Raw genomic sequence first — 57,215 nt, 5'->3', positions numbered from 1 at the left:
AGTGCCAGATGTTCGGCATGCCTTATGCGCCGGTACCGGCGCCGGACCGTTGGTTGAACGATGACGAGGAGCTGGCCTGTGGCTGCGGCGTGGCGCTGCACACCCCGGGGCACAGCCCGGGATCGATGAGCTTCTGGTTTGCCGAGCACAAGCTGTTGATCGCTGGTGACACCCTGTTCCGCCGGGGTGTCGGCCGTACCGATTTGTGGGGGGGCGATCAGCGAGCTATCGTTCGTTCCATCAAGGAGCGGCTGTACCGGCTGGATGAAGAGGCTGTCGTGGTGACCGGACATGGCCCGGAAACCCGCCTCGGCGAGGAGATGCGCGAGAATCCTTTCGTGCGTGCCTGAAGTTTCATGGAATCTTTCCGGTTCCTTGCAATCCAACTCGGACGCAGATCCGCATATGATCTGCAGCACTTATGAAATTTCAGTAGGAGCTTGTCCATGTTCACCATGCGTCGTCTGATTATCGTCGCAACCGCCGCCGCGCTGATGTCCGGCTGTGCCAGCCCCAACCCGTATGATGGCCAGGCGCAGGATTCCGGCGGGATGAGCAAGACCGCCAAGTACGGCGGCCTGGGTGCGCTGGCCGGCGCCATCGCCGGTGCTGCCATCGACCACAACAACCGCGGCAAGGGTGCGTTGATCGGCGCCGCCGCTGTGGGCGCCGCCGCCGCAGGCTATGGCTACTACGCCGACAAGCAGGAAGCCGAACTGCGTGCCAAGATGGCCAACACCGGGGTCGAGGTTCAGCGCCAGGGCGACCAGATCAAGCTGATCATGCCAGGCAACATCACCTTCGCCACCGACTCGGCGAACATCTCCCCAAGCTTCTATGCACCGCTGAACAACCTGGCCGGTTCGTTCAAGCAGTTCAACCAGAACACCATCGAAGTGGTCGGCTTCACCGACAGCACTGGCAGCCGCCAGCACAACATGGACCTGTCGCAGCGCCGCGCCCAGGCGGTGAGCACCTACCTGACCTCGCAGGGCGTTGATCCATCGCGCGTCAGCGTGCGTGGCCTGGGCCCTGACCAGCCGATCGCCAGCAACGCCGACGCCAACGGCCGTGCGCAGAACCGCCGGGTGGAGGTCAACCTCAAGCCGATCCCGGGTCAGCAGTATGACCAGCAAGGCACCGTGCAGCAGTATCCGTAACCCACGGGGCTGAAATCGACGCGGGGCAGGCCGCTTCCACCGATCAACGGGGGAGCGGCCTGCCCCGCGTTGCGTTCCAGGGCTTGTACGAGAAGCAGGCCCATCCATCGCGGGGCAAGCCCGTTCCCACAAGACTGTTCGTGCAGGGCTCAGTGCACGTGGCTGGCCTGGATCGCGGTCAGGGCGATGGTGTGGACGATATCGTCCACCTGCGCGCCGCGCGGCAGGTCGTTGACCGGCTTGCGCAGGCCTTGCAGCATCGGCCCCAGGCTGACGCAGTCGGCGCTGCGCTGGACGGCCTTGTGGGTGGTGTTGCCGGTGTTCAGGTCGGGGAACACGAACACCGTGGCGCGTCCGGCCACCGGGCTCGACGGCGCCAGCTGGCGGGCGATCTCCGGGTTGGCGGCGGCGTCGTACTGCAACGGCCCGTCGATCAGCAAGGCGTGTTCGGCCTGCTGGGCCAGGCGCGTGGCCTCGCGAACCTTTTCCACTTCCTCGTCGCTGGCGCTCGAGTCACTGGAGTAGCTGAGCATCGCCACCCGTGGCGCAATGCCGAACGCTTCGGCCGACTCGGCGCTCTGCCGGGCGATTTCCGCCAGTTCCGCAGCGCTGGGATGAGGGTTCATCACGCAGTCGCCGTAGACCAGCACCTGGTCGGGGAACAGCATGAAGAACACCGAGGACACCAGGCTGCTGCCGGGCGCGGTCTTGATCAACTGCAAGGCCGGCCGAATGGTGTTGGCGGTCGAGTGCACCAGCCCCGAGACCAGGCCGTCGACTTCGCCGAGGGCGAGCATCACGGTGGCGATCACCACCGGGTCTTCCAGTTGCTGTTCGGCCATCGGCGCATTGAGATTCTTGCTGCGGCGCAACTCGACCATGGGTTCGACGTAGCGGCCACGGATGATCTCGGGGTCGAGCACTTCGAGATCCGGCGGCAGGCTGATGCCCTGGGCGCGGGCTACAGCCTCGACCTCCTCGGGCTTGGCCAGCAGCACGCAGCGGGCGATCCCTCGCGCCTGGCACAGGGCGGCGGCCTGCACCAGCAAGGGTTGCGCGCCTTCGGGCAGGACGATGCGCTTGTTGGCCTGCTGGGCGCGCTGGATCAGCTGGTAGCGGAACACCGCCGGCGACAGGCGCAGTTCCCGTGGCGTGCCACAGCGCTGATGCAGCCAGGCGGCGTCGAGATGGCTGGCGACGAAGTCGGTGATGAACTCGGCCCGTTCGCGGTCGTCCACCGGGATCTCGCGGTTCAACGAGTTGAGCTGGTTGGCGGTGTCGTAGGAGCCGGTGCTGACCGACAGGATCGGCAGGCCAGCCTGCAGCGCGCCACGGCATAGTTCGAGGATGCGTGGGTCGGGCTTGCTGTCGCTGGTCAGCAGCAGGCCGGCCAGCGGTACGCCGTTGATTGCCGCCAGGCTCACGGCGAGGATGATGTCGTCGCGATCGCCGGGGGTCACCACCAGGGTGCCGGAAGTGAGCAGCGGCACGGTGTTGGCCACGGTGCGCGCGCAGATGATGATCTTGTTCATGCGCCGCTGTTCATAGTCGCCGGCGTTGAGCACCTGGGCGCCGAGCAGTTCGGCCACGTCGCGGGTGCGCGGCGCGTTGAGGTCAGGCTGGTAGGGGATGCAGCCGAGCAGGCGGAAGTCATTGCCACGCAGCAGTGGCGAGTGTTCGCGCAGGCGTATGGCGAAATCGGCCATGGGCTCGTCGGCGCGCACCTTGTTGAGGATCACCCCCAGCACTTTCGGATCGCGTGGCCCACCGTACAGCTGGGCCTGCAGCTCGACGCGGTCGGACAGCTCGGCGAGCGCTTCGTTTTCCGCAGCCGATACCAGGATCACCTCGGCATCCAGGCTCTTGGCCAGGTGCAGGTTGACCCGCGCCGCGTAGCTGGCGTGGCGGGTCGGCACCATGCCTTCGACCACCACCACGTCCTTGCCGATGCAGGCCTGTTGGTAGAGGCGGATGATTTCTTCGAGCAGTTCGTCCAGTTGGCCGTCGCCGAGCATGCGTTCGACCTGGCCCAGGCTCAGCGGCGTCGGTGGCTTGATGCCATGGGTGCGCGCCACCAGTTCGCTGGAGCGTTCGGGGCCGGTGTCACCGGGATGCGGCTGGGCGATCGGCTTGAAGAAGCCGACCTTCAGGCCGGCGCGTTCCAGGGTGCGGATCAGCCCGAGGCTGATGGAGGTCAGGCCGACACCGAAGTCGGTCGGCGCGATGAAAAATGTCTGCATGCGTGCTTCTCGAAATAAGCGGTGCAAGAAAATTCAGCGGCCAAGGGTATCGCTAACCGCACCCTGGGCGCACCAGCCACAGGCGAAGGGCTGGCCAATCCGTCGCGCGCGCTCGTCAGGGTCGAGTACCCAGGGCCTGGCCTGCCAGGGCGGTTGGTGGCGCAGGTGCTGGGTGTGCCCGCACGACAGCTCGACCACCCAGTGCCCCTCGTCGTCCTGGTGGAAGCCGCTGATCCGACTGATGGGCCGTCCATCCTCCGCCGCGCGTTCGCAATCGCGCGGTGCGTTGGTTACACTTGTGCGTTCTACATTCTTTTGCAAAAGGTCCCGCCCCATGCTGATCGCCGCCAACAAGGCTGTCTCCATCGACTATACCCTGACCAACGACGCCGGGGAGGTCATCGACAGCTCCGCCGGTGGTGCGCCGCTGGTCTATCTGCACGGTGCCGCCAACATCATCCCAGGCCTGGAAAAAGCCCTGGAAGGCAAGCAGGCCGGTGATGAACTGACCGTTGCCATCGAACCGGAAGATGCCTACGGCGAATACTCCGCCGAACTGGTCAGCACCCTGAGCAGCAAGATGTTCGAAGGTGTCGACCAACTGGAAGTCGGCATGCAGTTCCACGCTTCGGCGCCGGACGGCCAGATGCAGATCGTCACCATCCGCGACATCGACGGCGACGACGTGACCGTCGACGGCAACCACCCGCTGGCTGGCCAGCGCCTGAACTTCAAGGTCAAGGTCGTCGACGTGCGTGATGCCAGCGAAGAAGAAATCGCTCACCGTCACATCCACGGTGAAGGTGGCCATCACCACTGATTTTCTGCGCTAAGCTCAGAGAGTCGCCAGGCGCTCGGGCAAGCCGGACCAGCCCTCTTCGGGAGGGTGGACGGTTTGACCGCGCGCCTTTTTAGTGGGCGCAATTCGCCCTTGCGGCAACCGGGAACTGAGAGGGGAAACAACATGAGTGCATTTCACGACCTGACATTGAAGGCGCTGGACGGCGGGGACCTGCCCCTCGCACCGTACAAGGGCCAGGTGGTGCTGGTGGTCAATGTCGCCTCCAAGTGTGGCCTGACACCGCAATACGCTGCGCTGGAGAACCTGTACCAGCAGTACAAGGGCCAGGGTTTCAACGTACTCGGCCTGCCCTGCAACCAGTTCGCCGGCCAGGAGCCAGGTAGCGCGCAGGAGATCCAGGACTTCTGCAACCTCAACTACGGCGTCAGCTTCCCGTTGGGGGCCAAGCTCGAGGTCAACGGGCCGCAGCGCCATTCGTTGTACCGCCTGCTGGCGGGCGAGGGCGCCGAGTTCCCCGGCGATATCACCTGGAACTTCGAGAAGTTCCTGGTCGGCAAGGACGGTCGTGTGCTGGCGCGCTTCGCACCGCGCACCGCGCCGGACGATCCCAGCGTGGTCCAGGCTATCGAGAAGGCCCTGGCCTGACAGCGCCCTCTGCAGGAGCGACCTCGTGTCGCGACGGGCTGCGCAGCAGCCCCCTGCAGCCCTCGCGATACTGTTCAATCACTCCAATCAATGATGCTGTGCCCATCCGTGGGCTCCCTCTACGCTCAGGCGCATTTCCTTGTCCCGTCGAGAGCGCCGCATGTCCAGCAACCTTCTGTTCCAGCCCTTCACCCTTGGCTCCCTTGACCTGCCGACGCGGGTGGTCATGGCACCGATGACCCGTACCTTCTGCCCCGGTGGCGTACCTCATGACGGCGTGGTCGAGTATTACCGGCGCCGCGCCGCCGCTGGTGTCGGGCTGATCATCAGCGAAGGCACCACGGTCGGGCACAAAGCCGCCAATGGCTACCCCAATGTGCCGCGCTTCCATGGCGAGGACGCGCTGGCCGGCTGGAAACGGGTGGTCGAGGCCGTGCATGGCGAAGGTGGGCGCATCGTGCCGCAGCTGTGGCACGTGGGTAGTGTGCGCCGCCTGGGCACCGAGCCTGACCCCAGCGTCCCTGGCCATGGTCCGAGCGCCAAGGAGAAGGACGGCCAGGTCGTGGTCCATGGCATGAGTCGCGACGATATCCGCGACGTGATCGCCGCCTTCGTCCAGGCCGCCCGCGATGCCCAGGCCATCGGCATGGACGGCGTGGAGATCCACGGCGCCCACGGCTACCTGATCGACCAGTTCTTCTGGGCGGCCAGCAACCGTCGCGACGACGAGTATGGCGGCGACCTGGCCGGTCGCTCGCGTTTCGCCATCGAGCTGATCCAGGCCGTGCGTGCCGCGGTCGGCCCTGATTTTCCGATCATCCTGCGTTTCTCGCAGTGGAAGCAGCAGGACTACAACGCTCGCCTGGTGGAAACGCCCGAAGCGCTGGCGGCGTTCCTCCAGCCGCTGGCAGACGCCGGTGTGGATATCTTCCACTGTTCCACCCGACGCTTCTGGGAGCCGGAGTTCGAAGGCAGCGACCTCAACCTGGCCGGTTGGACCCGTCGGCTCACAGGCAAGCCGACCATCACCGTAGGCAGCGTCGGCCTGGACGGTGAGTTCCTGCAGTTCATGGTCGATACCGACAAGGTAGCCAGGCCGGCCAGCCTCGAAGGCCTGTTGCGCCGCCTGGCGGATGAGGAGTTCGACCTGGTGGCGGTAGGGCGTGCGCTGCTGGTGGATGCGCAATGGGCGCAGAAGGTGCGCGAGGGACGTGAGGGCGATGTGCTGCCGTTCAGCCGCGAGGCACTGATGAGCCTGGCTTGATTGCCAGGGTTTCGAGCGCCGGCGCTTCGCAGGCACGGTCCTGGCAAGCGCCACGCAGAAAACCTTCGAACTGCTCGACGATTGCCGGCCAGCCTTGGCGGCTGGCGTGCTGACGGGCATTCAGGCGCACCCGGCGCAGGGTCTCGCTTTCTTCCAGCAACCAGCAGGCCGCGTCGATGAACGCTGGCGGGTCCCCCGGCATGGCCAGGGCGCCGCTGTGGCCATGCCGGATATGCTGGGCGGCGGCGGCCTCGTCGTAGGCGACCACCGCCAGCCCTGAGGCCATGGCTTCGAGCACCACATTGCCGAAGGTCTCGGTGAGGCTGGGGAACAGGAACAGGTCGCCGCTGGCATAGTGCTCGGCCAGTACCTCGCCGCGCTGCGCCCCGCAGAACACGGCATCGGGCAGTTGCTGCTCGAGCTGTGCGCGGGCCGGGCCGTCGCCGACGATCACCAGGCGCAGACGCTGCTGTGGATAACGTTGGCGCAGGGATTCCAGGCAGGGACGCAACAGGGCCAGGTTTTTCTCGGCCGCCAGGCGTCCCACATGCAGCACGGCGATATCGTCCACGCCCAGGCCCCATTGCTCACGCAATGCCTGGTTGCGCCGCGCCGGGTTGAACAGGCCGGCATCCACGCCACGGGCCATCAGCCCCAGCCGTTCGAAGCCACGGCGCTCCAGCTCCAGGCGCTGGCTGGCACTGGGCACCAGGGTGATCGCGGTACGCCGGTGGAACCAACGCAGGTAATGGGTGAGCAGGCGGGTGAACCACCCCAGGCCGTATTGCCCGGAATATTGCGGAAAATTGGTATGGAAACCACTGACCACCGCGATGCCCAGGCGCCTGGCGGCGCGCAGGGCGCTCAAGCCCAGCGGCCCCTCGGTGGCGATATAGAGCACGTCCGGGCGCTGGCGGCGCCAGCGGCGCAGCAGTTTGTGCATCGACACCTCACCCCACTGCAGGCCTGGGTACCCCGGCAATGGCCAGCCCCGGCACAACAGCAGTTCGTCGTCGCTGCCCGCAGCCACGTCGATGGCCTGGCGCGGGCGCACCAGCTCGACCTGGTGGCCCCGCTGTCGCAGCCCTTCGCCGAGGCGACCGAGGGTATTGGCCACGCCGTTGATTTCGGGTGGAAAGGTTTCGCTGACCAGGGTGATGCGCAAGGACGATGTCTTCATGGAAAAAATTTTCCGCCGCCCCGGTTGCGCCCATGTGACATGTTTGTGACGTGCGGATGACGCCTGATTTCCGGCGTTTTCGGTCGGATGAATATTTCCTTGTATTGCGCTCAAGAACCCCGACCGCGCAGCCGATGACAAGGCATTCGACTTAAGGAAATCGCTCCGGAGAGCGGCCATGTTCAACAGCAAACTGAAGAAAGAAATCCAGCAACTGCGCGAAGAGTTGATGTCCATCGAGCAGGTGAAGAACAGCCTCGACAGCGAGATGCTGGTGCTCCAGCTCGACCCCCAGGGGCGTATCGAGTCGGTCAACGGCAACTTCGAGAACGAGATGCTCTACCGCGCCGAGCAACTGATCGGGCGCAACATCGAGGAGATCGTTCCGCCGCACGTGAAGAAGCTCGACTTCTACCAGCGCATGAAGAACGCCATCACTCGGGGTGAACACCTCAATGGCGCTTTCCGTCTGCTGCGTGGCAATGGCGAGGAGGCCTGGCTGCGTTCGATCCTGCAGCCAGTGAAGAACAGCGAGGGGCGGATCAAGTACTTCTCGCTGCACTCCAGCGACCTGACCCGCACCATTGAAACCTCTCGCGAGCATGAAAGCCTGATCAAGGCGCTGATGCGTTCCACCGCGGTGATCGAGTTCAACCTCGACGGCCAGGTACTGACCGCCAACGACCGTTTCCTGCAGACCATGGGCTACACCCTCGATCAGGTGCGGGGCAAGTCGCACCGTATCTTCTGTGAGCCGGAGGAGGCCAACTCGGCGGGCTACCAGGCGTTCTGGGACAAGCTGCGCCGTGGCGAATACGTCGCCGAGCGCTTCAAGCGCATTGACGCCCATGGTCGCGTGGTATGGCTGGAAGCCTCGTACAACCCGATCATCGATGCCCACGACGTGCTCTACAAAGTGGTCAAGTTCGCCACGGTGATCACCGACCAGGTCAACCAGGAACTGGCCGTGTCCCAAGCCGCGGACATCGCCTACACCACCTCGCTGGAGACCGACAGCAGTGCGCGCAAGGCCACCGACGTGGTGACCCAGACCGTCGAGGTGATGCGTGGCCTGGAAGGTTCGATGCAGGATGCCGCCGATGGCATCCAGGCGCTGGACAAGCAGTCCAAGGTGATCGGCGCGATCATCAAGACCATCAGCGACATTGCCGGACAGACCAACCTGCTGGCGCTCAACGCCGCCATCGAGGCCGCCCGTGCCGGCGAGCAGGGGCGTGGTTTCGCGGTGGTCGCCGACGAAGTACGCCAGTTGGCGTCGCGCACCAGCAGCGCCACCGAGGAAATCGCCAAGGTGGTGCAGCAGAACGAGCAACTGGCCCAGGCGGCGGTGGACATCATCGACACCAGCAAGCGCCAGGCCGAGCAAGGGCTGGCCCTGGCCGCCGATACCGGTGGGGTGATCGTGGAGATCCAGGAAGGGGCGAAGAAGGTGGTGGACGCGGTGGGGCAGTTCTCCAATCAGTTGAGCCACTGACCCGGTGTTCGCAGCGCGGGCCAGGTCTGCTCCCTGGTGGAAGTGGACCTGACCCGCGCTGTTTGCTTCAGTTGCGCTCGCGCACCCAGAACAAGGTAGCGCCGGCCACCGCCGCCGGCATCATCAGCACGTTCACCAGCGGTACCATCAGTGCCAGGTAGGTGATGCCGCCAAAGCCCAGCGACTGCCAGCGCTTGCTACGCAGCCAGGCGAGCATGTCCTGCCAGCTCATCTTGTTGTTGTCCGCCGGGTAGTCGATGTACTGGATGGCCATCATCCAGATCCCGAACACCAGCCACAGTGGCGCGGCGATCACATTGACCACCGGTATGAACGACAGGACGAACAGGCCGATGGCCCGCGGCAGGAAGTACCCCAGCTTGCGCATCTCGCGGCCGAAGGTGCGCGGCACCATGGCCATCAGCTCGCTCCAGCTGAACGGCGGGAAGGTGTCCTGACCGCGCACCACCACTTCGACTTTTTCGGCGAGAAACCCGTTGAACGGCGCGGCGATGACGTTGGCCAGCATCGTGAAGGTGAAGAACACCATCAGCGCCACCAGGGCGACGAACAGCGGCCAGAGGATGTAGGTGAGAAAGCCCAGCCACTCGGGCAGGGTCGGCATCAGCGCATCGACCCACAGGCTGAACTGGTGCCCGGCGAAGTAGATCAGGCCGCAGAACAGCAGCAGGTTGACCGCCAGGGGCAGCACGACGAACAGCCGCAGGCTCGGACTCATGACCAGTTTCAGGCCTTCGCGCAGGTACTGTGGGCCGGAAAGGACGGGGGCTTGCATCTTGGATGCTCCGCAAAAGGAAAACGCGCTGACCTTACCGAGTTTGGCGCGTCGACGAAAGGCATCGGGTGTTCGGGAAACGGCGTGTAACAAAGCGCATGCACAATGCCTATCGGTTTCTTTCCGGCATAGAGAATGCCTATAAGGTGGATTGTCGAAGGATATTTCCTTAATCTCTGCGGCCTCGCTACAGTGCGCTCATCTTTTCGTTTCTGGACCGACGCGTTGTAGCCTTCCCCAAGTGCTGCGTGGGTCCGTTTTAATTCCAGCTGGCGCAGCCGGCACCCTGATGCCGGCTCAGTGCGGCCCGCTCGACAGGAGTTCGACATGTCTGAAGTACGTCATTCGCGCGTCATCATTCTCGGTTCCGGCCCTGCCGGTTACAGCGCCGCGGTCTATGCCGCCCGCGCCAACCTCAAGCCGCTGCTGATCACCGGCATGCAGGCCGGCGGCCAACTGACCACCACCACCGAAGTCGACAACTGGCCGGGCGATCCCCACGGCCTGACCGGCCCGGCCCTGATGCAGCGCATGCAGGAACACGCCGAGCGTTTCGAGACCGAAATCGTCTTCGACCACATCAACGCCGTCGACCTGGCCAACAAGCCGTTCACCCTGCAGGGCGACAGCGGCACCTACACCTGCGACGCACTGATCGTCGCCACCGGTGCCAGCGCCCGTTACCTGGGCCTGCCGTCGGAAGAGACCTTCATGGGCAAGGGTGTATCGGCCTGCGCGACCTGCGACGGTTTCTTCTACCGCAACAAGCCGGTCGCCGTGGTCGGCGGTGGCAACACCGCCGTGGAAGAGGCGCTGTACCTGGCCAACATCGCCAGCAAGGTGACCCTGGTGCACCGTCGTGACAGCTTCCGTGCCGAGAAGATCCTGGTCGACAAGCTGCACGCCCGTGTCGCCGAAGGCAAGATCGAGCTCAAGCTCAACGCCACCCTGGACGAAGTGCTGGGTGACAACATGGGCGTGACCGGCGCGCGTCTGAAGAACAACGACGGCAGCAGCGACGAGATCAAGGTCGACGGCGTGTTCATCGCCATCGGTCACACCCCGAACACCTCGCTGTTCGAAGGCCAGCTGACCTTGAAAGACGGCTACCTGGTCGTGCACGGCGGCCGTGAAGGCAACGCCACCGCCACCAACGTCGAGGGCGTGTTCGCCGCCGGCGACGTGGCCGACCACGTCTACCGCCAGGCCATCACCTCGGCTGGCGCCGGTTGCATGGCTGCCCTGGATGTCGAGCGCTACCTGGACGGCCTGGCCAACGCCGCGCACTGATCCAGCAGGCTTGCCCCGCGATGAAAAAACCGGCCCTTCTGGCCGGTTTTTTCATGTCTGGAGCCAATCTCAGAGGCTAAGGCGCATCGACAGGTCCACCGCCTTCACATCCTTGGTCATCGCGCCGATGGAGATGTAGTCCACACCGGTCTCGGCGATCACCCGCAAGGTGGCCTCGTTCACTCCGCCGCTGGCCTCCAGCTTGGCCTTGCCGGCGGTGATGCGCACCGCTTCGCGCATTTCATCCAGGGTCAGTTCGTCGAGCATGACGATATCGGCGCCGGCCGCCAGTGCCTGGCGCAGCTCATCCAGACTCTCCACTTCGATTTCCACCGGCTTGCCCGGGGCGATGCGGTGCGCCGCCGCCACGGCCTGGGCCACGCCACCGCTGGCGGCAATGTGGTTCTCCTTGATCAGGAAGGCGTCGTACAGGCCGATGCGGTGGTTGTGGCAACCGCCGCAGGTGACCGCGTACTTCTGCGCCAGGCGCAGGCCCGGGAGGGTCTTGCGGGTGTCGAGCAGGTGCACCTGGGTGCCTTCGACCAGGTCGGCCAGAAAGCGCGCGCGAGTGGCCACGCCCGAGAGCATCTGCAGGAAGTTCAGCGCCGTGCGCTCGCCCGTGAGCAGCGAGCGCGCCGGGCCTTCCAGGTGGAACAGTGCCTGGTTGGCCATGGCCCGCTCGCCGTCGGCTACCTGCCAGTGCACCGCCACCCGCGGGTCGAGCTGGCGAAACACCGCGTCGACCCAGGCGGTACCGGCAATCACGCAATCCTCACGGGTGATGATGGTGGCCTTGGCCAGGCGCTCGGCGGGGATCAGCTGGGCGGTGATGTCGCCATTGCCGACGTCTTCGAGCAAGGCGCGGCGCACGTTGGCTTCGATTTCGGCGGTCAGGTCGGCGAGGCGTAGGTTCGGCATGGTCGGCTCCACAAGCTAGGTGCCGGCGATTATAGGGCAGGGGGGCGGCGTGTACAGCCGCTGGGGCGACGACCTTTGGTCAGGCCATCTGAGCATTGGGGGAATTTCACGGTCAGTTGAGGCGAACGCATGGCGTGCTGGCAGCTGTAGGAGTTTTCACTGATAATGGCGCCCAGTATTTGGCGTCATAGCTTTGACGTACCTTCCCGTCGGCACAACGTTACATCCAGCAAGGAGTCCCGGATGCATAAAGAAGGCAAGGTGGTGCCCTTGGCGGCCGCCATCGACCGGAGCGCGCGTGCGCTCTCGCCGTGCCTTCCCGTGCTGCTCCTGCAGGTGCGCGACAAAGCCGCGCTGCAATTGCGCCAGGGCTTGCAGGCGCTGTTCGACAATGCCGACGACACCCTGTTCGAGATGGCCGACAAGGCTACCGGGCGTGCCGACCAGAACCTTTATTTCGAGGCCATGCGCGACGTGCGCCTCAAGCGCAAGAGCATCGAGCGTGGCTTTCTCGACACCTTCTACGAGGCCTTCGCCCGTATTGGCCTGGCCGAGACTCTGGAATCGTTGTCCGCACTCCAGGGGCACTCGCCGCTGGAGCGTTCGGTGGCGGTGCAGGGCATGGTCGACCGGGTGCTGTCGCGCGACGGTTTCGTCCTGCAGCAACTGAACCTGCGCTTTGCCGCATTGCTCGACCAGGCGCTGGACGAGCAGCGCAACCCGCTCGGCCCGGCGGCCCTGTGTGGCTACTTTCTCGAGGCCGGGCGCAACCTCGGCGTGGGCGCCAGCGTCAAGCTGGTGCTGCTCAAGTTGTTCGAGCGCTACCTGCTGCGCGACCTCGACCTGTTGTACGGCGAGGCCAACCAGTTGCTGGCCAGTGCCGGCGTGCTGGCCGACCTGCAACCTGCGCCGCGCCGCCGCGCCGAAGACCGGCGCAACATCGCCCGGCGTGCCCCGGCCAGCCCTGCGCTGGTCGGCGAGGCCGGCGCAGACAGTGCCGGGCAGGCCTTCGTCGCCTCGTTGCAGGGCCTGCTGGCACCGGCCCGTGGCCGAGTCGCCCCGCGCCTGCAGGCCGCCGGTGGTGCCCAGCCGATCAGCACCGGCGACCTGCTGCGCCTGCTCACCCACTTGCAGCACTATGTGCCTGCCCCTGGCGAGCCGGACGACTTCAACCTCGGCCAGCAGCTCGAGCAGTTGCTGTTGCGGGTCAGCGTGCGCAGCGGCACCCGGCGGCGCATCGGCACCGACGACGAGGACATGATCACCCTGGTCGGGCTGCTGTTCGTCTTCATCGAGGCCGACGACAACCTGCCGCCGAGCCTGCGTGCACTGATCGGACGCCTGCATATTCCGCTGCTCAAGGTCGCCCTGCTCGACAAGGCACTGTTCAGCCGCGCCAGTCACCCGGCCAGGCGCCTGCTCAACGAGATCGCGGCAGCGGCCATCGGCTGGGAGACCGAGGGCGATGGCCAGCGCGACAGCCTGCACCTGCGGGTGGAGCGTATCGTCCAGCGCCTGCTCAACGATTTTTCCGAAGACTGCGCGGTGTTCGCCGAGTTGCTCGAGGAGTTCCTGGCTGTCGCCCAGGACGAGCGCCGGCGCAACGATCTGCTCGAGCAACGCACCCGTGACGCCGAGGAAGGTCGTGCCCGGGCCTTGCAGGCACGCCAGCAGGTGCAGCAGGTATTGAACCTGCGTCTGCATGGCCGGGTGCTGCCGCAGGTGGTGGTGCAGATGCTCGAGCAGGCCTGGAGCCAGGTGCTGTTGCTGGCCTGGCTCAAGCAGGGTGAGGACTCCGTGGCCTGGCGCGAGGCGCTGGCGACCGCCGACCTGCTGCTCGCCAGCATCGCCCCGCAGGGTGAACCTGCCCGCTTGCTGGAGCAGGTCCCGGACCTGCTCAAGGCGCTGCGCGACGGCCTGGCGAGCGTGGCGCTGGATTCGGCGGCCACCCGCGATTTCTTCCTGCAGTTGGAGAAGCTGCACCTGCGCGCCTGTGGCGGCGCAGATGCAACGGCCGACCCGGCGTTGGCCGAGGTGCGGGTCGAGCACGCTATCGTCCTGGCCATCGCCGACGAATCGGCCTGTGGGCCGCGCTTGCACCTCGACAGCCAGGCGGCGGACCTGCGCCAGGTGCAGCGGCTGCGGATCGGTGCCTGGATCGAGGTGATGGACGACGATGAACCGCTGCGTTGCAAACTGGTGGCGCGTATCGACAGCAGCGATCGCCTGGTCTTCGCCAACCGGACCGGGATGAAGGTGCGCGAATGGAACCGCGCCGGGCTGGCGCAGGCCCTGCGCCGTGGCGAGGTGCGCTTGCTGGACGATGGCCTGCTGTTCGAGCGGGCACTGGAGGCGGTGCTGGAGCAGTTGCGCGGCCAGCAAGCGCAGTGATTGCCCGTGACGGGGCCTTTCAGCGCTTCGAATGCCATCAATTCCTGCTGGCTGCTAGGTTTTTTCCTACACAATCATTTACATGCAAGCGTCGCCTGGGCGCGGCATACTGACCGTCTGCCCGTGACGTCACTCAGGATCTGCACCATGCAATTGGACCGTGCGACCGGCTGGTTCACCGGCGTCAGCCTCTGCCCCTCGCCGAACTTCAACGCCCGCCCCGAAGGCGAGGCCATCTCGCTGCTGGTCATCCACAACATCAGCCTGCCGCCGGCCTGCTTCGGCACCGGCAAGGTCCAGCAGTTCTTCCAGAATCGGCTCGACCCGGACGAGCATCCCTACTTCACCAGCATCAGCCACCTGACCGTGTCGGCGCACCTGTTCGTCGAGCGCGACGGCCAGGTCACCCAGTTCGTCTCGCTGCTCGACCGCGCCTGGCATGCCGGGGTGTCGCGCTTCGAGGATCGTGAAGGCTGCAACGACTTTTCCATCGGCATCGAGCTGGAGGGCACCGACGAGCAGCCCTACACCGACGCCCAGTACGCCACCCTGGAGCAACTGACCCGCGAGATCCGCCGCGTCTGGCCGGTCATCGACCGGACGCGCATCTGCGGTCACAACGACATCGCGCCCGAACGCAAGACCGATCCGGGCCCGGCATTCGACTGGCCGCGCTATCGCGCCGCCCTGCTGCGTAATGAGGACATGGCATGAGTTTTCTGGTGTTGGTGCTGGCCCTGTGGATCGAGAAGTTCTCCGCCCTGCGTCAGCGGTTGCAGCGTGATGGTTTCTACCTCGGCGAGCTGGTGCGGCTGGAGCGCAGTGGCAAGGTCCACCCCTGGTGGACGCTGGCCATCCTGGTCTTGGCGCCGGTGCTGCTGCTGGTCCTGTTGCTGCACGTGCTGGAGCCGGTGGCCTACGGCCTGCTGGCGCTGCCGGTGCATCTGCTGGTGCTGGTCTACAGCCTCGGGCGTGGCGATGTGAAAGGCTCGCTCGGCTCGTTCCGCGATGCCTGGCGGCGCGGCGACGACCAGGCCGCCCTGCATGTGGCCGAGCGCGACCTGGGCCTGGCCGCCGAGGATGCGCCAGGGTTGATCAAGCGCGTCCAGGGCTATCTGTTGTGGCAGGCCTACCAAAGCTTTTTCGCGGTGATTTTCTGGTATTTCCTGCTCGGGCCGGCGGCGGCGCTGGCCTACCGTCTGCTGGCACTGGGCGGCGAGCACAGCCAGCAGCCCGGACTCAAGTCGCTGGCCGCGCAGTTGCGCCATGCCATGGACTGGTTGCCGGTACGGGTGATGGCGCTGACCTTCGCCCTGGTCGGCAATTTCGTTGCCGTGATGCGGGTGGTGCTGCACGAACTGCTGGACTGGCGTATCAGTGCCGCGCACCTGGTGGCGAAAGTCGGGCGGGTCGCGGACGACATACCCGAGGAGGAGGACCACGCCCGCGGGCTGGCGCGCCTGGACAGCCTGTGGGAGTTGCTGCTGCGTTGCGCGGTGCTGTGGTACGCCTGCTTCGCCCTGTGGACCGTACTGGGTTGACAGCAGCCCTTCGCCGGCGCCCGCAGGGCCATTCTTGCGGGCGAATGGGCGCTTAACCATAAGTTACAAACCTTGATTTCAATCTGCGCTATACAAAGCCCCGGGCCAGAGATGGCCTAGTGCTACCCCGCAGAACAACAAGAATTCAAGGAGGTAACCTGTGAAGCGTCTGCTCTATCCGGCCATCGCATTGATGAACCGCCTGAGCTTCGGCCTGAAGTTCAGCCTGATCAGCGTCCTGTTCTTCCTGCCCATGCTGGCCACCAGCTTTTACCTGGTGCGTGATGCCTACAACCAGTTCCACGCCACCCGCGCCGAGCTCCAGGGGCTGGCACCGCTGGGGGGCAGCCTGGCGCTGCGCGGCGAACTGGAGAGCCTTGGCAACCTTCTGCAGATAAACGCCGTGCTGGGCCAGTCGGGTCAGGCTGGCGATGTCGAGGCGCGCATTGGCGCGCTCCAGGACAAGGTCCAGGTCCAACTGCAGGCGCTGGCGGGCGGCGACCCGGTAGTGGAGGCCAAGCGTGCGGAGCTGGCCGAGGCCTTCGACCGTGCCCGGGGCGAGACATCGCTGCAGAACAAGGCGGCCCTGTTCGACAAACTGCTGGCCCAGGCCCAGGTGCTGGGCAAGCTGATCGCCAGCCAGGCCGGGCTCAGCCAGGACAGCCAGGCTTCGGTGCGGCAACTCGGCGAGCTGCTCGGCAGCACGACTGCCCAGGTCACCCAGGCCTTGGGTGAGGGCCGGGCGATGGGGGCGGTGGCCCTCGGTCGCGGCTTCATGGACTCCGCCGGCAGTGCCCGTTTCGAAGACCTGTTGCAGCGCCTGGAGCGGTTGTCGAGCGACTACGCGCTGCGCCTTGACGAAGCCCTGGCAGGCGACAGCCAGGCGCGTGCAGCGCTGGCGGCCAGCGCCCAGGCCAGCCAGGCCACGGTCAAGCAGGCCGCCACCTTGTTCGAGGACCAGGTGGTGGTGGCCGAAACGTTGGATGCGCCTTGGGCCGGCCTTTACCAGCAGACCAGCGAACTGATGGCCCGCACCTACCAGCTCAACGATGCCGTGCTGGCGCACCTGCACGGCCAGCTTGAGGAGCGCCTCGGCCAGCACCGCCTGCGCATGATCGCCCTGGTCGCGGCGCTGGCCACGGTGTTCGTGCTGATCGTCTACCTGTACAGCGGCTTCTATGTTTCCACCCGCGAGACCCTCGGCAATCTGGGCAGCGCCATGGACAAGGTGGCCGCCGGCGACATGACCATCAGCTTCCAGGCCCGCAGCCAGGACGAACTGGGCGAGCTGGGGCGCGGCTTCAACGAAACCGTGCGGCGCATTCGCGGCCTGATCGAGCAGGTCGGCCACACCGTGGCCACGGTCGAGGAGCAGGCCGGCCAGGTGCTGTCGGTTTCTGCCCGCAGCAACCAGGCGGTCAGTGGCCAGCGCCAGCAGATCGAGCAGGTGGCCACGGCGATGAACCAGATGAGCGCTACCGCGCAGGAGGTCGCGCGCAGTGCGGCGCTGGCCGCTGAAGGCGCGCAGAAGGTCAACCACGAGAGCGCCTCGGGACGTGACCTGGTGCACAGCCAGCAGGGCAGCATCGCCCGCCTGGCCGGCGAGATCGACCAGAGCGTGGCGGCGGTGAACCAGCTGGCTGGTGACAGCCAGGCCATTGGCCGGGTGCTGGAAGTGATTCGCAGCATTGCCGAGCAGACCAACCTGCTGGCGCTCAACGCCGCCATCGAGGCTGCCCGGGCCGGCGAGCAGGGCAGGGGCTTCGCCGTGGTCGCCGACGAGGTGCGCACCCTGGCCCGGCGCACCCAGGACTCCACCGAAGAGATCGCACAGATGATCCAGCGCCTGCAGGATGGCGTTGGCGCGGCGGTAAGGGTGATGGGCAGCAGCCATGCCATGGCGGCCGGAACGGTCGACGAGGCACGCCAGGTACAACAGGCGCTGGGCAACATCCTCGGGGCGGTGGGCGGAATCGTCGAGCAGAACCAGCAGATCGCCGCGGCCGTGGAGCAGCAGACTGCGGTGGCCCACGACATCGACCAGAACATCGTGGCGATCAACCGGGCAGCGCAGGACACCACCGATGGCGCCTGCCAGACCGAGGATGCCAGCCGTGCGCTGTCGGCGCAGGTGGTGGAGCTCAAGCGGCTGATCGGGGCATTCAGGATCTAGCCGCTGCTACAGGGGCGCGTTCGTTGGGCTACCAGCCAAACACTTCGCAGGCGTTGCGGCTGCTGGTTTCGGCCAGACGCTCAGGTTCGATGCCCATCACCTCGGCCAGCGCCCGGGCAATGTCCGGCAGGTGCTCGGGGCTGTTGCGTTCGCCTGGGAACATCGCCGGGGCCATGTCCGGTGCATCGGTCTCCAGTACCACGCTGTCCAGCGGCAAGCGCGGCAGGGTCTTGCGCAGGCGCAGCGCCTGCGGCCAGGTGCCGGCCCCGCCCAGGCCCAGGCGAAAGCCCAGCTTGATGTATTCGCGCGCCTCCTCGTAGCTGCCGGCAAAGGCATGGATGATCCCTGCACGTGCCGGCTTGTAGCGCTTGAGCGTGGCGATCACCTGGGCATGGCTGCGGCGCACGTGCAGCAGCGACGGCAACGCGAAGTCGCAGGCCAGTTGCAGCTGCGCCTCGAACAGTGCCTGCTGGCGTTGTGGGTCGAGCTCCGGCAGATAGAAATCCAGGCCGAACTCACCGACCGCGCAGAGCCGGGGATCACCACGCAGGCGCTCGAGCCAGTCGCGCAACTGCACCAGGTGCTCGGGGCGGTGCTGCTCGAGGTAGATCGGGTGCAGCCCCAGTGCCGCATACACGCGGTCCTCGGCACAGGCCAGGTCCCAGACTCGCTGGAAGTTGTCCTGGTACACCCCCAGCACCACCATGCGCTCCACCCCGCGCGCCGCCGCATTGGCCAGCAGGCGCGGGCGGTCGGCGTCGAAGTCGGGGAAGTCCAGGTGGGTGTGGGTGTCGATCAGGCGCATGTTCAGGCCTTGTCGATCCGTTGCTTGAAGGTCCGGCCGATGGCGTGTACGCCGGGTTGGTAGCGTTTCTCCTCGATCGCGGCCAGGGCCAGTTCCAGCGCGGTGGCGGCGATCAGGCCGTGCTGCTGGGCCATGGCGTTGACCGGCAGCGGCAGGAAGTCGAGCAACTGGTTGTCGCCGAAGGTGCCCAGTTGCAGTTGGCGCGAATCTTCCGGGCGCGTCTGCAGGGTGTCGAACACGCCTTGCAGCAACACGTAGGAGGTCGTCACCAGGGCATCCGGCAGGCCGCCGAGCTCGTCGATCAGTTGCTGCATCAGGCGTTGGCCACATGCACGGCTGAACGCTTCGCCCTGGTAGCGGCGCACGTCGCCGCCGAACGCCTGCAGCGCCTCGTCGAAGCCGCCGAGGCGGGCCTGGCTCACCGACAGTTCGGGGCGCGCGCCGATCAGGGCGATGCTGCGCGGCTGGGTCTTGAGCAGGCTCTGGGCGAGCTGGCGACTGGCGTCGCGGTCGTCGCTGATCACCGAGCAGAAGTGCGTCGGGTCCAGGCGGCGGTCGATGGCTATCACTGGCAGGCCCTTGGCTTGCAGCACGCGGTAGCTGTCGTCTTCCGGTGGCAGGCAGCTGGCGACGAACAGCGCATCGCAGCGACGGGCGCGGAACAGTTGCTGCAGTTGGCGTTCGCTGTCGGGCTGGTCGTCGCTGCTGGCGATCAGCAACTGGTAGCCACGGGCGCGGGCGCCCTGTTCCAGCTGCTTGGCGATGCGGGCGTAGCTGGGGTTCTCCAGATCCGGGAGAATGAAGCCCAGTGTGCGGGTGTGGCGGCTGCGCAGGCCGGCAGCCTGGGGGTTGGGCGTGAAGCCGTGCTCCTCGACCACCGCGCGCACGCGCTCGACGGTGCTGCTGCTGATGCGCTGCTGTTCGGCCTTGCCATTGATGACGTAGCTGGCGGTGGTCACGGACACACCGGCCAGACGGGCGATATCGCTGAGTTTCACCGAATTTTCCTTGTTATTTCCGGGGCTGGCTGCGTGGCTTGACCGGGTAGTTTCACCTATCGGCAGGCCCGCGCGCAGACGACCATTGTCGCAATTGTCCGACAGGATGGGGCTTTTTCGTCGGAAGATTATCGAGTAACGTGGCCACTTGGTCAGATTAAACGTTTCAGCAGCAGGCGATTTCCTGCCCGTCATTCCAGAAATCGCCCGTGATGCTCAACGTTTGAACGACATTTGCCGATGAATTCCACAACAATACCTCGGCGCCCTGCATGGGCGTCGCAAAAGGAGAGGGTCATGCTCGAGCTCGCCGTGGAGCAGATTGCCATGGGCCAGCGCGCCGCCGACAAGGATGAGGCGCTGGCGTTGCTGGCCGATCGACTGGTCGCCGATGGCCTGGTGGCCGCTGGCTACCTGGAGGGCCTGCGCGCCCGCGAGGCGCAAGGCTCGACCTTCCTCGGCCAGGGCATCGCCATCCCCCATGGCACGCCGCAGACCCGCGACCAGGTGTTCGCCACCGGCGTACGGTTGATGCAGTTCCCCGAGGGGGTGGACTGGGGCGACGGCCAGATCGTCTACCTGGCCATCGCCATCGCGGCCCGCTCCGACGAGCACCTGCGCCTGCTGCAACTGCTCACCCGCGCCCTCGGCGAGACCGACCTGGCCGAGGCCCTGCGCCGGGCGAGCTCTGCCGAGGCGCTGCTCAAGCTGCTGCAAGGGGCGCCCCAGGCGTTGGCCCTGGACGCGCAACTGGTGGCGCTGAATCTGGTGGCGGAAGACTTCGACGAGCTTGCCTGGCGCGGCGCGCGCCTGCTGCAGCGTGCCGGTTGTGTCGACAACGGTTTCGCCGCCGTGCTGCAAGAGGCCGAGCCACTGCCGCTGGGCGACGGCCTGTGGTGGCTGCACAGCGAGCGCCAGGTGCGCCAGCCTGGGTTGGCGTTCCTCACTCCACAGACGGCCTTGCGCTACCGTGACCAGCCCCTCAACGGGCTGTTCTGCCTGGCCAGCCTCGGTGCCGCCCACCAGGCGTTGCTCGAGCGCTTGTGCGAAGTGCTGATCGAAGGCCGGGGGCAGAGCCTCTACCGGGCCAGCAGCAGCCGCGACGTGCTCGAAGTGCTCGGCGGCGAGGCGCCCGCCGACTGGCCCAGCGTGCGGGTGGTGCTGGCCAACCCTCATGGCCTGCATGCGCGTCCGGCCAAGGTGTTGGCCCAGTTGGCCAAGGGCTTCGAAGGCGAGATTCGTCTGCGGCTGCTCGACAGCGCCCAGCCCGCCGTGTCGATGAAGAGCCTGAGCAAGTTGCTGAGCCTTGGCGCGCGGCGCGGGCAGACGCTGGAACTGATCGCCGAACCAGGGATCGCAGCCGATGCCCTGCCGGTGCTGCTGGCCGCCATCGAACAAGGTCTGGGTGAGGAGGTCGAGCCGCTGGCCCAGGCGGTCCTGCCTGTTCAGGCGTTGGCGCAGCCGCTGCTGGCGCCGGAGTCGGGCAGCGCCCTGCAAGGTGTCGCGGCGTCGCCGGGCATTGCCAGTGGCCCGGCGCATGTGCGCGTCGAGCGCGAGATCGATTACCCACTGCGCGGCGAGTCGCCAGCGCAGGAACGACTGAAGCTGCGCCAGGCCATCGAGCAGGTGCATGCCGACCTGTCCACATTGGTGCAGCGCAGCGACAAGGCCATCGGCGAAATCTTCGTCACCCATCAGGAAATGCTCGCCGACCCAGCGCTGAGCGACGATGTCGAGGCGCGCCTGGCCCAGGGAGAAAGCGCAGCCGCCGCCTGGATGACGGTGATCGAAGCCGCCGCTCGTCAACAGGAGGCGCTGCACGATGCCCTGCTGGCCGAGCGCGCCGCCGACCTGCGCGACATCGGCCGTCGGGTACTGGCGCAGTTGTGCGGCGTGCACGATGCCGCCGAGCCTGAACAACCCTACGTGCTGGTGATGGCTGAGGTCGGTCCTTCGGATGTGGCTCGCCTGGATCCGGCACGGGTCGCCGGCATCGTCACCGCCCAGGGCGGCGCCACTGCCCACAGCGCCATCGTCGCCCGTGCCCTGGGCATTCCGGCGGTGGTCGGCGCCGGCGCGGCTGTGCTGTTGCTGGAAAACGGCACGCCATTGCTGCTGGACGGCCAGCGCGGCCGGGTCGCGGTCGCGCCGCCTGCCGCCGAGCTGCAACGGGCCCTGGCCGAGCGTGATGCTCGCGAGCGGCGCCTGCAGATCGCCTGGGTCAACCGCCACGAACCGGCAGTGACCCGTGACGGCCACGCCGTCGAAGTGTTCGCCAACATCGGTGAGAGCGCCGGGATCGACAAGGTGGTGGAGCAGGGCGCCGAAGGCGTCGGGCTGCTGCGCACCGAGCTGATCTTCATGGCTCATCCGCAGTTGCCCGATGTCGCCACCCAGGAGGCCGAGTACCGGCGTGTGCTCGACGGCCTCGGCGGGCGGCCACTGGTGGTGCGCACCCTGGATGTCGGCGGCGACAAGCCGCTGCCGTACTGGCCGATCGCCGCGGAAGAGAACCCGTTCCTCGGCGTGCGCGGCGTGCGCCTGACCCTGCAGCGCCCGCAGGTGATGGAAGACCAGTTGCGCGCGTTGTTGCGCGCCGCCGACAACCGACCGCTGCGGATCATGTTCCCGATGGTCGGGCAAATGCATGAATGGCGCGCCGCCAAGGCCATGGTCGAGCGCCTATGCCAGGAGACCCCGGTCGCCGACCTGCAGGTAGGCATCATGGTCGAGGTGCCCTCGGCCGCGTTGCTGGCGCCGCAACTGGCCCGCGAGGTGGACTTCTTCAGCATCGGCACCAACGACCTGACCCAGTACACCTTGGCCATCGACCGCGGCCACCCGAGCCTCTCGGTCCAGGCCGATGGTCTGCATCCTGCGGTGCTGAACCTGATCGACATGACCGTGCGCGCGGCTCATGCCCAGGGCAAATGGGTGGGGGTATGCGGCGAGCTGGCGGCCGACCCGCAGGCGGTGGCGGTGCTGTTGGGCCTGGAGGTGGACGAACTGAGCGTCGCTGCCCGCAGCGTCGCCGAAGTCAAGGCACTGGTACGCCAGGCCGATCACACAACGGCTCGCGCCCTGGCGCGCGAGGCCTTGCAACAAGACAGCGCCGAAGCAGTCCGGGCGCTGGTGGAGCGTTACTGAGATGGCCAAGATCCTCACCCTCACCCTCAATCCGGCGCTGGACATCACCGTCAGCCTCGAGCGCCTGCGCGCGGGCACCGTCAACCGTGCCCAGGCCCAGCACAGCCATGCCGCCGGCAAGGGGCTGAATGTCGCCCAGGTGCTGGCCGACCTTGGCCACGAGGTCACCGTCGGCGGCTTCCTCGGCCAGGACAACCTGCAACCGTTCGAGGCACTGATTGCCCAGCGTGGCTTTGCCGACTGCTTCGTGCGCGTGCCCGGCGAGACCCGCAGCAATCTCAAGCTGGTCGAGGCCGACGGGCGCGTCACCGATATCAACGGCCAGGGGCCGCAAGTCGACGAGCTGGCGCAGGAGGCATTGTTGCAGCGCCTGGAGCAGGTGGCGCCAGGGCATGACGCCGTGGTGGTGGCTGGCAGCCTGCCCCGCGGGATCCACCCCGACTGGTTGCGCGCGCTGCTGGACAGGCTCCGGGCCCAGGGCCTGAAGGTCGCCCTGGATACCAGCGGCGAAGCCCTGCGCGCAGGGCTCATGGCTGCGCCCTGGCTGGTCAAGCCGAATACCGACGAGCTTGGCGAGGCGCTCGGGCTGCCGGTGGCTGACGCCGCCGGGCAACGCCGGGCCGCCAGCCAGCTGCTGGCCAATGGCGTCGGCCATGTGGTGGTGTCCCAGGGCGAGCACGGCGTGAGCTGGTTCACCCGCGCTCTGGCACTGCACGCCCTGCCGCCGCGAGTGCGCATCGCCAGCACTGTCGGCGCCGGTGATTCACTGCTGGCGGGCATGGTCCATGGCCTGCTGCTGGAGGAGGCGCCCGCCGTCACCTTGCGTCGTGCCACGGCCATTGCCGCCCAGGCGGTCACCCAGGTCGGCTTCGGCATTCACGACCGTGAGCAATTGGCGCGGCTCGAAGCCGGCGTGCAACTGACAGAACAACAAGAGGGTTGCCGATGAACATTGCGATTGTCACCGCCTGCCCCAACGGCCAGGTGTCCAGCGTGCTCAGCGCGCGCCTGCTGGCAGCCACGGCCCAGCGCCGTGGCTGGAACACCTGTGTCGAGGTACAGGACGCCGGGCAACCCGAAGGGCGCCTGAGCGCCGCGCAGATCGCCGAGGCCGACTGGGTGCTGGTGGTCAGCACCGGCCCGGTGGACCTGACGCGCTTCGCTGGCAAGCGGTTGTACCAGAGCACGCCGGCCCAGGCCCTGGCCGACCGCGACAGTTTCCTCGACCAGGCCGCCGCCGCTGCCGCGGTGCAGCACGCCAGCCCAATGCCTGACGCCCTCAACGGCGCGGTGAAGATCGTCGCGGTCACGGCCTGTCCGACCGGCGTGGCTCACACCTTCATGGCCGCCGAGGCGCTGCAGCAGGCTGCCCTGGCCCTGGGTTACCAGTTCACCGTGGAAACCCAGGGCTCGGTCGGCGCGCGCAACCCGTTGCCTGCCGAAGCCATCGCCGAGGCCGACGTGGTACTGCTGGCCGCCGACATCGAAGTGCCCGCCGCGCGCTTCGCCGGCAAGCGCATCTACCGCTGTGGCACCGGCATCGCCCTCAAGCAGGCCCGCGCCACCCTGGACAAGGCGCTGGCCGAGGCCAAGGTGGAAAGTGCCGGCGATGCTGCCGGCATGACGCAGAAAACCGAGCACGCCGGAGTCTACAAGCACCTGCTGACCGGCGTGTCGTTCATGCTGCCGATGGTGGTCGCCGGTGGCCTGCTGATCGCCTTGTCGTTCGTGTTCGGCATCGAGGCCTACAAAGAGGCGGGCACGTTGCCCGCGGCATTGATGCAGATCGGCGGCGAGGCGGCGTTCAAGCTGATGGTGCCGTTGCTGGCCGGCTACATCGCCTGGTCCATCGCCGACCGCCCTGGCCTGGCGCCAGGGATGATCGGCGGCCTGCTCGCCAGCACCCTGGGCGCGGGTTTCATCGGCGGCATCGTCGCGGGTTTTCTGGCCGGCTACAGTGCCAAGGCCATCGCCCGTTGGGTGCGTCTGCCGAGCAGCCTGGAAGCGCTCAAGCCGATCCTGATCATTCCGCTGCTGGCCAGCCTGTTCACCGGCCTGGTGATGATCTACGTGGTCGGCCAGCCGGTGGCGGCGATGCTCGAAGGTCTCACGCACTTTCTCGACAGCATGGGCACCACCAACGCGATCCTGCTCGGGCTGCTGCTCGGCGGGATGATGTGCGTCGACCTCGGTGGGCCGATCAACAAGGCCGCCTATGCGTTCTCGGTGGGACTGCTGGCCTCGTCGAGCTACGCCCCGATGGCGGCGACCATGGCCGCCGGCATGGTGCCGCCGATCGGCCTGGGCCTGGCCACCTTCCTGGCCCGGCGCAAGTTCGCCCAGAGCGAGCGTGAGGCGGGCAAGGCGGCGCTGGCGCTGGGCCTGTGCTTCATCTCCGAAGGGGCGATCCCGTTCGCCGCCAAGGACCCGTTGCGGGTGATTCCGGCCAGTATCGCCGGCGGCGCGCTGACCGGTGCGCTGTCGATGTACTTCGGCTGCAAGCTGATGGCGCCCCACGGTGGGCTGTTCGTGCTGCTGATCCCCAATGCGATCAACCATGCGCTGGCGTACCTGCTGGCGATCGTTGCTGGAAGCCTGGTGACGGCGGTGGTGTACGCGCTGATCAAGAAGGGCGAGCAGGCCGAGCTGGTAGTGGCGCCGGCCAAGGGCTAGACCCTGTCGCGGGGCAAGCCAACGCGCCCCTTAGCCTCGGGGCCTGCTGCGCAGCGGCTTCAACAAGTCGCCCAGCCCGTTGTGGTCGATCTCGTGCATCAACGCCAGCAAGCCGCCCAACTCTCCGGGTGGAAAACCCTTGCGCGCGAACCATGCCAGGTAGTCGCCGGGCAGGTCGGCGATGACCCGCCCCTGGTACTTGCCGAAGGGCATGGTGCGGGTGACTAGCAGTTGCAGGGATTCGGGCTTCATCGGTCGGCGGCCTGTGGCGGGGGATGCGCGGACCATACTGCAAACTGCACGACGACCCAAGCGCCAATCATGCAGAACGCCTATTCCCGGGATACTTATTCATTTCATAACTTCATGTTTTTAAAGTGATTTTTTAGAGTCGCGAACTGGCATGAAGCCTGCTCCGGTAGAAGCGACTATCACCTGCCAAGGAGTTGTTGCCATGAGTAATCCCAACAAAGACACGATCGAAGTGCTCAACGATCTGATCGAGTACAGCAAGGATGGTGAAAAGGGCTTCAAGGCATCCGCCGAGGATGTGAAGAACCCTGAGCTGAAGGCCTTCTTCGTCCAGCGCGCCGGCGAATGCGCCACGGCCGCGGCCGAGTTGCAGAACGAAGTGCGGCGCCTGGGCGGCGATCCCGAGACCGGTACCAGCATCAGTGGCGACCTGCACCGCGGCTGGGTCAACCTCAAGTCGATGGTCACCGGCAAGGACGAGACCGCGGTGCTCAACGAGGTCGAGCGTGGCGAGGACCATGCGCTGAAGGCCTACAAGGACGGCCGCGAGAAGCTGGTCAAGCTGGGCCGCAGTGCCAGTGACCAGACCTACGCGCTGGTGGAGAAGCAACTGCAAGGCGTGCAGCGCAACCATGACCAGGTCAAGGCGTTGCGCAACGCGGCGCGCGCGCGGGCCTGAACCTTGTCGACGCATTTGCCGGCCAAGCCGGCGAATGCGTCTTCACGCAGTCAGTCCAGGGGGCCTTCGACCCGGTTGCGGCCATTGGCCTTGGCCCGGTACAACGCCTCGTCCGCGTCGCCCAGCAAGCGGGTCAGGTCCTGTTGGGCGCCGGGTGCGTGCAGGCCGATACCGATACTCACCGTCACCGCACGCTCATCGTCGGCAAACGGTGGCATCGCCTCGACGCTGGCGCGAATACGCTCGGCCAACAGCAGGGCACCGGCCCGTTCGGTCTCCGGCAGTACCACCTGGAACTCTTCGCCGCCATAGCGCGCCGCCAGGTCTGCAGGGCGGCGGATGCACCGTTCGATGGTGGTGGCGACCTCGCGCAGCACATGGTCGCCTCCGGCGTGCCCATGACGCTGGTTGAACACCTTGAAGTGATCCACATCGATCATCAGTACCGCCAGCGGCTTGCGGTTGCGCTGCGCGCGCGCCCATTCCTGGCGCAGCACCTGGTCCAGGCGACGGCGGTTGGCCAGGCCGGTGAGGCTGTCGGTGGCGGCCAGGGTCGCCAGGCCCTGTTCGGCGTCATGCCGGCGGCGCAGCTCGCGGCCCAGCAGCAGGGTCAGCCAGAGGATGCCAATGCACAGCACGCCGGTGGCGCCGCTGACCAGGATCGCCGTACGACGCCAGGACTGGAACACTTCGTCGGACGAGTGCACCACCAGCACGATCAACGGCAGGTCGGCGACCCGGGCGAAGGTGTACATGCGCTGGCCGGCGTGTGCGCTGGACTGGGCGGTGAAGCTGCCGTTGCGCTCGCGGAGGATGCGCTGGAAGTTGGGGCGTTCGCTGTAGCGGGTACCGATCGGCGGATCCTGCGCACGGGCAGGCTGACGGGCCAGCAGTTGGCCGTCGGTGTTGAGCAGGTTGACGCTGCTGTCCTGGCCGATGTCCAGGCGCTCGAACAGTTGCTTGAAGTAGGACAGGCGCAGGGCGCCGGCGGCCAGGCCCTGGAACTCGCCTTCATGGCCCGTGATGCGCCGGCTGAAGCTGATGCACCAGTCGAGGCTGCCCAGCCGAGCCTTGAACGGTGGGCTGATCAGCAGACCCAGGCCGGGCTCGTCGCGATGGCGCTGGAAGGGCACGGTGTCGGCGAAATTGGCCTGGCGTGGCACCACGCTGGTGGAGTCGCCACGCACATCGCCGTTGGCATCGAGCCAGAGAATGTCGCCGCGCACCGGGGCGGAGAAGGCCTGGTTGAACAGGATCTGCTGGCGCAGCTTGGCCGGCACGTTGAGCAGTTCAGGGTGCTGCACGGCCCAGATCAGGCCCTTGAGCGACTGGTCGTAGAGCTCGACGTTGCGCAGGATGTCGCTTTCGATCAATTGCACGATGTTGCTGGATGAGCGCATGGCCGACTGTTCGACGCTGTCGCGCTCACGGCCGAGCAGGTAGCTGACGATGGCCACTATCGCGAGCACGGCGAGGCAGCTGCCCAGGTTGAGGATCAGCTCGGGGTGCGTCTTGTGGAAGGTGGATCGCGAAGATCGTGTGGGTAACGTCATGCTCGCTACTGCATAAGCCCCTCTGTCCGTGAAGGTATGGCTGTTACGCGGCGGCGATATTCTAGGGAAGCGGTGATTGTCGGACAAGATTTAAGGTGTTCGATCCGACGGAAATGATTCAGTTGGCGATCGTGGGGAGGGCGTTTCGTTTCAGCAGCGGGGAGCGCTGCGCGCGCCATTGCAGGCTTGGTCAGCTCCCACGTATTTCGCAGATCGTGGCAATACCGTACGACATTTCCGAATTTGCAACTGCGTCCTTCAGTCAGGTGGTGTCTGGGACCTATCCTACGCGCCTGCCGGAAGGCTCCGGATAGGCCGGGAATCACATCAGGGATAACGTCGCTGGGTCGCCATTGGGGTGATCGGGTGTGAGAAACCTGAACGATGTTGGTACCGCCTCCTGTTACGGCAGCCGTGCATGGGCAGACTTCGGTCTGGCCGGGTTCCAGTGTCCTCGGTTTTCTCACCCTGTGTACGGCTGCCACCCTTGTCTCGTGAGAAAGGATGAGCTGGCAGTTTCCATTCATGCCTATGACAGTGGAAATTGCAGATGAACAAGCGTGTACCTGATTCACCCATCCCCTACCTCTCGATGATCGAGCACCTGACCCTCACGCAAGTCCGCGAGCATGCGCTGCCATTGATGAACGCCTTCACCGGAACCGCCGAGGTCTACCTGTCGTTCGACGACGACGTCCGCCCAGCTGTCCTGCTCGACGATCTCGCGATACTCGCCCAACTGCTCCACTGCCTGTTCGACCATGCTCGGTCGCTGGAGGTGAGGCCATGAGCGAAAGCCCTGAAAGGGGCGTGACCGAGGGCGTGGAGACTTTTCTCGAATGCTTCCGGGTGCTGCGGGCGTACCGTTCGACCGGGCGTTCGATGAGTTGTCGATGCTGCAGGGCTGCATCCTGCACCTGACCACCGAAGCGGAAATGGAAGGAGACCTGTTGGCGGGGAGTGCGGCGCGGATTCTCAGCGCCATGGCCAAGGCACTGATCAATGACCTCGGGAACGGCCTGGGCAGGCGTCAGTGAAAAGGGCCGCGTTGCGGCCCTTCGCCGGCAAGGCTGGCGGGATCAGAACACGTTGATCGGGTAGTCCACGATCACGCGGAACTCGTCGTTGTCCTGGTTGCTGGCATAGGCAGCATTGGCGCGGTGGGTGGAGTAGCGCAGCAGGACCGACAGGTCCTTGAGCTGGCCTTCCTGGAACACGTACTTCAGGTCGAAGTCACGTTCCCAGTGGCGCGCGTTCTTGCCGTCCGGGTTGTAGAAATCATAGAACTGGGTGTCCTGGCTGGCCTTGGTCAGGTCGGCCTTGCCGCGCGAGTACGACAGCGACGAGGTCAGGCCAGGTACGCCGAGGCCGGCGAAGTCGTAGTCGTACTGCAGCTTCCACGAGCGCTCGTTCGGCGCGTTGAAGTCCGAGTACATGCGCGAGTTGTCCAGGTAGATGCTGTCACCGAGGTTGATGTAGTCGAACGGCGTGTTGCCGTTGACCCGCTGGTAGGCGGCGGTGACGCTGTGGTACCCGGCGGCCACGGTGAAGTGCACGCTCCAGGTGTTGTTGTCGATGCTGCCCAGCTTCGACTGGCCGGTGTCCTGGGTGTGGTAGAAGTGCACGCCCGGGTTCAGGCTGACCAGGTCGTTGACTTCGTAGGTGTAGTCGAAGTCGGCGTAGTACTGGTTCCAGATGTCCTTGAGCTCGGCGGCGTAGACATTGGCGGTGACGTGCTCGGTGCCGCTCCACGAGGCGCCGGCCCAGCTCAGGTTCTGGCTGTTCTGCTCCGGAGTCTGGTTGCTGTAGTAGGTGTTGATGCGGCGGTGGCCGCTCTGGTTGTACGGCTTGGTGAAGCTGACCTTGCCGCCTTCGAGCATCAGCCCGTCGACGCTGCGGTTGGTCACCGCGACGCCGCGGAAGGTCTGCGGCAGCATGCGGCTCTCGCCGCCGGCGATCACCGGGTTGGTGAGGAACAGGTCACCGGCCTTGAGTTCGGTGTCGAAGCCCTTGAGCTTGATCGCGCCACCGGCGGTGGAGAACTCATGGCGGGACTTGTCGCCCGGTTCGCTCGGCAGGATCGAGGTGCCGGCATGGCCGGAACCGCCGTCCAGTTTCAGGCCGACCATGGCGTGGGCATCGAGACCGAAGCCGATGGTGCCCTGGGTGTAGCCAGACTCGAAGCGCGCCACGGCGCCTTGGCCCCACTCGCGCTTGTCCTCGATCTTGTGGTTCTTCTCGTTGCGGTTGAAGTACGCATTGCGCAGGTGCAGGTTCAGCGTGGAACCTTCGATGAAGCCATCAGCCTTGTCTTCATCGGCCTGGGCAGCGAACGGCATCGTTGCGGCCAATGCAACGAACAGCGGGGTAAAACGATACACGGAGGACACCGGTACGAGCTCCTTTGGTCTGACAGTGGGGCAGTTTTTATTGTCGGGATTGCTGCTTTCTTAGAATGAACGTAACAACCTGGCTGATATTTTCTGCACATAAAAAAAGCCGCTGATTGGCAGCGGCTTTGAAAGGCTAACATATCGTCACAGGCGGTGCCCATGGTGTAGCCAAGGGAAAACTAGAAACTGCAAGGCAAGCGATCAACTATCGGAGTTGGTCTCTGCGGAAACTTTCGAGGCAGTCTGCTGTGCGTCTTTCACTGCATCGGCAGGTTGCGTGGCGTAGGCCTCGCGGGCCTCTTGATGAACGCTGGCAAGTGCCGCGTTGCGGGCAACGAAGGCCGGTGATTCTTCAGCCATGGCCAGGGGCGACAACAACAGGGAAGACAGGACGAAGACGCTGGCAACACCCATACTGTTGGACATTTCGATGCAACCTTCTTGCGGGGCAAGTGCTAATGGAGACAGGGCTAAAGTTAGTCCTGGAAAGACCCTGGAAACAGAGGGTGTTCAGATAAGCACTCTTGCAAAAAAAGTAACGATCGTTCGGAAGTACTTCAGATACTTACCGCAAACCCGCGTCGTTGAGCATTTGGCAGGTTGATGCCAAAGGTATTGGTGCCGCCTTCGCTGCTGACGAACACCGTGCCGCCATGCATCACGGCGATGGCCTTGACGATCGCCAGCCCCAGGCCATGGTTGCCACCCCCGCTGTTGCTGCGCGCGGCATCGACCCGGTAGAAGCGTTCGAACAGCATTGCCAGGTGCTCGTCGGCGATCGCCGGGCCAGGGTTGCTCACGGCGATGCTCACCTGTTCCGCCTGTGTCTCGATGCGCACCTGGATCACCTGCCGCGGCGCGGTGTGTTGCACGGCGTTGTTCAGCAGGTTGATCAGCGCCCGGCGCAGTTGGGCCTTTTCGATGCGCGCCTGGGCGTCGCCGCTGACCGTGACGCTGACCTGGGCGTCCTCGAGAATGTAGTCGAGGTAGTCCAGGGTGGTGGCCACTTCCTCGGCCAGCGACGCCTGGGCCAGTGCGGTGGCCTTGCTGCCCTGGTCGGCGCTGGCGAGGAACAGCATGTCGTTGATGATGCTGCGCAGGCGCTCCAGCTCCTCGAGGTTCGATTGCAGCACCTCGAAGTAGTGCTCGGCGCTGCGACCGCGGGTGAGGGCGACCTGGGTCTGGCCGATCAGGTTGGTCAGCGGCGAGCGCAGTTCGTGGGCGACGTCGGCGTTGAAGGCTTCGAGCTGGGAATAGGCTTGGCTGACCCGGTCGAGGGCGGCGTTGAAGGCACTGGCGAACTGCGCCAGTTCCGGAGGCAGGTCCTGGGTCTGCAGGCGTCCGTCGAGGCGCGGCGGGGCGAGGGTCTGGGCTTCGTCCGAGAGGGCTCGCAAGGGCTTGAGGCCGATGCGCGCGACCCAGTAGCTGAGCAGCGAGGCCAGCAGCACGCCCAGCGCCGCCAGGCCGACGATGGCCACCAGCAGGCTGTGCTGGGCTTGCCAGAACGTCTCGGTGTCGATGCCGATCAGAAATCGCAGCGGCGGGCGCTCGCCCAGGGCCGGCAAGGCACTGACCAGCACCTTGTACGGGTAGGGACTGTCGTCCAGGCGCAGGTCACGCATACCCTGCGGGCCTTCGGCAAGGGCGCGGACCTGCTCGCTGGGGTGGCCGTACTCGTAGGCCGGATCGCTGCTCACCACCCAGAAGCGGATGCGCCGGTCCTCTTCGCCGAGCAGGTTGAGCTTGTTGTTGATCTTGGCCCAGTGCTCGGGGGTGCCATAGCGGTTGAGGGTGGACTCGAGCACGCTGAAGCGTGCGTCCAGCTCGGCCTGGGGGAGCAGGTCGAGGCTGCGGTCGACCTGGCGGTACAGAGCGCTGCCGATCAGCACGAACACGCCCAGCGCCACCAGGGTGAACAGGGCTGACAGGCGCAGGGCGATGGAGTTGCCGGCTTTCGCAGGCGCAGCGCTGGAGGGGTGGTTGGCTGGCTGGTTCATCGGGCAATTACCTTGGCTGGGCCATCGCTGGCTTCGCCAGCTCCCACAGTGTTCACTGCTCCCACTGCTCCCACTGCTCCCACTGCTCCCACTGCTCCCACTGCTCCCACTGCTCCCACTGCTCCCACTGCTCCCACTGCTCCCACAGCCCCCACAGTTCTCACAGCCCCCACAGCTCTAACAGGGCTTATGTTGTGGGAGCTGGCGCAGCCAGCGATGGGGCGCAAAGCGGCCCCAGCCGCGTCAGCCACGGTTTTCCAGGACATAGCCCATCCCCCGGATGGTGTGCAGCAGCTTGTTGTCGAACGGCCCGTCGAGCTTGGCACGCAAGCGCTTGATGGCCACCTCGACGACATTGGCATCGCTGTCGAAATTGATGTCCCAGACCAGCTCGGCAATGGCGGTCTTGGACAGGATCTCGCCTTGCCGGCGAGCCAGCACGCTGAGCAGCGAGAACTCCTTGGCGGTCAGCTCCAGGCGAGCACCGGCGCGGGTCGCCTTGCGTGCCATCAGGTCGATCCACAGGTCGCCGACCTGGATCTGCAGCGGCTCGTGGCTGGCGCTGCGCCGGGTCAGGGCCTGCAGCCGGGCGACCAGCTCGAGGAACGAGAAGGGCTTGCCCAGGTAGTCGTCGGCGCCTTCGCGCAGGCCGTGGATGCGGTCCTCGACCCGCTCGCGTGCGGTGAGCATGATCACCGGCGTCTGCTTGCGCGCCCGCAGCGCGCGCAGCACACCGTAGCCGTCCAGGCCGGGGAGCATGACGTCGAGCACGATCACCGCGTAGTCCCCCTCCAGCGCCAGGTGCAGGCCGTCGATGCCGTCCCGTGCCAGGTCGACGGTGAAGCCCTGCTCGGTCAGGCCGCGATGCAGGTAGTCGGCGGTTTTCTCTTCGTCTTCGATGATCAGCACACGCATGGTCTTGTCTCAACTGGCGGTCGGCGCGGGCGCCGCAGTGGCTCGGCGGCGGTGGAACAGGCGCTCCAGGGCCAAGTATATGACCGGGGTGGTGAACAGCGTCAGGGCCTGGCTCACCAGCAGGCCACCGACCACCGCGATGCCCAGCGGCTGGCGCAGTTCGGCGCCGGTGCCGAAGCCGAACATCAGTGGCACGGCACCGAGCAGCGCAGCCAGGGTGGTCATGATGATCGGGCGGAAACGCACCAGGCACGCCTGGTGGATCGCCTGTTCCGGGGTCATGCCCTGGTGGCGCTGGGCTTCGAGGGCGAAATCGATCAGCAGGATGCCGTTCTTCTTGACGATGCCGATCAGCAGCACCACGCCGATCAACCCCATGATGGTGAAGTCCTGGCCCATGGCCCACAGCAGTATCAGCGCGCCGAGGCCTGCCGAAGGCAGGGTCGAGATGATGGTCAGCGGGTGCACGAAACTCTCGTAGAGCACGCCGAGGATGATGTACACCGCCACCAGCGCGGCGAGGATCAGGTACGGCTGGCTCGACAGCGAGCTCTGGAACGCCTGGGCCGCGCCCTGGAAGTTGCCGGCGATGGAATCGGGCATGCCCAGTTCGCGCTGCGTGCGTTCGAGGATCTGCACCGCCTCGCCCAGGGCCACGCCCGGCGCCAGGTTGAACGACAGGTTGGCGGCCGGGAACAGGCCGTCGTGGCTGATCGACAATGGCCCGGTGCTGGGCGGCGCGACATGGGCCAGGGCCGACAGCGGCACCATTTCGCCGGACAACGGCGAGCGCAGGTAGAAGTAGTTGAGGCTTTCGGCCTTGCCACGCTGGCGGGCGTCCAGTTCGAGGATCACCTTGTACTGGTTGGTCTCGGTCTGGAACTCGCTGATCTGCCGCTGGCCGAAGGCATCGTACAGCGCCTGGTCGACGTCGGTGGTGGTCAGGCCGAAGCGCGCGGCGGCCTGGCGGTCGATATCGATGCGGGTGACGCTGGCGCCCAGCTGCAGGTCGTTGGAGAGGTCGCGAAACGCCGGGTTTTCCCGCAGGCGTTCGGTCAGGCGCTGGGTCCACAGGTTCAGCGCGACGCCGTCGTTGCTCTTGAGCACGTACTGGTACTGGGTGCGCGACGGGCCGGAGCTGAGGTTGATGTCCTGTCCGGCACGCAAGTACAGGACGATGCCAGGCACCTGCGCGAGCTTGGCGCGCATGCGGTCGATCCACTCGCTGGCCGACACGTCGCGCTCGCCACGGGGCTTGAGGGCGATCCAGAAGCGGCCGTTGGCGATGGTCTGGTTGCTGCCGGTGACCCCCACCGAGTGGGAGAAGGCGCGCACGGCCGGGTCTGCCTCGATGATCTTCGCCAGCGCCTGGTGCTTCTCGATCATCGCGCCATACGAGATGTCCGACGCAGCCTCGCTGGTGCCGAGGATGAAGCCGGTGTCCTGCAAGGGGAAGAAACCCTTGGGGATGGCCACGTAGCCGGCCACGGCCAGGGCCAGGGTGATGCCGAACACGCCGAGGGTGATGCGCTGGTGCGCCAGGGCGCGGTCCAGGCCTTTTTCGTACCAGCGCACCAGGCGCTGGCCGAGCCCGCCGTGCTGCTCTTCGGGCGGACGGCGCATGAACAGCGCGGCCAGGGTCGGCGCCAGGGTCAGCGACACCACCACCGAAATCAGGATGGTCGCCGTGGCGGTCAGGGCGAACTCCTTGAACAGCCGGCCGACCACGCCGCCCATGAACAGCAGCGGGATGAACGCGGCGATCAGCGAGAAGCTGATCGAGACCACGGTGAAGCCGATCTCGCCGGCGCCCTTGAGCGCGGCGGTGCGGCTGTCGTCGCCGGCTTCCAGGTGGCGGTGGATGTTCTCCACCACGACGATGGCATCGTCGACCACGAAGCCCACGGCGATGACGATGGCCACCAGGGTGAGGTTGTTGAGGCTGAAGCCGAACACGTACATCAGTGCGCAACTGGCGATCAGCGACACGCCGAGCACGCTGGAGACGATGAAGGTCGCCGACCACTGGCGCAGGAACAGCGCCATCACCCCGATCACCAGGGCCACGGCGATCATCAGGGTCAGTTCCACCTCGTGCAGCGAGGCGCGAATGGTCTGGGTGCGGTCCTGCAGCACCGACACTTCGACCGCGGCCGGGAGCATGCCTTGCAGGCGGGGCAGGGCGTCCAGCACCCGGTCCACGGTATCGACGATGTTCGCCCCGGGCTGGCGGAAGATGACCAGGTTCAGGCCCGGCTGGTCACCGGACCAGGCCTTGACGTAGGCGTTCTCGGCGCCATTGATGACCTTGGCGACATCGGCCAGGTGCACTGGCGCGCCATTGCGGTAGCTGACGATCAGCCGGGCATAGTCCTCGGGGTGGAACAGCTGGTCGTTGGCGGCAAGGGTCGAGACACTGTGTTCGCCGTACAGCGCGCCCTTGGCCAGGTTGAGGCTGGTCTGCTGGATGGCCTGGCGGATGTCGGCCAGGGTCAGGCCGATGGCGGCGAGTTTCTCGGGCTGGGCCTGCACGCGGATCGCCGGGCGCAGTTGGCCGGTGATGTTGATCAGGCCGACCCCGTCGATCTGGCTGAGCTGGCGTGCCAGCAGGGTCTCGGCATAGTCGCTGAGCTCGTTGCCGGGCATCTGCGCGGAGCTGACGGTGAGAATCAGTACCGGGCTGTCGGCCGGGTTGACCTTGCGCCAGGTCGGTGGACTGGGCAGGTCCTGGGGCAGGCGCGCGGTGGCGGTGTTGATCGCCGCCTGGACTTCCTGGGCGGCGGTGTCGATGTTCTTGTCGAGGGTGAACTGCAGGATCAGGGTGGTCGAGCCCAGGGCGCTGCTGCTGGTCATCTGGGTCATGCCGGGAATGGCGCTGAACTGTACCTCCAGCGGCGTCGCCACCGAGGACGCCATGGTTTCGGGGCTGGCGCCGGGCAACTGGGCGGTGACCTGGATGGTCGGGAAGTCCGCCTCGGGCAGCGGCGCCACCGGCAGGCGCGGGAAGGCGATGGCGCCCAGCAGGACCAGGGCGAAGGTCAGCAGCAGGGTGGCGATGGGATGGTCGATGCACCAGGCCGAGACGCCGTTGCGGGTGTTCATGGCTGGCTCGCCTCGGCGTTGGCGTTGTCGATAAGGGCCTCATCGCGGGGCTCGCCTGCTCCCACGTCTTGAAGCTGTTTGCGTGGGCGCGGGCTTGCCCCGCGATTGCCTTCTGCCAGGCACTGCGACTCGCCACTGAGTTCCACCCGGCTGCCGGGCTTGAGCCGCGACTGGCCGTCGAGCACCAGGCAGTCCCCAGCCTCGACCCCGGCCACGATGTTCAGCGTGCTGTCCTGGTACAGCACCTTGACCGGCACGGCGCTGACCGTGTCGCCGTCCAGGCGATAGACGAAGTGGCCGTCGAGGCTGCGCTGCACCACCGGCGGCGGAACCACCAGGGCGTTCTCCTCCAGCGTCGTGCGCAGGCGCACGGTGACCAGCTGGCCTGGCCACAGGCGACCGTCCTGGTTGTCGAACTCGGCCTTGACCCGCACCGTGCCGGTGTTGGCCGAGACCTGGTTGTCGATCAGCATCAGGTGGCCTTTGTCGAGCAGGCTGCGCTCGCCGTCGGCGTCCATGTAGGCCTCGACTTCGGCGGGTTTCGCCGCCTTGAGCAGCGCTTGCAGGGTCGGTAGCTGCTGCTGGGGCAGGGCGAACTCGACGGCGATCGGGTCGATCTGGGTCACGCTGAACAGACCCTGGGCGTCGCTGCTGCGCACCAGGTTGCCGGGATCGACGTTGCGGATACCGACACGGCCGGTCACCGGCGAGCGGATCTGCGTGTAGCTGAGCTGCACCGTGGCATTGTCGATGGCCGCCTGGTTGCCCTTGATCGTCGCCTGCAACTGGTTGACCAGCGCCTGTTGCTGGTCGAGGGTCTGCTTGGAGACGCCATCGTCGGTGCTCAGCAACTGGTAGCGCCGCAGATTGACGTTGGCCACCTGCAACTGCGCCTGGGTCTGGCCGAGCTCGGCGCGGGCCTGGTCGAGGCTGGCGCGGATCGCGCGGTCGTCGAGGGTGGCCAGCAGGTCGCCCTCCTTCACCTCTTGTCCCTCCTTGACCAGCACCTGAGTCAGCACGCCCTCGACCTGCGGGCGGACCTCGACATTGTGCAGCGACAGCACCGAGCCGATGGCGCTGAGGTAGCGCGGTACATCCTGACGGGCCACGCTCACCACCCGTACCGGGATGGCATTGGCGCCGGCGCGGCTGGGAGGGGCTTGGCGCAGCCCCAGCCAGGCGGCGCTGCCCGCCAGGAGGACCAGGGCCAGGGCGGCGAGAACGAGAGGACGGGAGGGGCGTCGCATCAGGGCGGGTACCTTGGCCGGAGGGCTGGAAACGGACTATGGATCATCTGGGTTATAGCGTGTCGATCGGGTCGGCAAGGTGACGCCTGGCTGACATGGCTGTCAGTTTCGGGTCGTTGATGGCCATTTGCCAATAGCCTGCCGTGGATCAATGTTTCGCCGGCGTTTGCCCCTAGAGTCGTACGCCCTGCCGATTTTCCCGTACAACAACGAGAGCCTCCGATGAAGTGCAATTTGCCCGTTACCGGTCGCGAAGTGGATTACCCCGGCGACGCCAACATCCTGTCCACTACCGACCTGGACAGCCGTATCACCTATGCCAACGACGATTTCGAGCGGGTCAGTGGCTTCACCCGTGATGAGTTGATCGGCCAGGCCCACCATGTGGTGCGCCACCCGGACATGCCGCCGCAGGCGTTTGCCCAGATGTGGCAGACGCTCAAGGCCGGGCGCTCGTGGATGGGCCTGGTGAAGAACCGCTGCAAGAACGGCGACCACTACTGGGTGAGCGCGTTCGTCTCGCCGATCAGCAGTGGCGGAAAGACCCTGGAATACCAGTCGGTTCGCACCCGCCCCGACGCTGCGCAGGTGGAAGCCGCCGAGCGCTGCTATGCGCGCCTGCGCGAGGGGCGTCGCAGCTGGCGTGAGCGCTTGCCGGTGCTGGGGCTGGTCACGCAACTGTCGCTGGGTGTGGCACTGCTGCTGGCGCTGGTGATGGGCGTCGGCCACTGGTGGCTGGAGCGCCCCTTGCTCGTCACGCTGGTGGAAATCGCCGCGGCTGCGGGCTTGAGCAGCGTGGCGATAGTGCTGTTGCTGCGGCCTTTCGAGCGCCTGCGTCGCCAGGCCCTGGCCATTGCCGACAACCCGTTGAGCCAGCAGTTGTATACCGGGCGGCGCGATGGCTTGGGGCAGATCGAATTCGCCATGCGCATGCTCAAGGCCCAGCTCGGCGCGGTGGTCGGGCGCATCGGCGACACCTCTTCGCGGCTGGCCGGGCATTCCGGCTCGCTGGTCGATGCCCTGCACAGCAGCCATGCCAACAGCCTGGAGCAGCAGAGCGAGGCCGACCAGGTGGCCACGGCGATCCACCAGATGAGTGCCAGCGTCGCCCAGGTGGCCAGCAGCGCGCAGATGGCGGCGATGGCCGCCGACCAGGCCGAGGGCGAGACCCAGGCCGGGCACCGCATGGTCGACCGCAACCGCTGCGCGATCCAGGACCTGGCCGGGTCGCTGGTCGAGGCCAGCGAGGTGATCCGCCAGCTGGAGAACCACAGCAGCGAGATCTCCGGGGTGTTGGATATGATCCGCGGCATTGCCGAGCAGACCAACCTGCTGGCGCTCAACGCCGCCATCGAGGCGGCGCGGGCTGGCGACCAGGGGCGCGGTTTCGCGGTGGTCGCCGACGAGGTGCGCGGCCTGGCCCAGCGCACGGCACAGTCGACCCACGATATCCAGCGCATGATCGGTGCCTTGCAGGAGGGCGCCCGCGCGGCGGTGCAGGTGATGCAGCAGAGCAGCGCCCATGCCGGGCATAGCGTGGAGCAGGCGCAACTGGCCAGCGATGCGCTGGACAGCATCAGCGTGCGGGTCAACCAGATCAACGAGATGAGCCTGCAGATCGCCGCGGCAGTGGAGCAGCAGAGCCAGGTCAGCGAGAACATCAACCGCAATATCGCCAGCATCCGCCAGGCCAGCGAGGCGACGGTCAATGTCGGCCAGCGCAGTCACAGCAGTGCCAGCGACGTGGCGGACCTGGCCAAGGATCTGCGGCGTTTGGCGGATGAGTTCTGGCGGCGCTGTCAGTGAACCGCTGAGCGCCATTATCGCGGGGCAAGCCCGCTCCCACGCCATGCCCCGGATGCTGATGCGGGAACGGTGGGAGCGGGCTTGCCCCGCGATGGAGTCTGCCTAGAAGCCGATGAAGGCGTAGTAGAGCGGTGCTTCGCCGGTCACCTGCAAGCCATGGCGCTGTAGTTCGGCCGCGAGCGCCTCGTCCTGCACATGCACCGCCCAGGGTGCCTCGATGGCTTGTGGCGCCTGCTCCAGCACCGCCGCGAACGCCGCCATGTCCGGCAGCCACGCCGTGAAGCCGTTGCCCTTCAACGCAGTGGTGGTGATCCCCAGCGCTTCGCAGATCGCCACCTTGGCCGCGATGTCGTCACGGTCGGCCTGGCGCGCGGCTTCGATCAGTGCTTGCAGCTCGGTGTCCACCGGCAGGCTGCCATGAATCAGCAGCGGTCCCTGTGCCCAGGCTTCGGGCGGACAGTCCTTGTTCTCCGGGCGCAGCGGCAGGTGCGGGTTGATTTCCGCCGGGTAGATGCGGCACACCAGCGGGCGGCTTTCATAGATGCTGCACAGGTCGTTGGCGTCGAGGTTGCGGCAGCGGCCGGGGTTGAATGCGGCGAAGGTCACCGAGACATGCAGCTCGCTGTCGCCGCAGCGCACCGGGTGCGAACGGCGCAGCACATGCTCGCGCTGTTGCGCCGGCATGCCCGGGCCGTCGCGGACGCAACCTTCGATCAGCACCACCACCTGGCCACCGGCCAGCGCCCACTGCAGGGCTTCGGCCAGGGTCAGCGGCACATGGTGACCGCTGCAGCACTTGCCGCAACCGGTACAGGCGAAACGAATGCTGTCGCTCACCGCTTGATGCCCGCGTCCCATTCGGTGACGAATGCTTGTTGCTGCTGGCGGTTGTACAGGCACAGCACGGTGCCGGTGCGGTTCTGCATGTGTTTCTGCGGATAGACGCCTTCGACCAGCAGCGCGCTGAAGCCGACCTGGTCGTCGAACTCGGCGGGCTTGCCCAGGGCGTGGGCGTCCTTGAACTGGCTGGCCGCGAGGCAGGCCTTGAGCATCTGTTGGCGCTGGTCGTTCCAGGCCTGGCTGCTGGAGGCGTGGGCTGCGCCGCTGGCGAGCAGGGCGCAGGTGATCAGGAGCGAGCTGAAATATTTCATACGCGATACCGGCAATGAACACCCGAAGGGCGCGAATTATGCCCGAACATTCTCCTGCATCAAGTCAGGAAAATCCTCACTTGATATGTCAGCGCTCCTCGAATACCACCGTGCGTGCCGCCGTCACCAGGCAGTGGGTCAGCTCCGGCGACGAGAACTTGGTGAGGATCGCGTTGGCCCCGGCGGTCTTGGCCTTCTCACCGCTCATGGTGCTGTCCAGCGAGGTGTGCAGGAGGATGTACAGGTGCTGGAAGTCCGGCGTTTCACGCAGGGTGCGGGTGAAGGCGTAGCCGTCCATCTCGGACATCTCGATGTCCGAGACGATGATGTTGATCTCCTTGTCGGTGCCCTGCAGCTCGAGCAGCACGTTCATCGCGTCCTTGGCGCTGCGCGCGGTGTGGCACTCGATGCCGAGGTTGCGCAGGGTGTGCACCGACTGTTGCAGCGCCACCTGGCTGTCGTCGACCACCAGGATGTTGGCGGCGGCCAGCAGGCTGGCGTCTTCCTCGCTGACCTCGCCCGGATGCGGCTCGTGCTGGGGCGGGGCGATGCCGTGGATGACTTTCTCGATGTCCAGCACCTGCACCAGGGTGTTGTCGACCCGGGTCACGCCGGTGATGAACGAGCGGTTGCCCGAGCCGAACGGTGGCGGCTTGATGTCGGTGCTCAGGCAATGAATGATGCGGCTCACCGCCTGCACGTGCAGGCCCTGGCGCGAGCGGCTGATCTCGGTGACGATCAGGCAGCCGCCGTCTGGGTCGGCCAGGGGCATTTCGCCGATGGCGCGGGACAGGTCGATCACCGACAGCGAGTTGCCGCGCAGGGTGGCCACGCCTTTGACGTGGGGATGGGCTTCCGGCAGCTTGGTCAGCGGCGGGCAGGGAATGATCTCGCTGACCTTGAGCAGGTTGATTGCCATCAGCTTGCCGCTGCGCAGGGTGAACAGCAGCAGGGACAACGAGTCCGCGCGGGCTTTTTGCGTGGCCATGGACAACCTTCGGTATGAATAAGGGAGAGGATGCCGGGTTATCGGCTTTCTGGCGCCGGGCTTTAGTCTAGTTTGCCATTTGCGATCCATCGCGGGGCCCGCCCGCTCCCATGCAGTCAGCGGGCATCTTGTAGGCGCTGGCTCAGCGCAGGCCTAGCCGCTTGGCCAGACGGCTCAGGTTGGCCCGGTCCAGCCCCAGCTCCCGCGCAGCCGCTGCCCAGTTGTCCTGGTGACGTTTCAGGCATTCATCGATGACCTGGCGCTGGTAGTCATCCACCGCCTCGCGCAACCCGCCCTCGGGCAGCGCTGCGCCGACCGGCGGCAGGGCGGTAGCGAGTTGCACCGCCGGGACCACGGCGCGCAGGTCCAGGTCCGCGGCCTCCAGCGTGAGGATCTTCGGCCGCAGGCCATGCTGCCCCAGCGCCTTGAGCGCCGAGCGGCCTATCAGGTGCTCCAGTTCGCGCACATTGCCTGGCCAGTCGTAGGCCAGCAGCGCAGCCTGGGCCTCGGCAGACAGGCGCAGGCTACCCAACCCCAGTCGCGAGCGGTTCTGCTCGAGGAAGTAACCAGCCAGCAGCAGCACGTCGCGGCCACGCTCGCGCAGCGGTGGTACCTGCAACGGGTACACGCTCAGGCGGTGGTAGAAGTCGGCGCGGTAGTTGCCGTTGCGCACCTCCTCGGCCAGGTCGCGATTGGTCGCGGCGATCAGGCGCACATCCACCTGGTGCTCGCGGTCCGAGCCCAGGCGCTGCAACTGTCCGCTCTGCAGCACCCGCAGCAGCTTGGCCTGCACGGTCAGCGGCAGCTCGCCGACTTCGTCGAGGAACAGCGTGCCGCCATTGGCCAGCTCGAACTTGCCACGGCGTTCGCCATGGGCGCCGGTGAAGGCGCCGCGGACATGGCCGAACAGTTCGCTTTCCACCAGGGTGTCGGGCAGGGCGGCGCAGTTGAGGCTGATCAGCGGTTTGTCGGCACGGTTGCTGGCGCGGTGCAGGGCCTGGGCCACCAGTTCCTTGCCGACGCCGGTCTCGCCAGTGATCAGTACGGTCAGGTCGCTGCCGCCGACCAGGCGGATCTCCTCGACCAGGCGCTTGTGCGTCTTGCTCTGGCCAATCAGTTCCTTGTCCTGGCCGCTGGCCTGGCGGTACACCTCGGCGCGCTGGTGTTCGTCCTCGGCGCGCAGGGCCAGGTGCTCGATGCGCTCGGCGACGGTGACGGTGGCCGCCGCCAGGCTGGCGAAGGCCTGCAGGGCGTCGAGCTCGAGGCTCTGGAACTGGCCGGGGGTGAGGGCGTCGAGGGTCAGCAGGCCCCAAGGGTGTTCGTCGACCATCAGCGGGCAACCCATGCAGTCGTGCACTTCGAGGTCGACATGGGCGGCGTCGACCAGTCCGTCGTAGGGGTCGGGCAGCGGGCTGTCGCTGGGGAAGCGGGTCGGCTCGGGGCGACTGAGCAGGGCCTGGAAGCGGGGGTGTTCGCTGACCCGGAAGCGCCGGCCGAGGGTGTCTGCCGACAGGCCATCGACCGCCAGCGGCACCAGCCATTCGCCGTCCAGGCGCAGCAGCGCCGCGGCATCGCACGGCAGCAGGCCGCGCATGGCCTGTAGCAGGCGACGATAGCGCTCCTGGTCGGGCAGGTCGCGGGACAGGTCGCTCACCAGCGGGAGGAGGGCGGTAAGCAGGGGTTTTGCAGTCATATGGACTCCTGTTGGTCGGAATGACTATACGCCCGAGTGTGTCGTTTTGACACCGATCAAGGAAAACCCCCGGTTTTATTGACGATCAAAGTTGGCACGATTGCTGAAATGGTCTACCCAACCATTCGAAGCCACAGGCTCAGGAGTTGTCGTAATGCTCAATGCCGAACAACGTGCAATCATCAAAGCCACTGTCCCGCTGCTGGAAAGCGGTGGCGAGGCCCTGACCACCCACTTCTACAAGATGATGCTCAGCGAGTACCCCGAGGTGCGTCCGCTGTTCAACCAGGCCCACCAGGCCAGCGGCGACCAGCCGCGCGCCCTGGCCAACGGCGTGCTGATGTATGCCCGCCACATCGACCAGCTCGAGCAGCTCGGCGGTCTGGTCGGCCAGATCATCAACAAGCATGTGGCCTTGCAGATCCTCCCCGAGCACTACCCGATCGTCGGCAGTTGCCTGCTGCGCGCCATCGAGGAAGTGCTGGGCAAGGACATCGCCACCCCCGAGGTGATCGCGGCCTGGGGCGCCGCCTACGGCCAGCTGGCCGACATCCTCATCGGTGCCGAGGAGAACCTGTACAAGCAGAAGGAAGAAGCCGCCGGCGGCTGGCGCGGTACCCGCGAATTCCGCCTGGTGCGCCGCGAGCAGGAAAGCCGCGAGATCGTCTCGTTCTACTTCGCCCCGGTCGATGGCAAGGCGGTGCTCAAGGCCGAGCCTGGCCAGTACATTGGCGTGAAACTGGACATCGATGGCCAGGAGCAGCGTCGCAACTACTCGCTGTCGGCCCTGTGCGACGGCGAGCAGTACCGCATCAGCGTCAAGCGCGAGGATGGGGGCAAGGTCTCCAGCTACCTGCATGAGCAGTTGCACGTCGGCGATACCCTGCAATTGTTCCCGCCGGCCGGTGATTTCACCCTGGCCGCCAGCGACAAGCCTCTGGTGCTGATCAGCGGCGGCGTGGGCATCACGCCGACCCTGGCCATGCTCGAGGCGGCGCTGCAGACCGAGCGTCCGGTGCACTTCATCCACTGCGCGCGCAATGGCGCGGTACATGCCTTCGCTGACTGGATCGATGGCCTGGCCGCGCGCCACCCGCAGCTCAAGCGCTTCTATTGCTACGCCGAGGATGACGGCAGCCGCAAGGCCGACGCCGTGGGCCTGCTGAACCAGGAACTGCTGGGCGAGTGGCTGCCGCGCGAGCGTGACGTCGATGCCTACTTCCTGGGGCCGAAGGGCTTCATGGCGGCGATCAAGCGTCAGCTCAAGGGGCTGGGCGTGCCGGAAGGGCAGAGCCGTTACGAGTTCTTCGGGCCGGCAGCGGCGTTGGAGTAACAGGCACGGCTGGGAACTGCCGGGGCTGTTGCGCAGCCCTTTCGCGATACAAGGCCGCTCCTGCAGGAGCGGCCTTGCGCCTGGTCATCCCAATCGCTGGCAAGCCAGCTCTGGTACGTGATGCGCCAGACCGTGGGTAGTCGAGAACCAGACGGACGACAGCATTCTTCGTGCCGGGGCTGGCTTGCCAGCGATTGGGCCAACAATCCCTTCTCTATATAAGGAGAGATGAAAGCGGTTATACCCGCCTTCATCTTTAATCCTCCTTTAATCACTGTATCCTTCACTCCCGAGTGTCGAGGGGACTGCCCCTGTCCGGCGCTCGGGCTGGCGCATTTTTCATGCGTGCCAGTGAACCGAAACCGCCCCGTCCGGTCCTAGGTCATCAGTGGATAGCCGCGCACGTCCTTCCTCGATGCATTCAAAGGTCATCTCCAGCGTGTAGACTTGGCGCCCCCGGGCAGCCCGCGCTGCCACTCTCCATCGAAGGAATCGGCAATGAACGAACTGACATCGCGCCTGAATCGGGAACGGCGCTTTCTGGTGCTCCTCGGCGTGATCTGCCTGGCACTGATCGGCGGCGCGCTGTACATGCAGGTGGTGCTGGGCGAGGCGCCTTGCCCGCTGTGCATCCTGCAACGCTACGCCCTGTTGTTCATTGCCCTGTTCGCCTTCATCGGCGCGGCCATGCCCGGCCGCCGGAGCCTGACAGTGTTCGAGGGGCTGGTGGTGCTCAGTGCCATCGGTGGCATCGTTGCAGCCGGCAACCATGTGTATATACTCGCCAACCCGATGGTCAGCTGCGGCATAGATACCTTGCAGCCGATCGTCGATGACCTGCCGCTGGCCAAGCTCTGGCCGCTGGCGTTCCAGGTGGACGGTTTCTGCTCGACGCCGTACCCGCCGATCCTGGGGCTGTCCCTCGCCCAGTGGGCCTTGGTGGCGTTCGTGCTGACCACCCTCCTGGTGCCGCTGGGTATCTACCGCAACCGGCGTCGCGGTTAGACCAAAGTCCCGAATTGACCTGGGTCTATTGCAGCGGCGGATAAGCCCCGCGACACCGCAAACGGTTGATCCAGGTCAGGCTCCAGCCCTTGCGTGGCAAGGGTTTCAGGTCTACTGCGCGGGGTGCGACAAACTGTCGCGAAGTTGATTTTTTGACCAGTATTGTTACGCATTCTGTAAAAGACTGTTGCTCAATAAGTCATAGTCATCGCCGGACGACCTATCTACAATCGCCCCCAATTTCCGTTCGGCACTGCTTGCGAGTCGCAGGATTGATGGGAGCCGCAGCGCTTTCCATTTGCTGACTTCGACAAGTTTCGCCCAACGGCGATACCGGGCGGACCCCCCTCCGCGTTTTCCCGCACCAAATGGACTTGGTCTGAAGTACAGGCCTGTTGCCTACGAAACCATAAGCACCGCTAACCCGCTTGACGCCAAGATCCTGCAGTCGGATCCCTGGCAGGGGCGAGTACGGGCGCCAATTGCCGCACTTGGCAGGACGAAGTGTTGGCTACCAAAACACAAATTGCATTGAAGCAAGCTGATCTAGAGGTCGTGAGATGAGTAAAAAGCGTTACCCCAGACTGTTTGGCATATTGCCCTTTTTAGGCATGCTTTTACTCAGTGGGTGCAACTGGACCCTGCTCGATCCGAAGGGCCAGGTGGGCATTGAGCAGAAGAACCTGATCCTGATCGCCACCGGCCTGATGCTGCTGGTGGTTGTGCCCGTGATCATCATGACCCTGGCCTTCGCCTGGAAGTATCGCGCTTCCAACAAGGCTGCCACCTACACCCCTGACTGGTCGCACTCGACCAAGATCGAGGCTGCGGTGTGGATCATCCCGGTTCTGATCATCATCGCCCTGGGCTACTTCACCTACCACTCCACCCACAAGCTGGACCCGTACCGTCCACTGGATTCCGACGTGAAGCCGGTGCAGATCGACGTGGTCGCGCTGGACTGGAAGTGGCTGTTCATCTACCCGGAACAGGGCATCGCCACGGTCAACAAGATCGTCTTCCCGGCCAACACCCCGGTCAACTTCCGTGTCACCTCCGACGCCGTGATGAACTCCTTCTTCATCCCGGGCCTGGGTGGCCAGATCTACGCAATGGCTGGCATGACCACCAAACTGCACCTGATCGCCAACGAGAACGGTGAGTTCGACGGTATCTCCGCCAACTACAGCGGTGCCGGCTTCACCGGTATGAAATTCAAGGCAACCGCCACTTCGCAAGCCGACTTCGATGCATGGGTCGCGCAAGTGAAGGCCTCGCCGAAGAAGCTGGACAAGGCCGAATACGACGCCTTGGCCAAACCAAGCGAAAACAACCCAGTCGAGCTGTATAGCGAGGCTTCGCCTGACCAGTTCCAGCTGATCGTCGACAAGTACGAAGGCATGAACCGCGGTCGTCCGAGCCACGAAGAAGCAGGCAGCAAAGACCTGGCCACTACCAAGGGTGTGGAATCGAGTATGCAACCAGCTGCCGGTGCAGAGGAGTAAGAGATGTTCGGTAAATTAAGCCTGGAGGCGATACCCTATCACGAGCCGATAGTCATGGTGACGCTTGCCATGATCGCGCTCGGTGGTATCGCCGTCGTTGGTGCCATCACCTATTTCCGCAAGTGGTCGTACTTGTGGACCGAGTGGTTGACCACTGTCGACCACAAGAAAATCGGCGTGATGTACATCATCGTCGCTATGGTCATGCTGCTGCGCGGCTTCGCCGACGCCATCATGATGCGTACCCAGCTGGCCGCCGCCACCGGTGGCTCCGAAGGCTACCTGCCGCCTGAACACTATGACCAGATCTTCACCGCCCACGGTGTGATCATGATCATCTTCATGGCGATGCCGTTCTTCACCGGCCTGATGAACCTGGCGGTTCCCCTGCAGATCGGTGCACGTGACGTTGCCTTCCCGTTCCTGAACTCCCTGAGCTTCTACCTGCTGCTGGCAGGCGTGCTGCTGGTCAACATCTCGCTGGGCGTTGGTGAATTCGCCAAGACCGGCTGGGTTGCCTATCCGCCGCTCGCGGGCATCCAGTACAGCCCTGGGGTAGGTGTCGACTACTACATCTGGGCGCTACAGCTCTCAGGCCTGGGTACGACGCTTACCGGCGTGAACTTCCTCGTCACCGTGATGAAGATGCGCGCACCTGGCATGAAGCTGATGGACATGCCGATCTTCACCTGGACCTGCACCTGGGCCAACGTGCTGATCGTCGCTTCGTTCCCGATCCTGACCGCCGCACTCGCACTGCTGACTGTTGACCGTTATCTGGACTTCCACATCTTCACCAACGAGCTTGGTGGGAACCCGATGATGTACGTCAACCTGTTCTGGGCGTGGGGTCACCCTGAGGTCTACATCCTGATCCTGCCGGCCTTCGGCGTGTTCTCGGAAGTCACCTCGACCTTCGCAGGCAAGCGCCTGTTCGGTCACCACTCGATGATCTACGCCTCGGGCGCGATCGCCATCCTCGGCTTCGCGGTCTGGCTGCACCACTTCTTCACCATGGGTGCCGGCGCCAGCGTCAACACCTTCTTCGGCCTGGCGACGATGCTGATCTCCATTCCGACCGGTGTGAAGCTGTTCAACTGGCTGTTCACCATCTACCAGGGCCGTCTGCGCTTCACCGCGCCGATCATGTGGACCCTGGGCTTCATGGTTACCTTCTCGATCGGTGGCATGACCGGCGTCCTGCTGGCTGTTCCAGGTGCTGACTTCGTCCTGCACAACAGCCTGTTCGTGATCGCCCACTTCCACAACGTGATCATCGGTGGTGCAGTCTTCGGCTACATCGCTGGCTTCTCCTTCTGGTTCCCGAAAGCCTTCGGCTTCACCCTGAACGAGAAGTGGGGCAAGGCTGCCTTCTGGTTCTGGATCTCCGGTTTCTACGTAGCGTTCATGCCGCTGTACGCCCTGGGCTTCATGGGCATGACCCGTCGTCTGAACCACTCCGACAACCCGCTGTGGGAACCCTACCTGTACGTTGCCGTGGTCGGCGCCGTGCTGATCCTGTTCGGTATCGCCTGCCAGCTGATCCAGATCTACGTGTCGGTCCGCGACCGCAAGCAGAACATGGACGTGACCGGCGACCCATGGGGCGGCCGTACCCTGGAATGGTCGACTTCGTCGCCACCTCCGTTCTACAACTTCGCGCACATGCCTGAGCATGTTGGCCTGGACGCCTGGCACGAAGCCAAGCAAGCCGGTGCTGCCTACAAGCCTGCGGCCAAGTACGAAGCGATCCACATGCCGAGCAATACCTCCACCGGTCTGTTCATGGGTCTGCTCCTGACCGTGTTCGGTTTCGCCTTCATCTGGCACATCTGGTGGCTGGTGGGCGCGAGCCTGTTGGCAACCATCGCTGTCTTCGTTCGCCACGCCGCGCGTGACGACCAGGGCTACATGGTTCCGGCCGAAGAAGTGGCGCGCATCGAAGGCGAGCGCATGAAAGCGCTGGCCCAAGCAGGTGCTCTGCCTGCCGGCGCACGTGTCGAATCGTTTGAACGGGTGTAATCAATGTCCAGTCAAGTAATCCACGGTGGCGCGCATGGTCATGACCATGCTCACGATGACCACCACCACGACTCGGGCCAGATGACCGTCCTCGGTTTCTGGCTGTACCTGATGACCGACTGCATCCTGTTTGCGTCGCTCTTCGCCACCTACGCGGTGCTGTCCGGCAGTTTTGCCGGCGGCCCGTCGGGTCACGACATCTTCCAGCTCGACTTCGTAGCGGTCGAGACGCTGTTCCTGCTGCTGTCCTCGATCACCTTCGGCTTCGCCATGCTGCAGATGTTCAAGGGCAACAAGGGTGGCGTGCTGGGCTGGCTGGCCGTGACCTTCCTGTTCGGTGCCGGCTTCATCGCGATGGAAATCTATGAATTCCATCACCTGATCAGCGAGGGCTTCGGCCCGCAGCGCAGTGGCTTCCTGTCGGGCTTCTTCGCCCTGGTAGGTACCCACGGTCTGCACGTGACTGCCGGCCTGATCTGGATGGCAATCATGATGTACCAGATCAACAAGCACGGCATCACGCCGACCGCCAAGACCCGCATGAGCTGCCTGAGCCTGTTCTGGCACTTCCTGGACGTGGTCTGGATCTGCGTCTTCACCGTCGTCTACCTGCTGGGAGTTCTGTAATGGCTAGCGCACACGACACTCATCACGAAGGCAACCACGGCAGCGTCAAGTCGTACATGATCGGCTTCATCCTGTCGATCATCCTGACCGCGATCCCGTTCGGCCTGGTGATGTACCCGAGCCTGCCGAAGAACCTGACCGTTCTGATCGTGGTGGCCATGGCCGTCATCCAGGTGGTTGTACACCTCGTGTACTTCCTGCACATGGACCGCTCGAAAGAGCAGCGTTCCAACGTGTCGACGTTCCTGTTCACCACCCTGGTGATCGCTCTGCTGGTCGGCCTGTCGCTGTGGATCATGTTCAGCATCCACTTCGAAATGCTGGCCAAGTGAGGTAAGACTGCATGTCCGTGAAGCACTTTATCCAAATCACCAAACCGGGGATCATTTTCGGTAACGTGCTTTCCGTGGCAGGCGGTTTCTTCCTTGCCGCGAAGGGCCATGTGGACTTCGCCCTGTTCCTGGCGGTGGTGGTAGGTACTTCCCTGGTGGTGGCGTCCGGTTGCGTGTTCAACAACTGCATCGACCGTGACATCGACCACAAGATGGAGCGCACCAAGAACCGCGTCATGGTGCAGGGCGGCATGTCGCTGACCCTCGCGCTGATCTACGCCACCCTGCTCGGGGTGGCGGGTTTCAGTCTGCTGTATGTCCAGGCCAATCCGCTGTCGGCGTTCTGCGCCCTGGTTGGCTTCGTGGTCTACGTCGGGTTCTACAGCCTCTGGCTGAAGCGTAAATCGGTGCACGGCACCCTGGTCGGCAGCCTGTCCGGTGCCATGCCTCCGGTGATCGGCTACTGCGCCGTGAGCAACAGCTTCGACCTGGCGGCAGTGACCCTGCTGGTGATGTTCAGCCTGTGGCAGATGCCGCACAGCTTCGCCATCGCCATCTTCCGCTTCAAGGACTACAGCGCTGCCAACATTCCGGTCCTGCCGGTGGCGCGCGGTATCCTCGCGGCGAAGAAGCAGATCGTGCTGTACGTGCTGGCCTTCGTGCTGGCGACCCTGATGCTGACCCTGGGCGGCTACGCCGGCCTGGGCTACCTCGCCGTGGCGGCAGCCATGGGCCTGTACTGGCTGTACATGGCCTGGGGCGGCTACAAGGCCGAGGACGACAGCAAATGGGCGCGCAAGGTATTCGGCTTCTCCATCCTCACCGTCACCGCCCTGAGCGTGATGATGGGCGTGGACAGCCAGACTGCAGCCGATGTGCTGATGACCTACGCACGCTGAAACGTTCATGCTTCAACAAGACGCCCCGGCTTGCCGGGGCGTTTTTTTTCGCCTCTGAAAAATACCTTGCAAGGCCAGTTGACAGCGCAAGGCCTTTGCCCGATTTTATGCGCCGCAGGTCAGGACGACCTGGCAGTCAGCATTGACTGAGATCCATCCGGATCCATCCACATGACAAAGGACTGTTTCATGCCCGATACGAGCATCGCTCTGTCGGCGGGCGGCGTTTTGCCCCGCCAACACCAATCCGCTTCGCACACCGACACCGCACTGGCCATTCTCGAATGCCTGTTCCGTCGCCGCTGCCTCGCTCCAGGGCAGGACGCCGTGCTGGACGAGGCCGTGCTCGCGCCGCACCTGCCCAAGGTATTGCGGGCGCTGGAGCAAGGCCTGCCGGTGGAAATGGTCCTGCCGGCCTTCCCGGGCAAGTCGCCCAACCGTCAGAAGACCCTCGGCCCGCTCCCCGACCTGGCGGAACACCACGCCATCGACGAACTGAGCCGGCTGTGCGACGACATTCGTGCGCTGCATGCACCGGGTGCAATCATTCGCATCTGTTCGGACGGGTATGTTTTTTCCGACCTGGTGCGGGTGCCCGATGCCCATGTCCAGGCCTATACCGACGATATCCAGCACTACGCCGAGCAACACTATCCCGGGCACTTCGCCCTCTTCGACCTCAAGGATGCCTACCCGCAGCTGGGCTGCCTGGACTCCATGCGCGAGGAACTGATGATCGAGCATGGCCAGCCGTTGCGAGTCCTGCAGCAGCGCTTCGAGGACGAGGAGCACATGAAGCTGATGTACTGCGGCATCCATCGCTTCCTCGCGGAGGACTACTCGGGCCTGGCCGAGTTCGACGGCATGAGCATGAACGCGGTGAAGAAGGTGGCCAAGCCGGCCTCGCAGCGGGTCATCCAGCGCAGCGAAGCGTGGAGCGCGTTGTTGCAGGCGCGCTATCCACATTGCCTGCGCCTGTCGATCCACCCGCAACTGGCGGTATCGAGCAAGATCGGCATCCGCCTGGTACCCACCAGCGACCTGTGGCGCACTCCCTGGCACTCGGTGGCGGTCAAGCGACGTGGCGTCGTTACCCTCGACCGGCGCAGCAACGTCGATGAGCGCTACAGCCGCCTGGTATTCCGCCGTGGTCGCCCTTGCCATTACGCCAGTGCCCACTGATGACGACGAACATGCAAGTGCGCGCCGTATTGTTCGACCTTGACGGCACGCTGGTCGATACCCTGCCCGATATCGCCTGGTGCCTGAATCACGTCCTCGCGCGCCATGGCCTGGCAACGCTGCAAGCGCAGCAGGTCCGCGGCATGATCGGTGGCGGCGTGGCGGCGATGATCGAGCGCGCCGCCGATGGGCTCGCTGTCGAGTTGCGCCAGCGTCTGCACGCGGACTACGCGCACTGCTACCAGGAAAACCTGGTCCAGCGCTCCCGGCCCTTTTCCGACTGCCTGACGCTGATCGACACGCTCGCGGCCCAGGGGCTGCCCATGGTAGTGGTGACCAACAAGGCCCAGGCGCTGGCCGAGCGGGTGGTGGAGGCACTGCTGCCCAGCCAGTGCTTCGCGGCCGTGCTCGGTCACCGCGAAGGCGCACGGCTCAAGCCGGCCCCGGACATCGCCCTGCAAGCTGCCCAGAGGCTCGAACTGGCCCCTGCGCACTGCCTGTTCGTCGGCGACACCACCACCGACCTGCTGACCGCCCAGGCCGCCGGCATGCCTGCCGCCGCCGTCGGATGGGGCTACGGCGGGCGTGACGCCTTGCTCGAGCTGCGCCCGCAGTTCTATTGCGATCAACCCCTGCACCTGCTCCGGGCCCTGCGTCCACAGCCGGTGCGCCCCAGTACGAGCCATCCCGCCGCGGCGACCGGCTCGCAGTAACAGCCCTTTCAAGGAAGACAGGACATGCAAGACAAAGACAGCTGGATAGCGGCCGTCAGCCAGGTGCTGGACGGGTATCTGCTCAAGGCCGAGGATGACCGTTTCGAGCAGGCGGGCAGGGCGCACCTGGCCGCTGACCTGGCCCGCTGCTTCGACAGCGGCGAGCCGCTGCGCATGGTGCTGCCGGGCTTCCCGTGCAAGTCGCCCAACGATCGTGACAAGACCTTCGGCGTGCTGCCCGATCATGGCGAGGTGATCGCCATCGAGCGCCTCGACCGCTTGGCCCAGACAATCGCCGAACTGCATGCCCCGGGCTGCGAGATCGCCATCCTCAGCGACGGCACCACCTTCAACGACATCGTCGGCGTGCCGGACGATGTGCGTCGTGCCTACAACCAGGCGCTGCGCACCTTGTGCACGACCCACTGCATCCGCTGGGTGAGCATGGAAGACCTGTTCCCTCAGGCCAGCAGCTCCGAGGCCTTGCGTGCCACGCTGGTCAAGCAGGCCCGACTGCCGTGGAAGAACATCGAGGCGTTGATCGAGCAGTGCCGGCATGACGAAGCGCTCGGACGCACCCACGACAAGCTGTGCAGCCACCTGTACAACGACCTGCGCCTGTGCCGCCAGCCGGGCCAGGACGAAGACGAGCACCTACGCCAGATCAGCCACAAGGCCTACCAGATGATGCTGCGTGGCCAGGCGCTGAACGCTGCGGTCGAGCGCTTCTTCCCCGATCATGTGCGCCTGTCGGTACACCAGTACGACAACGCCGGTCCCAAGTTCACCCTGGCCCTGGCCGAGGGACTGGCGCGGGTGGCCAGTCCCTGGCACGCCGTACCGGTGCTGCAGCTCGATGGCCGGCAGACCTTGCGCGGCCACGCCGAGATCGACCGCACCCGACATGTGCAGGTGACCTGGCAAGGGCAGCCTTGGCTGTTCCATGAGACTCAAGGGGAAGCACTGGAGGGCTACAACTTCGCCTTGCAGAAGCTGCCGCTGTTCGGCCTGCTGGTTACCGACCCGCTGGGCCTGGGCTTCCAGCGCCTGTCCACCGAGACCTTGCAGGCGCTGGTGCGCAGCTTCGGTTTCGTCTGCCTCAGGGGCTGCGAGTATGCCGACCAGCAGCAGTTCGCCAGCGACTGCGAACGCTTCGGCACCATCTATCGCTGGTCCTTCGGCGAAGTGCACGTGGTCAAGCCGGCCGACCAGCCCCAAGGCGTGGTCCATTCGCTGGAGAAGACCCCGCTGCACTGGGACCTCAACCTGCTGCCCGACAGCGATCCGCTGGTGCAAGGCAACCCGAAGTTCTGTGCGCACACCTTCATGCTCTACTGCAAGACGCCGCCACAACCGGGGGAAGGGCAGACCACCATCGTCGACAGCCGCAACGCCTTGCGCAAGATCGGGCTGCGCACCGCCCGCCAATGGCAGGACATCGACATCACCTACTACACCCGCATGACCTACTTCGGCGGCTCGCCGCGCAGCTATCCGCTGGTGGACCTCGATCCACGCAACGGCGAACCGGTACTGCGCTACCAGGAAGGTTGCGAGTCGTCGCTGCAGACCCTGGAGCAGAAGGTCCTGGGGCATGACGAGGCCTTCCAGTGCCAGTTGCTCGAGACGCTCGACGAGCTGGTCTACGATCCTGAGTGCCTGATTGCCCATGAGTGGGTCGCCGGTGATCTGGTGCTGATCGACAACTACCAGACCCTGCATGGACGTCTGCCGATGACTCCCGCATCGGCTTCGCGGGAGCTCTGGCGGGTACAGGTGTACTGATCCCTTCGCCAGCCAGCACAGGGGCCGCGTTGCGGCCCTTTCGCGGCAGGGGGCTTGCTTCAAGCTGCTGTTTTTGTTGGTTTTTCGAATCATGCATCTGAAAAAATAAAACTAAACAGGAAATTATCCTTTACGGATAATGATCGACGGGATTATCTTCTGATTCGGCCGCCGCTGCGGCCAACGTCGCTCGGACGGTTCCGGGCGCTTACGTCTTCAGAGGAACACCATGGCCAACCCAGGTTCGCCGCGCCGCTTCGCGCGCATCGATCGTCTCCCGCCCTACGTCTTCAACATCACCGCCGAACTCAAGATGGCCGCCCGCCGCCGTGGCGAGGACATCATCGACCTGAGCATGGGCAACCCCGACGGCGCCACGCCGCCGCACATCGTCGAGAAACTGGTGCAAGTCGCCCAGCGCGACGACACCCATGGCTATTCCACCTCCCGTGGCATCCCGCGCCTGCGCCGGGCCATCTCCAACTGGTACAAGGAACGCTACGAGGTCGAGATCGACCCGGAAAGCGAAGCCATCGTCACCATCGGCTCGAAAGAGGGCCTGGCACACCTGATGCTCGGCACCCTCGATCATGGCGACACGGTACTGGTGCCCAACCCCAGTTACCCGATCCACATCTATGGCGCGGTAATCGCCGGCGCCCAGGTGCGCTCGGTGCCGCTGGTGCCGGGCGTGGACTTCTTCAACGAGCTGGAGCGGGCGATCCGCGAATCGATCCCCAAGCCGAAGATGATGATCCTGGGCTTCCCGTCCAACCCCACGGCCCAGTGCGTCGAGCTGGATTTCTTCGAGCGCGTGGTGGCCCTGGCCAAGCAGTACGACGTGCTGGTGGTGCACGACCTGGCCTACGCCGACATCGTCTACGACGGTTGGAAGGCGCCGTCGATCATGCAGGTGCCGGGTGCCAAGGACATCGCGGTGGAGTTCTTCACCCTGTCCAAGAGCTACAACATGGCCGGCTGGCGAATCGGCTTCATGGTCGGCAACCCTGAGCTGGTCAGCGCCCTGGCGCGGATCAAGAGCTACCACGACTACGGCACCTTCACCCCGCTGCAAGTGGCGGCCATCGCCGCGCTGGAAGGCGACCAGCAGTGCGTGCGCGATATCGCCGAGCAGTACCGTCAACGTCGCAACCTGCTGGTCAAGGGCCTGCACGAGCTGGGCTGGATGGTCGAGAACCCCAAGGCGTCGATGTACGTCTGGGCGAAGATTCCGCAGCAGTATGCGCACCTGGGGTCGCTGGAGTTTTCCAAGAAGCTGCTGGCCGAGGCCAAGGTCTGCGTGTCGCCGGGGATTGGCTTTGGCGACTACGGCGATGATCACGTGCGTTTCGCCCTGATCGAGAACCAGGACCGCATTCGCCAGGCCATTCGCGGCATTCGCCAGATGTTCCGCGCCGATGGTTTGACCAGCAAGTAAACCGTCTCTGACTCCTCGCGGGGCAAGCCCGCTCTCACAGGCTGGACACCTTTGTGGGAGCGGGCTTGCCCCGCGATGCGTTCGTGCCGATCAGCGGCGATGTTTTTTTCATTGCCCCTCTTCTCAGCCGTTCACGGCTGGATTACAAATAGCGCCGCGGGCGCTCGCCCGGATAACAACAACCTCCCTTCCTGGCCATCATGTCCGAACAGAATCCTTGCCTGACCTGCGGCGCCTGCTGCAGCTACTTTCGTGTGTCTTTCTTCTGGGGTGAATGCCAGTCCGCCGGCGGCCTGGTGCCCGACGATCTGGTGGTGCAGATCAACCCGAGCCGCGTCGCCATGATCGGCACCGACGCCAAGCCTTGCCGCTGCGTGAGCCTGAAAGGGGAGGTCGGCACGCAAGTGGCGTGCTCCATCTATGAAAACCGCTCGAGTCCTTGCCGTGAGTTCGCGGCCTCCTGGGAAAATGGTGTGCACAACCCCAGTTGCGACGACGCCCGTGCCGCCTATGGCCTGCCGCCCTTGACCCCGCCGGGCGCCAACGAGCCGCACTGGCCAGACGACGGTGCCGAGGTCGCCTGAAGGGGCCGTGCCAATCCGCCCTACCTTATGTTCTGCACGCAGTGCCCTGGATCGCGTGGGCGCAGACTTGCCCCGCGATTGCAGGGCCGGCCACGGCGCAACAGCCACAGAAGCCATCGCACGCTGGCCATCCGCCATGACCGTTCGTCGGCTGGATCCAATCGAAAAGCGTCTGAAACCCGCGAAGCACGTGCTGCCTCGACAAAGTATTAACACCATTTGACCGGCCCGAAGGCCCTGCCACGCGTCCGCGAGCGGCTACACATTCCTGCAAAGGAAATATTTGTAGCCATGGTCAGGTGTTTCGCCGTTCGCGTGCCCAGATTCACTGCCGTATCGCTGTTCACGCATTCAGGGACTGAACCGCCTGATCCACGAAGGAGCTCTCCGTGGACAGAATTGTCGCCGCCCGTTTGCCTGCCCGTCTTTCCCAATTGTCCCTGGCCGTCAGTCTGGCGGTGAGTGGCATTGCCCTGAGCCTGACCAGTGAGGAAGC

General features: G+C 65.3%; 50 protein-coding genes (2 of these 50 only partly in view). 31 read left to right on the top strand and 19 right to left on the bottom strand.

The annotated features are described in order from the left end of the window. Both F3J43_RS05655 and F3J43_RS05650 read left to right on the top strand, forming a co-directional pair. A protein-coding gene (locus tag F3J43_RS05655) for an MBL fold metallo-hydrolase (RefSeq protein WP_166883829.1) crosses the window boundary here: on the top strand, window positions 1-350 show its 3' portion. The gene continues 295 nt to the left of window position 1, outside the view; only the last 350 of its 645 coding nucleotides appear in the window; the start codon falls outside the window, past its left edge; the stop codon is at window positions 348-350. Window positions 351-455: 105 nt separating this feature from the next. Then, window positions 456-1,160 carry a YiaD family glycine zipper/OmpA-like lipoprotein gene (locus tag F3J43_RS05650; RefSeq protein WP_205297679.1) on the top strand — a complete coding sequence of 235 codons (705 nt, stop codon included), beginning with the start codon at window positions 456-458 and terminating at the stop codon, window positions 1,158-1,160. A gap of 149 nt (window positions 1,161-1,309) precedes the next feature. Here F3J43_RS05650 and pta read toward each other — a convergent pair whose 3' ends face one another. Continuing rightward, window positions 1,310-3,400 carry a phosphate acetyltransferase gene (gene pta / locus F3J43_RS05645; RefSeq protein WP_166883827.1) on the bottom strand — a complete coding sequence of 697 codons (2,091 nt, stop codon included), beginning with the start codon at window positions 3,398-3,400 and terminating at the stop codon, window positions 1,310-1,312. A 33-nt stretch (window positions 3,401-3,433) separates the two neighbouring features. After that, the gene (locus tag F3J43_RS05640; RefSeq protein ID WP_205297657.1) at window positions 3,434-3,721 is read right to left on the bottom strand and encodes a DUF3565 domain-containing protein; all 288 of its coding nucleotides are present in this window, start codon (window positions 3,719-3,721) and stop codon (window positions 3,434-3,436) included. A gap of 13 nt (window positions 3,722-3,734) precedes the next feature. On the opposite strand from F3J43_RS05640, the gene F3J43_RS05635 reads away from it, so the two are divergent. The 3 genes from F3J43_RS05635 to F3J43_RS05625 all read left to right on the top strand — a co-directional run bounded on the left by F3J43_RS05635 (window position 3,735) and on the right by F3J43_RS05625 (window position 6,111). Next, the gene (locus F3J43_RS05635) at window positions 3,735-4,220 is read left to right on the top strand and encodes an FKBP-type peptidyl-prolyl cis-trans isomerase (RefSeq protein ID WP_166883825.1); all 486 of its coding nucleotides are present in this window, start codon (window positions 3,735-3,737) and stop codon (window positions 4,218-4,220) included. A gap of 144 nt (window positions 4,221-4,364) precedes the next feature. Continuing rightward, complete coding sequence (locus F3J43_RS05630) at window positions 4,365-4,847, top strand: glutathione peroxidase (RefSeq protein ID WP_166883824.1); 483 nt, start codon at window positions 4,365-4,367, stop codon at window positions 4,845-4,847. Window positions 4,848-5,007: 160 nt separating this feature from the next. Continuing rightward, a complete protein-coding gene (locus F3J43_RS05625; protein ID WP_166883823.1) occupies window positions 5,008-6,111 on the top strand; it encodes an NADH:flavin oxidoreductase in 1,104 nt (367 codons plus the stop codon). Here the strand turns inward: F3J43_RS05625 and F3J43_RS05620 are convergent. Continuing rightward, window positions 6,080-7,291 (bottom strand): glycosyltransferase family 4 protein, encoded by a 1,212-nt coding sequence (locus F3J43_RS05620; RefSeq protein WP_166883822.1) that lies wholly within the window; start codon window positions 7,289-7,291, stop codon window positions 6,080-6,082. The genes F3J43_RS05625 and F3J43_RS05620 overlap by 32 nt on opposite strands. 178 nt (window positions 7,292-7,469) lie before the next feature. On the opposite strand from F3J43_RS05620, the gene F3J43_RS23995 reads away from it, so the two are divergent. Continuing rightward, a complete protein-coding gene (locus F3J43_RS23995) occupies window positions 7,470-8,786 on the top strand; it encodes a methyl-accepting chemotaxis protein (protein ID WP_166883821.1) in 1,317 nt (438 codons plus the stop codon). 67 nt (window positions 8,787-8,853) lie between these two features. On the opposite strand, the gene cysZ is transcribed toward F3J43_RS23995, so the two are convergent. Beyond that, window positions 8,854-9,582: a sulfate transporter CysZ gene (gene cysZ / locus F3J43_RS05610; protein WP_166883820.1), complete on the bottom strand. Its 729-nt coding sequence runs from the start codon at window positions 9,580-9,582 to the stop codon at window positions 8,854-8,856. 327 nt (window positions 9,583-9,909) lie between these two features. Between cysZ and trxB the strand changes: the two genes are divergently transcribed. Further along, a complete protein-coding gene (gene trxB, locus F3J43_RS05605) occupies window positions 9,910-10,872 on the top strand; it encodes a thioredoxin-disulfide reductase (RefSeq protein WP_166883819.1) in 963 nt (320 codons plus the stop codon). A 69-nt stretch (window positions 10,873-10,941) separates the two neighbouring features. Here trxB and nadC read toward each other — a convergent pair whose 3' ends face one another. Further along, on the bottom strand, window positions 10,942-11,790 hold the full coding sequence (nadC, locus tag F3J43_RS05600) for a carboxylating nicotinate-nucleotide diphosphorylase (RefSeq protein WP_166883818.1): 849 nt from the start codon (window positions 11,788-11,790) through the stop codon (window positions 10,942-10,944). 243 nt (window positions 11,791-12,033) lie between these two features. Here nadC and F3J43_RS05595 point away from each other — a divergent pair, with 243 nt between their 5' ends. From F3J43_RS05595 to F3J43_RS05580, 4 genes are all read left to right on the top strand, one after another. After that, complete coding sequence (locus F3J43_RS05595) at window positions 12,034-14,181, top strand: DUF1631 domain-containing protein (protein WP_166883817.1); 2,148 nt, start codon at window positions 12,034-12,036, stop codon at window positions 14,179-14,181. A 147-nt stretch (window positions 14,182-14,328) separates the two neighbouring features. Further along, window positions 14,329-14,895, top strand: coding sequence for a 1,6-anhydro-N-acetylmuramyl-L-alanine amidase AmpD (ampD, locus tag F3J43_RS05590; protein WP_166883816.1), 567 nt, complete (start codon window positions 14,329-14,331; stop codon window positions 14,893-14,895). Next, window positions 14,892-15,722 (top strand): regulatory signaling modulator protein AmpE, encoded by an 831-nt coding sequence (gene ampE, locus F3J43_RS05585; protein ID WP_166883815.1) that lies wholly within the window; start codon window positions 14,892-14,894, stop codon window positions 15,720-15,722. Before ampD ends, ampE begins: the two co-directional genes overlap by 4 nt. Window positions 15,723-15,882: 160 nt before the next feature. Beyond that, entirely contained in the window at window positions 15,883-17,895 is a 2,013-nt protein-coding gene (locus F3J43_RS05580; protein WP_166883814.1) for a methyl-accepting chemotaxis protein, read from the top strand. 28 nt (window positions 17,896-17,923) lie between these two features. Here F3J43_RS05580 and F3J43_RS05575 read toward each other — a convergent pair whose 3' ends face one another. Then, entirely contained in the window at window positions 17,924-18,700 is a 777-nt protein-coding gene (locus F3J43_RS05575; protein ID WP_166883813.1) for a TatD family hydrolase, read from the bottom strand. A gap of 2 nt (window positions 18,701-18,702) precedes the next feature. Continuing rightward, window positions 18,703-19,698, bottom strand: a complete 996-nt coding sequence (gene cra / locus F3J43_RS05570) for a catabolite repressor/activator (protein ID WP_166883812.1) — start codon at window positions 19,696-19,698, stop codon at window positions 18,703-18,705. A 297-nt stretch (window positions 19,699-19,995) separates the two neighbouring features. Between cra and ptsP the strand changes: the two genes are divergently transcribed. Genes ptsP through F3J43_RS05555 form a run of 3 tightly spaced genes read left to right on the top strand, consistent with a single transcriptional unit; the run spans window position 19,996 to window position 25,518 of the window. Then, window positions 19,996-22,845: a phosphoenolpyruvate--protein phosphotransferase gene (gene ptsP / locus F3J43_RS05565; protein WP_166883811.1), complete on the top strand. Its 2,850-nt coding sequence runs from the start codon at window positions 19,996-19,998 to the stop codon at window positions 22,843-22,845. Window position 22,846: 1 nt separating this feature from the next. After that, window positions 22,847-23,794, top strand: a complete 948-nt coding sequence (gene pfkB / locus F3J43_RS05560) for a 1-phosphofructokinase (protein ID WP_166883810.1) — start codon at window positions 22,847-22,849, stop codon at window positions 23,792-23,794. After that, window positions 23,791-25,518, top strand: a complete 1,728-nt coding sequence (locus F3J43_RS05555) for a PTS fructose-like transporter subunit IIB (RefSeq protein WP_166883809.1) — start codon at window positions 23,791-23,793, stop codon at window positions 25,516-25,518. The genes pfkB and F3J43_RS05555 overlap by 4 nt, the downstream gene beginning before the upstream one ends. Window positions 25,519-25,548: 30 nt before the next feature. On the opposite strand, the gene F3J43_RS05550 is transcribed toward F3J43_RS05555, so the two are convergent. After that, window positions 25,549-25,770 carry a DUF3820 family protein gene (locus F3J43_RS05550; RefSeq protein WP_166883808.1) on the bottom strand — a complete coding sequence of 74 codons (222 nt, stop codon included), beginning with the start codon at window positions 25,768-25,770 and terminating at the stop codon, window positions 25,549-25,551. A gap of 202 nt (window positions 25,771-25,972) precedes the next feature. Here F3J43_RS05550 and F3J43_RS05545 point away from each other — a divergent pair, with 202 nt between their 5' ends. After that, window positions 25,973-26,449, top strand: coding sequence for a ferritin-like domain-containing protein (locus F3J43_RS05545; RefSeq protein WP_166883807.1), 477 nt, complete (start codon window positions 25,973-25,975; stop codon window positions 26,447-26,449). 50 nt (window positions 26,450-26,499) lie between these two features. Here the strand turns inward: F3J43_RS05545 and F3J43_RS05540 are convergent, their stop codons facing one another. Then, window positions 26,500-28,002, bottom strand: a complete 1,503-nt coding sequence (locus tag F3J43_RS05540; RefSeq protein WP_166883806.1) for a GGDEF domain-containing protein — start codon at window positions 28,000-28,002, stop codon at window positions 26,500-26,502. Window positions 28,003-28,552: 550 nt separating this feature from the next. Here F3J43_RS05540 and F3J43_RS05535 point away from each other — a divergent pair. Both F3J43_RS05535 and F3J43_RS05530 read left to right on the top strand, forming a co-directional pair. Further along, window positions 28,553-28,792, top strand: a complete 240-nt coding sequence (locus F3J43_RS05535; RefSeq protein ID WP_166883805.1) for a hypothetical protein — start codon at window positions 28,553-28,555, stop codon at window positions 28,790-28,792. Window positions 28,793-28,841: 49 nt separating this feature from the next. Then, the gene (locus F3J43_RS05530) at window positions 28,842-29,039 is read left to right on the top strand and encodes a DUF3077 domain-containing protein (RefSeq protein WP_286184345.1); all 198 of its coding nucleotides are present in this window, start codon (window positions 28,842-28,844) and stop codon (window positions 29,037-29,039) included. 42 nt (window positions 29,040-29,081) lie between these two features. Here the strand turns inward: F3J43_RS05530 and F3J43_RS05525 are convergent, their stop codons facing one another. From F3J43_RS05525 to F3J43_RS05500, 6 genes are all read right to left on the bottom strand, one after another. After that, window positions 29,082-30,392: an OprD family porin gene (locus F3J43_RS05525; RefSeq protein WP_166883804.1), complete on the bottom strand. Its 1,311-nt coding sequence runs from the start codon at window positions 30,390-30,392 to the stop codon at window positions 29,082-29,084. A 204-nt stretch (window positions 30,393-30,596) separates the two neighbouring features. Then, window positions 30,597-30,821 carry a hypothetical protein gene (locus F3J43_RS05520; RefSeq protein WP_166883803.1) on the bottom strand — a complete coding sequence of 75 codons (225 nt, stop codon included), beginning with the start codon at window positions 30,819-30,821 and terminating at the stop codon, window positions 30,597-30,599. A gap of 131 nt (window positions 30,822-30,952) precedes the next feature. Next, window positions 30,953-32,392 carry a heavy metal sensor histidine kinase gene (locus F3J43_RS05515; RefSeq protein ID WP_166883802.1) on the bottom strand — a complete coding sequence of 480 codons (1,440 nt, stop codon included), beginning with the start codon at window positions 32,390-32,392 and terminating at the stop codon, window positions 30,953-30,955. A 243-nt stretch (window positions 32,393-32,635) separates the two neighbouring features. Continuing rightward, window positions 32,636-33,307: a heavy metal response regulator transcription factor gene (locus F3J43_RS05510; RefSeq protein ID WP_166883801.1), complete on the bottom strand. Its 672-nt coding sequence runs from the start codon at window positions 33,305-33,307 to the stop codon at window positions 32,636-32,638. 9 nt (window positions 33,308-33,316) lie between these two features. Next, on the bottom strand, window positions 33,317-36,409 hold the full coding sequence (locus F3J43_RS05505) for a multidrug efflux RND transporter permease subunit (protein ID WP_166883800.1): 3,093 nt from the start codon (window positions 36,407-36,409) through the stop codon (window positions 33,317-33,319). Then, window positions 36,406-37,656, bottom strand: a complete 1,251-nt coding sequence (locus F3J43_RS05500; RefSeq protein WP_166883799.1) for an efflux RND transporter periplasmic adaptor subunit — start codon at window positions 37,654-37,656, stop codon at window positions 36,406-36,408. The genes F3J43_RS05505 and F3J43_RS05500 overlap by 4 nt, the downstream gene beginning before the upstream one ends. Before the next feature lie 222 nt (window positions 37,657-37,878). Here F3J43_RS05500 and F3J43_RS05495 point away from each other — a divergent pair, with 222 nt between their 5' ends. Continuing rightward, window positions 37,879-39,462, top strand: a complete 1,584-nt coding sequence (locus tag F3J43_RS05495) for a methyl-accepting chemotaxis protein (protein ID WP_166883798.1) — start codon at window positions 37,879-37,881, stop codon at window positions 39,460-39,462. 102 nt (window positions 39,463-39,564) lie between these two features. On the opposite strand, the gene F3J43_RS05490 is transcribed toward F3J43_RS05495, so the two are convergent. The 4 genes from F3J43_RS05490 to norR form a co-directional block, all read right to left on the bottom strand. Continuing rightward, on the bottom strand, window positions 39,565-40,299 hold the full coding sequence (locus F3J43_RS05490; protein ID WP_353618201.1) for a YkgJ family cysteine cluster protein: 735 nt from the start codon (window positions 40,297-40,299) through the stop codon (window positions 39,565-39,567). Further along, a complete protein-coding gene (locus F3J43_RS05485; protein WP_166883796.1) occupies window positions 40,296-40,613 on the bottom strand; it encodes a hypothetical protein in 318 nt (105 codons plus the stop codon). Before F3J43_RS05485 ends, F3J43_RS05490 begins: the two co-directional genes overlap by 4 nt. Before the next feature lie 88 nt (window positions 40,614-40,701). Further along, entirely contained in the window at window positions 40,702-41,601 is a 900-nt protein-coding gene (locus tag F3J43_RS05480; RefSeq protein ID WP_166883795.1) for a chemotaxis protein, read from the bottom strand. Window positions 41,602-41,743: 142 nt separating this feature from the next. Further along, window positions 41,744-43,294, bottom strand: coding sequence for a nitric oxide reductase transcriptional regulator NorR (gene norR, locus F3J43_RS05475; RefSeq protein WP_166883794.1), 1,551 nt, complete (start codon window positions 43,292-43,294; stop codon window positions 41,744-41,746). A gap of 154 nt (window positions 43,295-43,448) precedes the next feature. On the opposite strand from norR, the gene hmpA reads away from it, so the two are divergent. The 13 genes from hmpA to F3J43_RS05410 form a co-directional block, all read left to right on the top strand. Then, a complete protein-coding gene (gene hmpA / locus F3J43_RS05470) occupies window positions 43,449-44,627 on the top strand; it encodes an NO-inducible flavohemoprotein (RefSeq protein ID WP_166883793.1) in 1,179 nt (392 codons plus the stop codon). A 498-nt stretch (window positions 44,628-45,125) separates the two neighbouring features. Continuing rightward, on the top strand, window positions 45,126-45,632 hold the full coding sequence (locus tag F3J43_RS05465; protein ID WP_166883792.1) for a disulfide bond formation protein B: 507 nt from the start codon (window positions 45,126-45,128) through the stop codon (window positions 45,630-45,632). Window positions 45,633-46,192: 560 nt separating this feature from the next. Next, complete coding sequence (gene cyoA / locus F3J43_RS05460; protein ID WP_166883791.1) at window positions 46,193-47,137, top strand: ubiquinol oxidase subunit II; 945 nt, start codon at window positions 46,193-46,195, stop codon at window positions 47,135-47,137. A 3-nt stretch (window positions 47,138-47,140) separates the two neighbouring features. Continuing rightward, window positions 47,141-49,159, top strand: a complete 2,019-nt coding sequence (gene cyoB, locus F3J43_RS05455; protein ID WP_166883790.1) for a cytochrome o ubiquinol oxidase subunit I — start codon at window positions 47,141-47,143, stop codon at window positions 49,157-49,159. A gap of 3 nt (window positions 49,160-49,162) precedes the next feature. Then, complete coding sequence (gene cyoC, locus F3J43_RS05450; protein WP_134690014.1) at window positions 49,163-49,786, top strand: cytochrome o ubiquinol oxidase subunit III; 624 nt, start codon at window positions 49,163-49,165, stop codon at window positions 49,784-49,786. Then, window positions 49,786-50,118 (top strand): cytochrome o ubiquinol oxidase subunit IV, encoded by a 333-nt coding sequence (cyoD, locus tag F3J43_RS05445; RefSeq protein ID WP_134690013.1) that lies wholly within the window; start codon window positions 49,786-49,788, stop codon window positions 50,116-50,118. The genes cyoC and cyoD overlap by 1 nt, the downstream gene beginning before the upstream one ends. A gap of 11 nt (window positions 50,119-50,129) precedes the next feature. Beyond that, a complete protein-coding gene (gene cyoE / locus F3J43_RS05440) occupies window positions 50,130-51,017 on the top strand; it encodes a heme o synthase (RefSeq protein WP_166883789.1) in 888 nt (295 codons plus the stop codon). A 189-nt stretch (window positions 51,018-51,206) separates the two neighbouring features. Further along, the gene (locus tag F3J43_RS05435; protein WP_166883788.1) at window positions 51,207-52,199 is read left to right on the top strand and encodes an isocyanide synthase family protein; all 993 of its coding nucleotides are present in this window, start codon (window positions 51,207-51,209) and stop codon (window positions 52,197-52,199) included. A gap of 11 nt (window positions 52,200-52,210) precedes the next feature. Further along, window positions 52,211-52,912 carry an HAD family hydrolase gene (locus F3J43_RS05430; protein WP_205297656.1) on the top strand — a complete coding sequence of 234 codons (702 nt, stop codon included), beginning with the start codon at window positions 52,211-52,213 and terminating at the stop codon, window positions 52,910-52,912. 24 nt (window positions 52,913-52,936) lie between these two features. Then, window positions 52,937-54,697, top strand: a complete 1,761-nt coding sequence (locus F3J43_RS05425; protein WP_166883786.1) for an isocyanide synthase family protein — start codon at window positions 52,937-52,939, stop codon at window positions 54,695-54,697. Window positions 54,698-54,926: 229 nt separating this feature from the next. Beyond that, entirely contained in the window at window positions 54,927-56,135 is a 1,209-nt protein-coding gene (gene alaC / locus F3J43_RS05420) for an alanine transaminase (RefSeq protein ID WP_166883785.1), read from the top strand. Window positions 56,136-56,335: 200 nt separating this feature from the next. After that, a complete protein-coding gene (locus F3J43_RS05415; protein WP_166883784.1) occupies window positions 56,336-56,719 on the top strand; it encodes a YkgJ family cysteine cluster protein in 384 nt (127 codons plus the stop codon). A 389-nt stretch (window positions 56,720-57,108) separates the two neighbouring features. Beyond that, on the top strand, window positions 57,109-57,215 hold the beginning of the coding sequence (locus F3J43_RS05410; RefSeq protein ID WP_205297655.1) for an autotransporter-associated beta strand repeat-containing protein. The gene runs 16,471 nt beyond the window's last position; 107 of the gene's 16,578 nt are visible here — the first part of the coding sequence; it begins with the start codon at window positions 57,109-57,111; the stop codon falls past the right edge of the window.

Source organism: Pantoea sp. Cy-639 (assembly GCF_011752525.1).
Lineage (GTDB): Bacteria > Pseudomonadota > Gammaproteobacteria > Pseudomonadales > Pseudomonadaceae > Aquipseudomonas.
The sequence above is the reverse complement of the archived record's forward strand: the minus strand, read 5'-3'. Positions and strand labels throughout refer to the sequence as shown.

Coding starts and splice junctions, on each gene's coding strand:
- F3J43_RS05650 (WP_205297679.1), top strand. CDS start 456: ATGCGTCGTCTGATTATCGTCGCAACCGCCGCCGCGCTGATGTCCGGC.
- F3J43_RS05620 (WP_166883822.1), bottom strand. CDS start 7,291: ATGAAGACATCGTCCTTGCGCATCACCCTGGTCAGCGAAACCTTTCCA.
- F3J43_RS05545 (WP_166883807.1), top strand. CDS start 25,973: ATGAGTAATCCCAACAAAGACACGATCGAAGTGCTCAACGATCTGATC.
- cyoC (WP_134690014.1), top strand. CDS start 49,163: ATGTCCAGTCAAGTAATCCACGGTGGCGCGCATGGTCATGACCATGCT.
- norR (WP_166883794.1), bottom strand. CDS start 43,294: ATGACTGCAAAACCCCTGCTTACCGCCCTCCTCCCGCTGGTGAGCGAC.
- cyoE (WP_166883789.1), top strand. CDS start 50,130: ATGTCCGTGAAGCACTTTATCCAAATCACCAAACCGGGGATCATTTTC.
- hmpA (WP_166883793.1), top strand. CDS start 43,449: ATGCTCAATGCCGAACAACGTGCAATCATCAAAGCCACTGTCCCGCTG.
- F3J43_RS05515 (WP_166883802.1), bottom strand. CDS start 32,392: ATGAACCAGCCAGCCAACCACCCCTCCAGCGCTGCGCCTGCGAAAGCC.
- trxB (WP_166883819.1), top strand. CDS start 9,910: ATGTCTGAAGTACGTCATTCGCGCGTCATCATTCTCGGTTCCGGCCCT.
- F3J43_RS05555 (WP_166883809.1), top strand. CDS start 23,791: ATGAACATTGCGATTGTCACCGCCTGCCCCAACGGCCAGGTGTCCAGC.
- alaC (WP_166883785.1), top strand. CDS start 54,927: ATGGCCAACCCAGGTTCGCCGCGCCGCTTCGCGCGCATCGATCGTCTC.
- F3J43_RS05500 (WP_166883799.1), bottom strand. CDS start 37,656: ATGCGACGCCCCTCCCGTCCTCTCGTTCTCGCCGCCCTGGCCCTGGTC.
- F3J43_RS05510 (WP_166883801.1), bottom strand. CDS start 33,307: ATGCGTGTGCTGATCATCGAAGACGAAGAGAAAACCGCCGACTACCTG.
- F3J43_RS05575 (WP_166883813.1), bottom strand. CDS start 18,700: ATGCGCCTGATCGACACCCACACCCACCTGGACTTCCCCGACTTCGAC.
- F3J43_RS05595 (WP_166883817.1), top strand. CDS start 12,034: ATGCATAAAGAAGGCAAGGTGGTGCCCTTGGCGGCCGCCATCGACCGG.
- nadC (WP_166883818.1), bottom strand. CDS start 11,790: ATGCCGAACCTACGCCTCGCCGACCTGACCGCCGAAATCGAAGCCAAC.
- F3J43_RS05480 (WP_166883795.1), bottom strand. CDS start 41,601: ATGGCCACGCAAAAAGCCCGCGCGGACTCGTTGTCCCTGCTGCTGTTC.
- F3J43_RS05630 (WP_166883824.1), top strand. CDS start 4,365: ATGAGTGCATTTCACGACCTGACATTGAAGGCGCTGGACGGCGGGGAC.
- F3J43_RS05485 (WP_166883796.1), bottom strand. CDS start 40,613: ATGAAATATTTCAGCTCGCTCCTGATCACCTGCGCCCTGCTCGCCAGC.
- F3J43_RS23995 (WP_166883821.1), top strand. CDS start 7,470: ATGTTCAACAGCAAACTGAAGAAAGAAATCCAGCAACTGCGCGAAGAG.
- cyoB (WP_166883790.1), top strand. CDS start 47,141: ATGTTCGGTAAATTAAGCCTGGAGGCGATACCCTATCACGAGCCGATA.
- F3J43_RS05430 (WP_205297656.1), top strand. CDS start 52,211: ATGCAAGTGCGCGCCGTATTGTTCGACCTTGACGGCACGCTGGTCGAT.
- pta (WP_166883827.1), bottom strand. CDS start 3,400: ATGCAGACATTTTTCATCGCGCCGACCGACTTCGGTGTCGGCCTGACC.
- F3J43_RS05505 (WP_166883800.1), bottom strand. CDS start 36,409: ATGAACACCCGCAACGGCGTCTCGGCCTGGTGCATCGACCATCCCATC.
- pfkB (WP_166883810.1), top strand. CDS start 22,847: ATGGCCAAGATCCTCACCCTCACCCTCAATCCGGCGCTGGACATCACC.
- cyoD (WP_134690013.1), top strand. CDS start 49,786: ATGGCTAGCGCACACGACACTCATCACGAAGGCAACCACGGCAGCGTC.
- F3J43_RS05425 (WP_166883786.1), top strand. CDS start 52,937: ATGCAAGACAAAGACAGCTGGATAGCGGCCGTCAGCCAGGTGCTGGAC.
- F3J43_RS05435 (WP_166883788.1), top strand. CDS start 51,207: ATGCCCGATACGAGCATCGCTCTGTCGGCGGGCGGCGTTTTGCCCCGC.
- ampE (WP_166883815.1), top strand. CDS start 14,892: ATGAGTTTTCTGGTGTTGGTGCTGGCCCTGTGGATCGAGAAGTTCTCC.
- cysZ (WP_166883820.1), bottom strand. CDS start 9,582: ATGCAAGCCCCCGTCCTTTCCGGCCCACAGTACCTGCGCGAAGGCCTG.
- F3J43_RS05520 (WP_166883803.1), bottom strand. CDS start 30,821: ATGTCCAACAGTATGGGTGTTGCCAGCGTCTTCGTCCTGTCTTCCCTG.
- ptsP (WP_166883811.1), top strand. CDS start 19,996: ATGCTCGAGCTCGCCGTGGAGCAGATTGCCATGGGCCAGCGCGCCGCC.
- F3J43_RS05465 (WP_166883792.1), top strand. CDS start 45,126: ATGAACGAACTGACATCGCGCCTGAATCGGGAACGGCGCTTTCTGGTG.
- cyoA (WP_166883791.1), top strand. CDS start 46,193: ATGAGTAAAAAGCGTTACCCCAGACTGTTTGGCATATTGCCCTTTTTA.
- F3J43_RS05540 (WP_166883806.1), bottom strand. CDS start 28,002: ATGACGTTACCCACACGATCTTCGCGATCCACCTTCCACAAGACGCAC.
- F3J43_RS05550 (WP_166883808.1), bottom strand. CDS start 25,770: ATGAAGCCCGAATCCCTGCAACTGCTAGTCACCCGCACCATGCCCTTC.
- F3J43_RS05535 (WP_166883805.1), top strand. CDS start 28,553: ATGAACAAGCGTGTACCTGATTCACCCATCCCCTACCTCTCGATGATC.
- F3J43_RS05625 (WP_166883823.1), top strand. CDS start 5,008: ATGTCCAGCAACCTTCTGTTCCAGCCCTTCACCCTTGGCTCCCTTGAC.
- F3J43_RS05415 (WP_166883784.1), top strand. CDS start 56,336: ATGTCCGAACAGAATCCTTGCCTGACCTGCGGCGCCTGCTGCAGCTAC.
- ampD (WP_166883816.1), top strand. CDS start 14,329: ATGCAATTGGACCGTGCGACCGGCTGGTTCACCGGCGTCAGCCTCTGC.
- F3J43_RS05635 (WP_166883825.1), top strand. CDS start 3,735: ATGCTGATCGCCGCCAACAAGGCTGTCTCCATCGACTATACCCTGACC.
- F3J43_RS05530 (WP_286184345.1), top strand. CDS start 28,842: ATGCTTCCGGGTGCTGCGGGCGTACCGTTCGACCGGGCGTTCGATGAG.
- F3J43_RS05495 (WP_166883798.1), top strand. CDS start 37,879: ATGAAGTGCAATTTGCCCGTTACCGGTCGCGAAGTGGATTACCCCGGC.